General features: G+C 62.3%; 52 protein-coding genes and 5 tRNA genes (1 of these 57 running past the window's edge). 33 read left to right on the top strand and 24 right to left on the bottom strand.

Annotated features, from left to right (window positions below):
• Positions 1 to 155: 155 nt before the first annotated feature.
• From asd to leuC, 5 genes are all read right to left on the bottom strand, one after another.
• Positions 156 to 1,268, bottom strand: a complete 1,113-nt coding sequence (gene asd, locus F8N66_RS15810) for an aspartate-semialdehyde dehydrogenase (RefSeq protein WP_150771075.1) — start codon at positions 1,266 to 1,268, stop codon at positions 156 to 158.
• A gap of 68 nt (positions 1,269 to 1,336) precedes the next feature.
• A complete protein-coding gene (gene leuB, locus F8N66_RS15805) occupies positions 1,337 to 2,419 on the bottom strand; it encodes a 3-isopropylmalate dehydrogenase (RefSeq protein WP_095193305.1) in 1,083 nt (360 codons plus the stop codon).
• 51 nt (positions 2,420 to 2,470) lie between these two features.
• Positions 2,471 to 3,238: a class I SAM-dependent methyltransferase gene (locus F8N66_RS15800; RefSeq protein ID WP_150771074.1), complete on the bottom strand. Its 768-nt coding sequence runs from the start codon at positions 3,236 to 3,238 to the stop codon at positions 2,471 to 2,473.
• A gap of 158 nt (positions 3,239 to 3,396) precedes the next feature.
• On the bottom strand, positions 3,397 to 4,041 hold the full coding sequence (gene leuD, locus F8N66_RS15795) for a 3-isopropylmalate dehydratase small subunit (protein WP_150771073.1): 645 nt from the start codon (positions 4,039 to 4,041) through the stop codon (positions 3,397 to 3,399).
• A gap of 11 nt (positions 4,042 to 4,052) precedes the next feature.
• On the bottom strand, positions 4,053 to 5,471 hold the full coding sequence (leuC, locus tag F8N66_RS15790) for a 3-isopropylmalate dehydratase large subunit (RefSeq protein ID WP_150771072.1): 1,419 nt from the start codon (positions 5,469 to 5,471) through the stop codon (positions 4,053 to 4,055).
• Positions 5,472 to 5,778: 307 nt separating this feature from the next.
• On the opposite strand from leuC, the gene F8N66_RS15785 reads away from it, so the two are divergent.
• From F8N66_RS15785 to F8N66_RS15745, 9 genes are all read left to right on the top strand, one after another.
• Positions 5,779 to 6,669, top strand: a complete 891-nt coding sequence (locus tag F8N66_RS15785; protein ID WP_150771071.1) for a LysR family transcriptional regulator — start codon at positions 5,779 to 5,781, stop codon at positions 6,667 to 6,669.
• A 66-nt stretch (positions 6,670 to 6,735) separates the two neighbouring features.
• Entirely contained in the window at positions 6,736 to 10,014 is a 3,279-nt protein-coding gene (locus tag F8N66_RS15780; protein WP_150771070.1) for a PAS domain S-box protein, read from the top strand.
• A gap of 379 nt (positions 10,015 to 10,393) precedes the next feature.
• Positions 10,394 to 12,670 carry a nitric-oxide reductase large subunit gene (locus F8N66_RS15775; RefSeq protein WP_150771069.1) on the top strand — a complete coding sequence of 759 codons (2,277 nt, stop codon included), beginning with the start codon at positions 10,394 to 10,396 and terminating at the stop codon, positions 12,668 to 12,670.
• 130 nt (positions 12,671 to 12,800) lie between these two features.
• A complete protein-coding gene (locus F8N66_RS15770; protein ID WP_150771068.1) occupies positions 12,801 to 13,424 on the top strand; it encodes a CDP-alcohol phosphatidyltransferase family protein in 624 nt (207 codons plus the stop codon).
• Positions 13,425 to 13,434: 10 nt separating this feature from the next.
• Positions 13,435 to 15,189: a bifunctional alpha/beta hydrolase/class I SAM-dependent methyltransferase gene (locus F8N66_RS15765; protein ID WP_150771067.1), complete on the top strand. Its 1,755-nt coding sequence runs from the start codon at positions 13,435 to 13,437 to the stop codon at positions 15,187 to 15,189.
• Positions 15,189 to 16,532, top strand: coding sequence for a phosphatase PAP2/dual specificity phosphatase family protein (locus F8N66_RS15760; protein WP_150771066.1), 1,344 nt, complete (start codon positions 15,189 to 15,191; stop codon positions 16,530 to 16,532). Before F8N66_RS15765 ends, F8N66_RS15760 begins: the two co-directional genes overlap by 1 nt.
• Entirely contained in the window at positions 16,522 to 16,977 is a 456-nt protein-coding gene (locus tag F8N66_RS15755; protein WP_150771065.1) for a hypothetical protein, read from the top strand. Before F8N66_RS15760 ends, F8N66_RS15755 begins: the two co-directional genes overlap by 11 nt.
• A 9-nt stretch (positions 16,978 to 16,986) precedes the next feature.
• A complete protein-coding gene (locus tag F8N66_RS15750; RefSeq protein ID WP_150771064.1) occupies positions 16,987 to 17,607 on the top strand; it encodes a lysophospholipid acyltransferase family protein in 621 nt (206 codons plus the stop codon).
• A gap of 1 nt (position 17,608) precedes the next feature.
• Positions 17,609 to 18,541 carry a phosphatidate cytidylyltransferase gene (locus F8N66_RS15745; protein ID WP_150771063.1) on the top strand — a complete coding sequence of 311 codons (933 nt, stop codon included), beginning with the start codon at positions 17,609 to 17,611 and terminating at the stop codon, positions 18,539 to 18,541.
• 91 nt (positions 18,542 to 18,632) lie between these two features.
• Here the strand turns inward: F8N66_RS15745 and F8N66_RS15740 are convergent, their stop codons facing one another.
• The 10 genes from F8N66_RS15740 to gltX form a co-directional block, all read right to left on the bottom strand.
• A complete protein-coding gene (locus tag F8N66_RS15740) occupies positions 18,633 to 19,079 on the bottom strand; it encodes an Hsp20 family protein (protein WP_150771062.1) in 447 nt (148 codons plus the stop codon).
• 120 nt (positions 19,080 to 19,199) lie between these two features.
• Positions 19,200 to 20,159 carry a tRNA dihydrouridine synthase gene (locus tag F8N66_RS15735; RefSeq protein ID WP_150771061.1) on the bottom strand — a complete coding sequence of 320 codons (960 nt, stop codon included), beginning with the start codon at positions 20,157 to 20,159 and terminating at the stop codon, positions 19,200 to 19,202.
• Between the two features lie 117 nt (positions 20,160 to 20,276).
• Positions 20,277 to 20,714, bottom strand: coding sequence for an acyl-CoA thioesterase (locus tag F8N66_RS15730; RefSeq protein ID WP_150771060.1), 438 nt, complete (start codon positions 20,712 to 20,714; stop codon positions 20,277 to 20,279).
• A 48-nt stretch (positions 20,715 to 20,762) separates the two neighbouring features.
• Positions 20,763 to 21,596 carry an alpha/beta fold hydrolase gene (locus F8N66_RS15725; protein WP_150771059.1) on the bottom strand — a complete coding sequence of 278 codons (834 nt, stop codon included), beginning with the start codon at positions 21,594 to 21,596 and terminating at the stop codon, positions 20,763 to 20,765.
• 28 nt (positions 21,597 to 21,624) lie between these two features.
• Positions 21,625 to 22,164 (bottom strand): TetR/AcrR family transcriptional regulator, encoded by a 540-nt coding sequence (locus F8N66_RS15720; protein WP_150771058.1) that lies wholly within the window; start codon positions 22,162 to 22,164, stop codon positions 21,625 to 21,627.
• A gap of 184 nt (positions 22,165 to 22,348) precedes the next feature.
• Positions 22,349 to 22,424 (bottom strand) — tRNA-Glu (locus tag F8N66_RS15715).
• A gap of 80 nt (positions 22,425 to 22,504) precedes the next feature.
• A tRNA-Ala gene (locus F8N66_RS15710) sits at positions 22,505 to 22,580 on the bottom strand.
• Between the two features lie 53 nt (positions 22,581 to 22,633).
• Positions 22,634 to 22,709 (bottom strand) — tRNA-Glu (locus F8N66_RS15705).
• Positions 22,710 to 22,788: 79 nt separating this feature from the next.
• Positions 22,789 to 22,864 (bottom strand) — tRNA-Ala (locus tag F8N66_RS15700).
• A gap of 257 nt (positions 22,865 to 23,121) precedes the next feature.
• Positions 23,122 to 24,603: a glutamate--tRNA ligase gene (gene gltX / locus F8N66_RS15690; protein WP_150771057.1), complete on the bottom strand. Its 1,482-nt coding sequence runs from the start codon at positions 24,601 to 24,603 to the stop codon at positions 23,122 to 23,124.
• A gap of 229 nt (positions 24,604 to 24,832) precedes the next feature.
• On the opposite strand from gltX, the gene F8N66_RS15685 reads away from it, so the two are divergent.
• A complete protein-coding gene (locus F8N66_RS15685) occupies positions 24,833 to 25,921 on the top strand; it encodes an HlyD family secretion protein (RefSeq protein WP_150771056.1) in 1,089 nt (362 codons plus the stop codon).
• 49 nt (positions 25,922 to 25,970) lie between these two features.
• Positions 25,971 to 27,461, top strand: a complete 1,491-nt coding sequence (locus tag F8N66_RS15680; RefSeq protein WP_191623022.1) for an MDR family MFS transporter — start codon at positions 25,971 to 25,973, stop codon at positions 27,459 to 27,461.
• A gap of 120 nt (positions 27,462 to 27,581) precedes the next feature.
• Here F8N66_RS15680 and uvrB read toward each other — a convergent pair whose 3' ends face one another.
• Positions 27,582 to 29,597, bottom strand: a complete 2,016-nt coding sequence (gene uvrB, locus F8N66_RS15675) for an excinuclease ABC subunit UvrB (RefSeq protein WP_150771054.1) — start codon at positions 29,595 to 29,597, stop codon at positions 27,582 to 27,584.
• Between the two features lie 351 nt (positions 29,598 to 29,948).
• Here uvrB and F8N66_RS15670 point away from each other — a divergent pair, with 351 nt between their 5' ends.
• Positions 29,949 to 31,145: an amino acid aminotransferase gene (locus tag F8N66_RS15670; RefSeq protein WP_150771053.1), complete on the top strand. Its 1,197-nt coding sequence runs from the start codon at positions 29,949 to 29,951 to the stop codon at positions 31,143 to 31,145.
• Positions 31,146 to 31,383: 238 nt separating this feature from the next.
• Positions 31,384 to 31,593, top strand: a complete 210-nt coding sequence (locus tag F8N66_RS15665; protein ID WP_150771052.1) for a hypothetical protein — start codon at positions 31,384 to 31,386, stop codon at positions 31,591 to 31,593.
• Here F8N66_RS15665 and F8N66_RS15660 read toward each other — a convergent pair.
• Positions 31,590 to 31,820 carry a hypothetical protein gene (locus F8N66_RS15660; protein ID WP_150771051.1) on the bottom strand — a complete coding sequence of 77 codons (231 nt, stop codon included), beginning with the start codon at positions 31,818 to 31,820 and terminating at the stop codon, positions 31,590 to 31,592. The genes F8N66_RS15665 and F8N66_RS15660 overlap by 4 nt on opposite strands.
• 227 nt (positions 31,821 to 32,047) lie before the next feature.
• Between F8N66_RS15660 and F8N66_RS15655 the strand changes: the two genes are divergently transcribed.
• Positions 32,048 to 32,123 (top strand) — tRNA-Asn (locus tag F8N66_RS15655).
• Positions 32,124 to 32,202: 79 nt separating this feature from the next.
• On the opposite strand, the gene F8N66_RS15650 is transcribed toward F8N66_RS15655, so the two are convergent.
• The 3 genes from F8N66_RS15650 to F8N66_RS15640 all read right to left on the bottom strand — a co-directional run bounded on the left by F8N66_RS15650 (position 32,203) and on the right by F8N66_RS15640 (position 35,723).
• Positions 32,203 to 33,198, bottom strand: coding sequence for an AraC family transcriptional regulator (locus tag F8N66_RS15650; protein WP_150771050.1), 996 nt, complete (start codon positions 33,196 to 33,198; stop codon positions 32,203 to 32,205).
• 1 nt (position 33,199) lies between these two features.
• A complete protein-coding gene (locus F8N66_RS15645; protein ID WP_191623004.1) occupies positions 33,200 to 34,213 on the bottom strand; it encodes an AraC family transcriptional regulator in 1,014 nt (337 codons plus the stop codon).
• Between the two features lie 259 nt (positions 34,214 to 34,472).
• Positions 34,473 to 35,723: an OprD family porin gene (locus F8N66_RS15640; RefSeq protein WP_150771049.1), complete on the bottom strand. Its 1,251-nt coding sequence runs from the start codon at positions 35,721 to 35,723 to the stop codon at positions 34,473 to 34,475.
• Between the two features lie 360 nt (positions 35,724 to 36,083).
• Between F8N66_RS15640 and antA the strand changes: the two genes are divergently transcribed.
• The 15 genes from antA (at position 36,084) to F8N66_RS15565 (ending at position 50,217) form a co-directional block, all read left to right on the top strand.
• The gene (antA, locus tag F8N66_RS15635) at positions 36,084 to 37,487 is read left to right on the top strand and encodes an anthranilate 1,2-dioxygenase large subunit (protein WP_150771048.1); all 1,404 of its coding nucleotides are present in this window, start codon (positions 36,084 to 36,086) and stop codon (positions 37,485 to 37,487) included.
• A gap of 2 nt (positions 37,488 to 37,489) precedes the next feature.
• On the top strand, positions 37,490 to 37,981 hold the full coding sequence (antB, locus tag F8N66_RS15630; protein WP_150771047.1) for an anthranilate 1,2-dioxygenase small subunit: 492 nt from the start codon (positions 37,490 to 37,492) through the stop codon (positions 37,979 to 37,981).
• Positions 37,982 to 38,000: 19 nt separating this feature from the next.
• On the top strand, positions 38,001 to 39,023 hold the full coding sequence (gene antC / locus F8N66_RS15625) for an anthranilate 1,2-dioxygenase electron transfer component AntC (protein WP_150771046.1): 1,023 nt from the start codon (positions 38,001 to 38,003) through the stop codon (positions 39,021 to 39,023).
• 104 nt (positions 39,024 to 39,127) lie between these two features.
• On the top strand, positions 39,128 to 40,288 hold the full coding sequence (locus F8N66_RS15620; protein WP_150771045.1) for an ABC transporter substrate-binding protein: 1,161 nt from the start codon (positions 39,128 to 39,130) through the stop codon (positions 40,286 to 40,288).
• Between the two features lie 66 nt (positions 40,289 to 40,354).
• A complete protein-coding gene (locus tag F8N66_RS15615) occupies positions 40,355 to 41,266 on the top strand; it encodes a branched-chain amino acid ABC transporter permease (RefSeq protein WP_046038155.1) in 912 nt (303 codons plus the stop codon).
• 10 nt (positions 41,267 to 41,276) lie between these two features.
• Positions 41,277 to 42,293: a branched-chain amino acid ABC transporter permease gene (locus tag F8N66_RS15610; protein ID WP_150771044.1), complete on the top strand. Its 1,017-nt coding sequence runs from the start codon at positions 41,277 to 41,279 to the stop codon at positions 42,291 to 42,293.
• Positions 42,290 to 43,039, top strand: coding sequence for an ABC transporter ATP-binding protein (locus tag F8N66_RS15605; RefSeq protein ID WP_150771043.1), 750 nt, complete (start codon positions 42,290 to 42,292; stop codon positions 43,037 to 43,039). Before F8N66_RS15610 ends, F8N66_RS15605 begins: the two co-directional genes overlap by 4 nt.
• Positions 43,032 to 43,718, top strand: coding sequence for an ABC transporter ATP-binding protein (locus F8N66_RS15600; protein ID WP_150771042.1), 687 nt, complete (start codon positions 43,032 to 43,034; stop codon positions 43,716 to 43,718). Before F8N66_RS15605 ends, F8N66_RS15600 begins: the two co-directional genes overlap by 8 nt.
• A gap of 6 nt (positions 43,719 to 43,724) precedes the next feature.
• Positions 43,725 to 44,525, top strand: a complete 801-nt coding sequence (locus F8N66_RS15595) for an alpha/beta hydrolase (protein WP_150771041.1) — start codon at positions 43,725 to 43,727, stop codon at positions 44,523 to 44,525.
• Positions 44,526 to 44,761: 236 nt separating this feature from the next.
• Positions 44,762 to 45,706, top strand: coding sequence for a PDR/VanB family oxidoreductase (locus F8N66_RS15590; protein WP_150771040.1), 945 nt, complete (start codon positions 44,762 to 44,764; stop codon positions 45,704 to 45,706).
• 17 nt (positions 45,707 to 45,723) lie between these two features.
• Entirely contained in the window at positions 45,724 to 47,055 is a 1,332-nt protein-coding gene (locus F8N66_RS15585) for an aromatic ring-hydroxylating dioxygenase subunit alpha (protein WP_150771039.1), read from the top strand.
• Positions 47,045 to 47,578 carry an aromatic-ring-hydroxylating dioxygenase subunit beta gene (locus F8N66_RS15580; protein ID WP_150771038.1) on the top strand — a complete coding sequence of 178 codons (534 nt, stop codon included), beginning with the start codon at positions 47,045 to 47,047 and terminating at the stop codon, positions 47,576 to 47,578. The genes F8N66_RS15585 and F8N66_RS15580 overlap by 11 nt, the downstream gene beginning before the upstream one ends.
• Positions 47,578 to 48,171, top strand: a complete 594-nt coding sequence (locus tag F8N66_RS15575) for a cysteine hydrolase family protein (protein ID WP_150771037.1) — start codon at positions 47,578 to 47,580, stop codon at positions 48,169 to 48,171. The genes F8N66_RS15580 and F8N66_RS15575 overlap by 1 nt, the downstream gene beginning before the upstream one ends.
• Positions 48,168 to 48,956: an SDR family oxidoreductase gene (locus F8N66_RS15570; RefSeq protein WP_150771036.1), complete on the top strand. Its 789-nt coding sequence runs from the start codon at positions 48,168 to 48,170 to the stop codon at positions 48,954 to 48,956. Before F8N66_RS15575 ends, F8N66_RS15570 begins: the two co-directional genes overlap by 4 nt.
• 28 nt (positions 48,957 to 48,984) lie before the next feature.
• Entirely contained in the window at positions 48,985 to 50,217 is a 1,233-nt protein-coding gene (locus F8N66_RS15565) for a dienelactone hydrolase family protein (protein ID WP_150771035.1), read from the top strand.
• Between the two features lie 66 nt (positions 50,218 to 50,283).
• Here the strand turns inward: F8N66_RS15565 and F8N66_RS15560 are convergent, their stop codons facing one another.
• The gene (locus F8N66_RS15560; protein WP_150771034.1) at positions 50,284 to 51,801 is read right to left on the bottom strand and encodes a nucleobase:cation symporter-2 family protein; all 1,518 of its coding nucleotides are present in this window, start codon (positions 51,799 to 51,801) and stop codon (positions 50,284 to 50,286) included.
• 245 nt (positions 51,802 to 52,046) lie between these two features.
• Here F8N66_RS15560 and F8N66_RS15555 point away from each other — a divergent pair, with 245 nt between their 5' ends.
• Together F8N66_RS15555 and F8N66_RS15550 are read left to right on the top strand one after the other, a co-directional pair.
• Complete coding sequence (locus F8N66_RS15555; RefSeq protein WP_150771591.1) at positions 52,047 to 52,328, top strand: BrnT family toxin; 282 nt, start codon at positions 52,047 to 52,049, stop codon at positions 52,326 to 52,328.
• A 3-nt stretch (positions 52,329 to 52,331) separates the two neighbouring features.
• A complete protein-coding gene (locus F8N66_RS15550; protein WP_150771033.1) occupies positions 52,332 to 52,658 on the top strand; it encodes a BrnA antitoxin family protein in 327 nt (108 codons plus the stop codon).
• 57 nt (positions 52,659 to 52,715) lie between these two features.
• Here the strand turns inward: F8N66_RS15550 and F8N66_RS15545 are convergent, their stop codons facing one another.
• Positions 52,716 to 53,543, bottom strand: a complete 828-nt coding sequence (locus F8N66_RS15545; RefSeq protein ID WP_150771032.1) for an arylamine N-acetyltransferase family protein — start codon at positions 53,541 to 53,543, stop codon at positions 52,716 to 52,718.
• Positions 53,544 to 53,655: 112 nt separating this feature from the next.
• Positions 53,656 to 54,450 (bottom strand): exodeoxyribonuclease III, encoded by a 795-nt coding sequence (locus F8N66_RS15540; protein ID WP_150771031.1) that lies wholly within the window; start codon positions 54,448 to 54,450, stop codon positions 53,656 to 53,658.
• A 124-nt stretch (positions 54,451 to 54,574) separates the two neighbouring features.
• Between F8N66_RS15540 and F8N66_RS15535 the strand changes: the two genes are divergently transcribed.
• A complete protein-coding gene (locus tag F8N66_RS15535; protein WP_150771030.1) occupies positions 54,575 to 55,153 on the top strand; it encodes a GNAT family N-acetyltransferase in 579 nt (192 codons plus the stop codon).
• Between the two features lie 150 nt (positions 55,154 to 55,303).
• A complete protein-coding gene (locus F8N66_RS31780; RefSeq protein ID WP_150771029.1) occupies positions 55,304 to 55,615 on the top strand; it encodes a hypothetical protein in 312 nt (103 codons plus the stop codon).
• A 55-nt stretch (positions 55,616 to 55,670) separates the two neighbouring features.
• Here the strand turns inward: F8N66_RS31780 and F8N66_RS15525 are convergent, their stop codons facing one another.
• On the bottom strand, positions 55,671 to 56,655 hold the 3' portion of the coding sequence (locus tag F8N66_RS15525) for a DUF1254 domain-containing protein (protein WP_150771028.1). It continues 422 nt past the right edge of the window; 985 of the gene's 1,407 nt are visible here — the last part of the coding sequence; the start codon falls outside the window, past its right edge; it ends in the stop codon at positions 55,671 to 55,673.

Here is a 56,655-nt window from a genome sequence, read left to right as displayed (position 1 = left end):
GAGCAAGCCCGCTCCCACATGGATTGCACTGATACCTGTGGGAGCGGGCTTGCTCGCGAAGAGGCCGGCCTGGGCAACCAATAAACTTCAGACTGTCAGGAATAAAAAAACCCGCACCTCTTTCAAGGCACGGGTTCTTTGTTTACATCAATCGATCAACGCTCAAGCAGGATCCGCAGCATGCGACGCAGCGGTTCCGCCGCGCCCCACAGCAGCTGGTCGCCGACGGTGAACGCGCCGACGAACTGCGAACCCATGTTCAGTTTGCGCAGGCGGCCGACCGGCACGTTCAGGGTACCGGTGACTTTCGTCGGGCTCAGTTCCTGCATGCTGATCTCGCGGTTGTTCGGCACCAGCTTGACCCATGGGTTGTGCTGGCTGATCAGCCCTTCGATATCGGCGATCGGCACATCCTTGTTCAGCTTGATGGTCAACGCCTGGCTGTGGCAGCGCATGGCGCCGACGCGCACGCAGATGCCATCCACTGGGATCGGGCTCTTGAAACGGCCGAGGATCTTGTTGGTCTCGGCCTGGGCCTTCCACTCTTCGCGGCTCTGGCCGTTCGGCAGTTCCTTGTCGATCCACGGGATCAGGCTGCCGGCCAGCGGTACGCCGAAGTGTTCGGTCGGGTAGGCGTCGCTGCGCATGGCTTCGGCCACGCGACGGTCGATGTCGAGGATCGCACTGGCCGGGTCGGCCAGTTGGTCGGCGACGGCGCCGTGGGTCACGCCCATTTGCTTGATCAGTTCACGCATGTGCTGCGCGCCGCCACCGGAGGCCGCCTGATACGTCATGGCGCTCATCCACTCCACCAGGCCGGCTTCGAACAGGCCGCCCAGGCCCATCAGCATCAGGCTGACGGTGCAGTTGCCGCCGATGTAGTTCTTGGTGCCCGCGTCCAGCTGCTGGTCGATGACCTTACGGTTGACCGGGTCCAGCACGATGACCGCGTCATCCTGCATGCGCAGGCTGGAAGCGGCGTCGATCCAGTAACCCTGCCAGCCGGCTTCGCGCAGCTTCGGGAAGACTTCGCTGGTGTAGTCGCCACCCTGGCAGGTCAGAATCACGTCGAGGGTTTTCAGCTCTTCAATGCTGTAAGCGTCCTTGAGCGGAGCAATATCCTTGCCCACGGACGGGCCTTGGCCACCGACATTGGAAGTGGTGAAAAACACCGGCTCGATAAGATCGAAATCCTGCTCTTCCAGCATCCGCTGCATGAGCACGGAACCGACCATACCGCGCCAACCGATCAGACCTACACGTTTCATCGCAACTACACCTTCTTGAAATGTGGACCGCTGCGTCCGGGGGTGAAAGTGGCAGCGGGCCCGAGAGATTACAGATTCCGCAGCGCGGCGACTACTGCGTCACCCATTTGCTGCGTACCGACTTTAGTGCAACCGGTCGACCAGATGTCGCCCGTGCGCAAGCCCTGATCCAGCACCAGGCTGACGGCTTTCTCGATGGCATCGGCCGCGGCCTGCTGGTTGAAGCTGTAACGCAGCATCATCGACACCGACAGAATGGTCGCCAGCGGGTTGGCAATGCCCTGGCCGGCGATATCCGGTGCAGAACCGTGGCACGGCTCGTACATGCCTTTGTTATTGGTGTCCAGGGACGCCGACGGCAGCATGCCGATGGAACCGGTGAGCATCGACGCCTGGTCGGACAGGATGTCGCCAAACATGTTGTCGGTGACGATCACGTCGAACTGCTTCGGCGCGCGCACCAGTTGCATGGCGGCGTTGTCGACGTACATGTGGCTCAGTTCGACTTCAGGGTAATCCTTGGCCACTTGCTCGACCACTTCGCGCCACAGCTGGCTGGACGCCAGTACGTTGGCCTTGTCCACCGAGCACAGCTTCTTGTTGCGCACCATGGCCATGTCGAAACCGACACGGGCGATGCGACGGATTTCGCTTTCGCTGTACGGCAGGGTGTCGTAGGACTGACGCTCGCCGTTTTCCAGGGTACGGGTGCCGCGTGGCGCGCCGAAGTAAATACCGCCGGTCAGCTCGCGAACGATCAGGATGTCCAGGCCGGAAACGATTTCTGGCTTCAGGCTCGATGCTTCGGCCAGTTGCGGGTACAGGATCGCCGGACGCAGGTTGCCGAACAGGCCCAGTTGCGCACGGATTTTCAGCAGGCCGCGCTCTGGACGGATGTCACGCTCGATGGTGTCCCATTTCGGGCCGCCAACAGCGCCCAGCAGCACGGCGTCGGCCGCGCGGGCGCGCTCCAGGGTTTCATCGGCCAGCGGCACGCCGTGCTTGTCGATGGCGGCGCCACCGATCACGTCGTGGCTCAGCTCGAAGCCCAGGGCGAACTTGTCGTTGGCCAGTTCCAGCACCTTGACCGCTTCGGCCATGATTTCCGGGCCAATACCGTCACCAGGGAGAATCAGAATCTGCTTGCTCATGCTTTCCTCATGTCATCAGTCGGTGCGCTCGCGGCGCGCCCGGAAAAATTCTTATCGTTCGGCCATCAGTACAAGTACATCGGTACTGAACGAACCATCGGCCTCAATCTCAAAATATTCGCGTACTTCGTTGCCCATCGCCTGCTGCAGCTCGCGGATCGCCGCGCGCATCACCTGTGGCGTGCGCATGCGCTCGACCCAGGAGTTGTACTCCAGGCGCAACCGCTGACGGGTGGTACTGCGGGTATGCAACCCCGCTTCGCTGACCTGGCGCAACCATTCCCCGGCGGAATAATCGCGCACGTGGCTGGTGTCCCGCAGCACTTCGACGCTTTGCAGGTAAGTGTCGAACAACGGGCTGCCCGGTGACAACACATCAATGAAAGCGGCTACGCCACCGGGCTTCAGCACCCGGCGAACTTCGCGCAGGGCCAGGCCGAGGTCGCTCCAATGGTGCGCTGAATAACGGCTGAAGACGAAATCGAACTCGCCATCGGCGAACGGCAGGCGTTCGGCGGCGCCGTTGACGGTGGTGACATTACTCAGGCCACGATCGACGGCTGCGGCGGCGACCACGTCGAGCATTTGTTGCGACAGGTCGTAGGCCACCACGTCCTTGACCAGCGACGCCACCTGAAAACTCACGTGACCGGCGCCACACCCCAGGTCCAGCACCCGGGCCTCGCCCTGCCCCGCCAGCTCGGCTTGTAGCAGCGCGAATTCGGTGCCTTGAGCGTGGACAGCGCTGCTCAGGTAGGCCGCGGCCTGTTCACCGAATTGCTTCTGGACGACCTGACTGTGCCGGGCGGTGCTGGTCATGAGGGACTTCCTTTTTGGGGTTTGGTCTTGCGGTGTCTGTGCTGCCGTCTTCGCGAGCAAGCCCGCTCCCACAGGGGTTTTGTAAGCGCCGTACAGCCAATGTGGGAGCGGGCTTGCTCGCGAAGGGGCCGGCCCTGCCTACATCGATGCCGGATCAATCACGCGTCGCGAAACAACCACGGCTGGCTCGCCCGGTGTTTGGCTTCGAACGCCGCGATCGCATCGCCGTCCTGCAAGGTCAGGCCGATATCGTCCAGGCCATTGAGCAGGCAGTGCTTGCGGAACGCATCGATTTCAAAGCTCAAGACTTTGCCGTCCGGACGGGTCACGGTCTGAGCTTGCAGATCGATCTGCAACTGATAGCCCGGATCGGCCTCGACCTGCTGGAACAGCTCATCGACTTCGGCATCGCTCAGGATGATCGGCAGCAAGCCGTTCTTGAAGCTGTTGTTGAAGAAGATGTCGGCGTAGCTCGGCGCGATGATGCTGCGGAACCCGTACTCTTCCAATGCCCATGGCGCGTGCTCGCGGCTGGAGCCGCAACCGAAGTTCTCCCGGGCCAGCAGCACGCTGGCGCCCTGGTAACGCTCGGCGTTGAGCACGAAATCCTTGTTCAGCGGGCGCTTGGAGTTGTCCTGGTACGGCTGCCCGACATCCAGGTAGCGCCACTCGTCGAACAGGTTCGGACCGAAACCGGTGCGCTTGATCGACTTCAAGAACTGCTTCGGGATGATCTGGTCGGTGTCGACGTTGGCACGATCCAGAGGCGCGACAAGTCCAGTGTGCTGGGTAAAAGCTTTCATGCTGCGCTCCTTTAGATCAATTCACGGACGTCGACGAAACGACCGTTCACCGCGGCGGCCGCGGCCATGGCCGGGCTGACCAGGTGGGTACGACCACCGGCGCCCTGACGGCCTTCGAAGTTACGGTTCGAGGTGGACGCGCAATGCTCGCCCGACTCCAGACGGTCCGGGTTCATCGCCAGGCACATCGAGCAGCCTGGCTCGCGCCATTCAAAACCGGCTTCGAGGAAAATCTTGTCCAGGCCTTCCGATTCGGCCTGCGCCTTCACCAGGCCCGAGCCCGGCACCACGATGGCCTGCTTGATGGTCGAGGCCACTTTGCGGCCCTTGGCGATCACCGCCGCCGCACGCAGGTCTTCGATCCGCGAGTTGGTGCAGGAACCGATGAACACGCGGTCCAGCTGAATGTCGGTAATCGCCTGATTGGCGGTCAACCCCATGTACTTCAAGGCGCGCTCGATGGAGCCACGCTTGACCAGGTCCATTTCCTTGGCCGGATCCGGTACGTTCTGGTCAACCGCCAGCACCATCTCGGGCGAAGTGCCCCAGCTGACTTGCGGCTTGATCTGGGTGGCGTCGAGCTCGACGAGGGTGTCGAACTTCGCGTCGGCGTCGGACACCAGGTCTTTCCAGGCTTCGACGGCCAGATCCCATTCCGCGCCTTTCGGCGCGAATGGACGGCCCTTCACGTAGGCCACAGTTTTTTCGTCAGCCGCCACCAGGCCTACGCGAGCGCCGGCCTCGATGGACATGTTGCAGATGGTCATGCGGCCTTCGACGGACAGGTCGCGAATCGCGCTGCCAGCGAATTCGATGGCGTGGCCGTTACCGCCGGCGGTGCCGATCTTGCCGATCACGGCGAGCACGATGTCCTTGGCGGTCACGCCGAACGGCAGTTTGCCTTCGACCGACACCAACATATTCTTCATTTTCTTGGCGACCAGGCACTGGGTGGCGAGCACGTGCTCGACCTCGGAAGTGCCGATACCGTGGGCCAGGGCACCGAACGCGCCGTGGGTCGAGGTATGGGAGTCGCCGCAGACCACGGTCATGCCCGGCAAGGTCGCGCCCTGCTCCGGGCCGATGACGTGAACGATGCCTTGGCGCACGTCATTCATCTTGAATTCGGTGATGCCGTATTCATCACAGTTATCGTCGAGGGTCTGGACCTGCAAACGCGAGACCTGGTCGGCGATGGCTTCGATGCCGCCCTTGCGCTCCGGGGTGGTCGGTACGTTGTGGTCCGGGGTCGCGATATTGGCATCGATGCGCCATGGCTTGCGCCCGGCCAGGCGCAGACCTTCAAAGGCCTGCGGCGACGTCACTTCGTGGATGATGTGACGATCGATGTAGATCAGCGCAGAGCCATCGTCGCGCTGCTTGACCAAATGCGAATCCCAGAGCTTGTCGTAGAGCGTTTTGCCGGCCATCAGACGGTTTCCTCATCAGCTTTTCTATGCCAGAGAGGTCTGTGTAGCGTGTTTGGTAGCTCAACTTCGGCGCCTGAAGCCCACATCCTGCGTTGCTGCTCCTCCCCATAGCAAGCTATGACTCGTCGCAGCGCCTTGGCTATGGACTTCCGGCATCCGAATTTGAACTACCAAACACGCCACACAAACCTCTTGGGCCTTGAGAACTTCAATAACCCTTTGGCTTGTGAGGCTGATCCTATGGGGTTACATTAAATAACTCAAATTCATATTTTTTATGCTTTGGATAACCAACTGGAATACTTCCATGGACCTGGCCAATCTCAATGCCTTTATTGCCATCGCCGAGACCGGAAGCTTCTCCGGCGCCGGCGAGCGACTGCATCTGACCCAACCCGCCATCAGCAAACGCATCGCCGGGCTGGAGCAACAACTTAAAGTAAGATTGTTCGATCGGCTGGGCCGTGAAGTCGGCCTGACCGAGGCGGGCCGCGCCCTGCTGCCGCGTGCCTACCAGATATTGAACGTCCTTGATGATACGCGCCGCGCCCTGACCAACCTCACTGGCGAGGTGACCGGTCGTCTGACCCTGGCCACCAGTCACCACATCGGCCTGCACCGCTTGCCGCCTTTATTAAGGGAGTTCACCCGGCGCTACCCCGACGTCGCGCTGGACATCCAGTTTCTCGACTCGGAAGTGGCCTACGAGGAAATCCTCCACGGCCGCGCGGAACTGGCGGTCATTACTCTGGCGCCCGAGCCCCACGCGCTGGTCAAGGCCACGCCAGTGTGGGATGACCCGCTGGACTTCGTGGTCGCCCCGGAGCATTCACTGATCAACAACGGCAAGGTCAGCCTGGCGGACATCGCCCGGCATCCGGCGGTGTTTCCCGGCGGCAACACCTTCACCCACCATATCGTCCAGCGCCTGTTCGAGGCCCAGGGCCTGACGCCGAACATCGCCATGAGCACCAATTACCTGGAAACCATCAAGATGATGGTGTCCATTGGCCTGGCCTGGAGTGTCTTGCCGCGCACCATGCTGGATGAACAAGTTGCGCGAATACCTCTGCCGGGCATACAACTGTCCCGCCAGCTAGGCTATATCCTGCACACGGAACGGACGCTGTCGAATGCAGCACGGGCTTTCATGGCCTTGCTGGATGCCCAGATCGATCTGCCAGGGACTCAAGGCTAACTTGTGCTACTCCTATAGAGCCGCGAAACCCTGCGCCAAACGCTTAACTCAGTCTAAGGCTTGCCAATGCCGAAATCTGTTGACCGTATTCCGCCAATGCCGCGCATCCAGGCACTTGACCCCAAACGTTCAGAGCAGAGCTGGGAGAGTGCCCCGCAATTGCTGGCCGCCCTCAACGGCGCGCGCCTGGGCGCCTGGTATTGGGATATCGAGCGCGGGCAAATCAGTTGGTCGCGGGGTACGCAGGCGCTGTTCGGCTTCGATCCACGGCAACCGCTGCCGGCCGACCTGGAATACCTCGACTTGCTGCCCCCGGAAGACCGGGCGAAAACCGTTCGTGCCTTCCACGCGGTGATCGCCGGCGCGCCGCTGGAACACGCCATGCACCACCGCATCCGCTGGCCCGATGGCAGCCTGCATTGGCTGGAAATCAGTGGCAGCCTGCTGCCGGACAAGCACGGTCGACCCCGGATGATCGGCGTGATCCGCGAAATCACCCACCAGCGCCAGCGCGAACAGGCCTTGAGCAGCTCGGAAAAGCGCTTCGCCACGCTGTTTCACCTGTGCCCGAACATGGTCCTGCTGACCCGTCAGGATGACGGCCTGATCACCGAGGCCAACCAGTATTTCGAAAGCCTGTTCGGCTGGCCGGTGCAGGACGCGATCGGTCGCACCACCCTGGAACTGGACCTGTGGGTACACCCCGAACAACGGGCCGAACTGGTCAAGGCCACCAAGGCCAAAGGCGAATTGACCAGCATGGAGGTGCAATTTCGCGCCAGCAACGGGCAGATCCACGACGGCATTCTCAGTGCGCAAAAGGTTGAACTCGAAGGCCAGCCCTACCTGCTGAGCACCTTCCTCGACACCACCGAGCGCAAAGCCGCCGAGCACGCGCTCAAGGACAGTCAGGAACGCCTCGACCTGGCGCTGGATTCGGCGCAACTGGGCACCTGGGACTGGCACATTCCCAGCGGCATGCTCTACGGCTCGGCCCGCGCGGCCCAGTTGCACGGCATGGAGGCCAAACCGTTCCATGAATCCTTCGATGAGTTTTTCGAAGGCGTGCCCGATGAAGAACGCAACTCCATGCGCGATGCCTACCGCAGCCTGCGCGAAGGGCCGGCGGGCAACTATCAGCTGACTTACCGCGTGCAATTGCCGGACGGCAGCTCGCGCTACCTGGAGAGCCGTGCCCGGCTTTATCGCGATGATAACGGCCTGCCCCTGCGCATGGCCGGCACCCTCCTCGACATCACCGAACAGGTCGAGCGCGAACAGCGGCTGGTGGCTTCCGAGGAAAAATTCGCCACCTTGTTCCAGGTCAGCCCGGACCCGATCTGCGTGACCGACCAGAACACCGGGCAGTTCATCGAGATCAACTCCAGCTTCACCCAGACCTTCGGCTGGACCGCCGCCGACGTGATCGGGCGCAGCGCCGACGAAATCGGCCTGTGGGACGCCTCGGCGAAAAGCCTGCAACGCATCGAACAGGTGATCCGCGAACAATCGCTGAACAACGTGGCGATCCTGGTCGAACACAAGGACGGGCAATTGCTGACCTGCGTGATTTCCAGCCGGCAGATCAGCGTCGGCGACCAGCCGTGCATCGTCACCACCTTGCGCGACATCACCCAGCAGCAACGCTCGGAAGCCGCCCTCAAGGCCAGCGAAGAGAAGTTCGCCAAGGCGTTCCACTCCAGCCCCGACGCCATCACCATCACCGAACGGGACACCGGGCGCTACCTGGAGGTCAACGACGGCTTCTGCCGCCTCACGGGTTACCGGGCCGATGAAGTGATCGGCCGCACGGTGTACCAGGTCGGAATCTGGGCCGAAGAGAAGCAACGCTCGGCGTTGCTGGCTGAACTGCAGATCAAGGGCCGGGTGCACCACCGGGAAATGCTCGGGCGCAACAAGCGCGGCGAGTTGCTGACCGTCGAGGTCTCGGTGGAACCGATTACCCTCAATGAAACCGCCTGCCTGCTACTGACCGCGCGGGACGTCAGCCTGCTGAAAAACGCCGAGGCACAGATCCGCCACCTGGCCTACCACGACCCGCTGACCAACCTGCCCAACCGCGCCCTGCTGATGGACCGCCTGAGCCAGCAGATTGCCCTGCTCAAGCGCCATAACCTGCGCGGCGCGCTGATGTTTCTCGACCTCGACCACTTCAAGCACATCAACGATTCGCTCGGCCACCCGGTGGGCGATACGGTGCTGAAAATCATCACCGCGCGCCTGGAAGCCAGCGTGCGCATGGAAGACACGGTGGCGCGCCTGGGCGGTGACGAATTCGTGGTGCTGCTCAGCGGCCTCGAAGGGTCGCGCAACGATGTCAGCCTGCAGGTCAGCGAGTTGGCCGACACGTTGCGCGAACTGCTGTCCGAGCCCATGTTCCTCGACGGCCAGCGCCTGCAAGTGACACCCAGTATCGGCATTGCGCTGATTCCCGATCACGGCTCCACGCCGACCGACCTGCTCAAGCGCGCCGACATCGCGCTGTATCGGGCCAAGGACTCGGGGCGCAACACCGCGCAGATGTACCACAACACCATGCAAAAGGCCGCGAGCGAGCGCCTGCGCATGGAGACCGATCTGCGCCTGGCGCTTTCCCGCGGCGAATTTCGCGTGCACTACCAGCCGCAACTCGATGCCCGGGATAACCGCATCGTCGGCGCCGAAGCGCTGGTGCGCTGGAATCACCCGGAACTGGGCGCGCAATCGCCCGCCGAGTTCATCAAGGTGCTGGAGGACAGTGGGTTGATCCTGGAGGTCGGCACCTGGATCGTCGACGAAGCCTGCAAGGCTTTCCGGCAACTGATTGCCAACGGCCTGGTGGACCCGCACGATTTCAGCCTGTGCGTGAACATCAGCCCGCGGCAATTCCGCCAGAACGATTTCGTCGAACACATCGAAGGCAGCCTCGCCCGCTACGGCCTGCCCTGCACCATGCTGAAACTGGAGATCACCGAAGGCATCGTCATCCAGAACCTGGAAGACACCATCAACAAAATGCGGCGCCTGAAGAAGCTCGGCGTGAGCTTCGCCATGGATGACTTCGGCACCGGGTACTCCTCACTGACCTACCTCAAGCGCCTGCCGGTCGACACCCTGAAAATCGACCAGTCGTTCATTCGCGACGCCACCACCGACCCCAACGACGCCGAGATCATCCGCGCCATCGTCGCCATGGCCCGCAGCCTGGAATTGAAGGTGATTGCCGAAGGCGTGGAGACGCCGGAGCAACTGGAGTTCCTGCAAGGGCTGGGCTGCCACTTCTATCAAGGGTATCTGCACAGCGCGCCATTGCCGGTGGAGGAGTTTCAGAAGCTGCTGCGCTAACAACTCTTGCAGGACCAGATTCCCCCCGGCAGGAGCTGCCGCAGGCTGCGATCTTTTGATCCCGAAATCAAAATCAAAAGATCGCAGCCTGCGGCAGCTCCTGCGAATGCCCTCTCTCTTCATACCTGTGTATGAATCGTTTAAACCCATACATGAAAGCGCTGACCCTGTGTACAAGTGACGCCATCCCGGCCGCACCGTAAATTGGATCCCATGCATTCGGACGGCGGCAACACTTCCCTCCCCGCCCATGAATGATCGCGGCAACCGATCATTCGCCCGTGCAACGCCCCGGCCACTCTTCCCGATCACAGGGCCGGGTTTTCTGCGCCCGCATACCCGTTATGCGGGCGCTTTTTTTTTGACATTGAGGTGATCCATGGGTGAATACCGCAAATTATGGTGGTCGCTGATCGGCGTCCTCGGCGTGACCTTTTGCCTGCTGGGCTGGTTCGGTCGCGAGATCTACCGACAGGCGCCGCCGATTCCCGAACAAGTGCAAAGCGTCGACGGCAAAACCCTGTTCCGCTCCACCGACATCCTCGACGGCCAGACCGCATGGCAGGGCATTGGCGGCATGCAGCTGGGCTCGATCTGGGGCCATGGCGCCTACCAGGCACCGGACTGGACCGCCGACTGGCTGCACCGCGAGCTGCTCGCCTGGCTGGAACTGGCCGCGCAGCAAAACTACGCCAAGGCGTATTCGGACATCGATGACGATCAGCAGGCCCTGTTGCGCCATCAACTCAAGCGCGAATACCGTGGCAACCGCCTGGTCAACGGCACGCTGGTGCTCAGCGAACGTCGCGTCCAGGCCATCGCGCAAACCGCCGCGTATTACCACGCGCTGTTCGGCGACGATGCATCGCTGCATGGCAGCCGCGAAAGCTTTGCGATGAAAGAAAACACCCTGCCCGATGCCGCCCGGCGCCAGCAGATGACCTACTTTTTCTTCTGGACCGCCTGGGCCGCCGCCACCGAACGCGACGGTCAGGCCGCGACCTTTACCAACAACTGGCCCCACGAACCCTTGATCGACAACCAGCCGACCGCCGAGAACATGGTCTGGTCGATTGTCAGCATTGTCGTGTTGCTGGCCGGTATCGGTTTCCTGGTCTGGGGCTGGGCATTCCTGCGCAACCACGAAGAAGGCGAGCCCAGGGTTCCCGGCCAGGACCCGCTGAGCCTGATCAAACTCACGCCGTCGCAAAAGGCCTTGGGCAAATACTTGCTGCTGGTCGGTGCGTTGTTCGGCTTCCAGGTATTGATGGGCGGCGTGACCGCGCACTACACCGTCGAGGGCCAGGATTTCTACGGCCTGCCGCTGTCGAAATGGTTCCCCTACTCGCTGACCCGGACCTGGCATTTGCAGAGCGCGATGTTCTGGATCGCCACCGGGTTCCTCGCGGCCGGGTTGTTCCTGGCGCCGTTCATCAACGGCGGCAAGGACCCGAAATGGCAGAAGCTCGGCGTTGACATCCTGTTCTGGGCGCTGGTGCTGGTGGTCGTCGGCTCCTACGCCGGCAACTTCCTCGCCATCGCCCAGCTGATGCCGCAGCAATGGAGCTTCTGGCTCGGTCACCAGGGCTACGAATACGTCGACCTGGGCCGCTTGTGGCAAATCGCCAAGTTCGCCGGGATCGTGTTCTGGCTGGTGCTGATGTTGCGCGCGATGGTCCCTGCCCTGCGCCAGCCCGGCGATAAAAACCTGCTGGCGTTGCTGGCTTGCTCGGTGATTGCCATCGGCCTGTTCTACGGCGCCGGCCTGTTTTATGGCGAGCGTACCAACCTGTCGGTCATGGAATACTGGCGCTGGTGGGTGGTGCATCTGTGGGTCGAGGGCTTCTTCGAAGTGTTCGCCACCACCGCCCTGGCGTTCATCTTCACCAGCATGGGACTGGTCTCCAAGCGCCTGGCCACTACCGCGACCCTGGGGTCGGCCTCGCTGTTCATGCTCGGCGGCGTACCCGGCACCTTCCACCACATCTACTTTGCCGGCACCACCACGCCAGTGATGGCCGTGGGCGCCACCTTCAGCGCCCTGGAAGTAGTGCCCCTGATCCTGCTGGGCTACGAAGCCTGGGAAAACTGGCGCCTCAAGGAGCGCGCGCCGTGGATGGCGCGGATTCGCTGGCCGTTGCAGTTCTTCATCGCGACCGCGTTCTGGAACATGCTCGGCGCCGGGGTGTTCGGCTTCCTGATCAACCCGCCGATCTCGCTGTATTACATCCAGGGCCTGAACACCACGCCACTGCATGCGCACGCGGCGTTGTTCGGGGTGTACGGCTCGCTGGCGCTGGGCTTCTGCCTGTTGATCCTGCGCTACCTGCGGCCGAACCTGCAGTTCAACGATCGCCTGATGAACACCGGTTTCTGGTGGCTCAACGGCGGCCTGATGCTGATGATCGTCACCAGCCTGTTGCCCATCGGCATCCTGCAGTTCTACGCCAGCGCCAGCCAGGGCTTGTGGTACGCCCGCAGCGAAGCGTTCATGCAGCAGGACCTGCTGCAAACCCTGCGCTGGGTCCGCACCTTCGGCGACATCGTGTTCCTGGTGGGCGCGTTTGCGGTGATCTGGCAGATTACCGGAGGCTTGCTGTTCTCGTCCCGGCATCCACGTGCTGTCAGTACGACGGAGTTCACCGGCCAGCGTTGAAGCCTGCGCATGAACACCTGACGCCCGATGCCTTGCATCGGGCGTTTTGCATTTTCAGGGGTGCCGCAAGAAGCCATCTACACTGACAAACGCCAACCCTCCCTCTCCCACTGGCCGAGATCCCATCGACGTGCCCAGCATCTACCAGATCAAACCTGCGTTTCAAAACCTCCTGCGGCCACTGGTTCGACGACTGTTCAGCAACGGCACCACCGCCAACCAGATCACCCTGATTGCCGGCGTCGGCTCGGTGGTGGTGGGCCTGTTCATCGCCAGCCTGGCGCAACATCCCTGGGTGTTTGCGCTGGTTCCGGCCTGGATGATCGCGCGCATGGCGCTGAACGCCATCGACGGCATGCTCGCCCGGGAATTCAACCAGCAGTCGCGCCTGGGGGCCTATCTCAATGAGCTCTGCGACATTGTCGCGGACTGCGCCCTGATTCTTCCTTTTGCCCTGTTGCCGGGCGTCAGCCTGTGGCTGGTGCTGCTGGTAACCCTGCTCGCCCTGTTCAGCGAATACACCGGCGTGCTGGGGCCGATGGTGGGCGCTTCGCGACGCTATGACGGGCCGATGGGCAAAAGTGACCGGGCCTTCGTGCTGGGGGTGGTGGCCGCCGCCATCGCGCCGGGCTGGCTCGGTGCGCCGTGGATCAACGGCGTGTTCGCGATACTCGCGGCGCTGTTGATCTGCACGCTGGTCAACCGGGTTCGACAGGGCCTCAAGGAAGTACAACCCGACAGCCCTTCAGCATAAGGAAATGGCAATGCGCGAAGCTCTGCACCAGACCTTCACCACCCACGACGGCGTGGAACTGTTCTACCGACACTGGCCCGCGACCCCTGCCCCGGGCGAACCGCGCAAAGCCGTCGTGTTGTTTCACCGTGGCCATGAACATTCAGGGCGCATCGCCCACCTGGTGGACGAGCTGGACCTGCCCGGCTTCGACTTCTTCGCCTGGGATGCCCGGGGCCACGGCCTCTCTCCGGGCGCCCGTGGCGACAGCCCCGGTTTTGCCACCAGCGTGCGGGACGTGCAGACCTTCTGCGAGCACCTGGGCACGACCTACCTGATCGAAGAAGAAAACCTCGCCGTGATTGCCCAGAGTGTCGGCGCCGTTATCGTGGCCACCTGGGCTCACGATTACGCCCCCCGTATTCGCTCGCTGGTTCTGGCATCACCCGCGTTCAAGGTCAAGCTCTACGTGCCGTTCGCCCGCCAGGGCCTGGCGTTGATGCGGCGGTTTCGTGGCAATTTTTTCGTCAACAGCTACGTGAAGGCGCGCTTTCTCAGTCATGACCCGCAACGCGTCGCCAGCTATGACAACGACCCGCTGATCACCAAGGCCATTTCGGTGAATGTCCTGCTCGGTCTTTATGAAGCCGCCGAACGCGTGGTGGCCGATGCCCAGGCCATCCAGATACCCACGCAGCTGCTGATCTCCGGTGCCGACTTCGTGGTGCATCGCCAACCCCAGGAACAGTTCTTCGAGCGCCTGGGCAGCCCGCGCAAGGAAAAACATGTCCTGCCAGGATTCTTCCACGACACCCTGGGCGAAAGGGATCGCGCACCAGCCATCGCCAGTGCGCGGCGTTTCATTCTGGAGAACTTCGAGCAAGCCCCCGAGCGCCCCTCTTTGCTCAACGCCGACCGCCTCGGCCTGACCTGCGCCGAATCCGAGCGACTGGCGACACCGTTGCCGCGCAACTCCCTGGCCGGCCTGTACTGGCGCATGACCCGCGCCAGCATGCGCCTGGGCAGCCGGCTGTCGTCCGGGATCAAGCTGGGGTTCGACACCGGCTTCGACTCCGGAAGCACACTGGACTATGTCTACCGCAACACCCCCACCGGCACCTCGGGCGTCGGCCGCCTGATCGATCGCAATTACCTGGACTCCATCGGCTGGCGCGGCATCCGCCAGCGCAAGCTTCATGTCGAGGAGCTATTGCGCCTGACCATGGCGCAACTGCGTGAGCAGGGCCGCGAGGTGCGCATCGTCGATATCGCGGCCGGGCACGGGCGCTACATTCTTGAAGCCTTGCAGGGCGTCGATCCGCTGCCCGAGTCGATCCTGTTGCGCGACTACAGCGACATCAATGTGCGTGACGGCAGCGCGCTGATCCGCGAAAAAGGCCTGGAGACCATCGCCCGATTCGTCAAGGGCGATGCCTTCGATCGCGACGACCTCGCCGCACTCGATCCCCAACCGACCCTGGCGGTGGTGTCCGGCCTCTACGAGTTGTTCGCCGACAACCGCATGGTCGGTGCCTCCCTGGCCGGACTGGCCGACGCCGTGGAACCGGGCGGTTATCTGATCTACACCGGCCAGCCCTGGCACCCGCAACTGGAACTGATCGCCCGCGCCCTGACCAGCCACCGCGAAGGCCAGGCCTGGGTCATGCGCCGCCGCACCCAGCTGGAAATGGATCAACTGGTGGAAGCGGCGGGGTTTCGCAAGGTCGACATGCGCGTCGATGAATGGGGCATCTTCAGCGTGTCTGTCGCGCAACGGGTGTCGTGATGCGTCACGACGCACTGACGGTACGCGAACCCGGCTTGCTCAAGCCGGCGGTGCTCTGGCTATTGCTCCTGGCGCCGTTGTTTTTCGGCACCTACGGCTTCGCCACCTGGGTCACCACGCAGCGTGGCGACGTCGGCAGCCTGGTGTTCGCCTGGGAAACCCATATGCCGTTCTGGGCCTGGAGCATCGTGCCGTACTGGTCCATCGACCTGCTCTACGGCCTGTCATTGTTGCTGCCGAACAGTCGCCAGGCACTCAAGCGTCATGCCCTGCGCCTGCTGACCGCGCAATTGATCGCCGTCAGTTGCTTCCTGATCTGGCCATTGCGCTTCACCTTCGCCCGCCCCGAACTCGATGGCGTGTTCGGCTGGCTGTTCGATGTCCTTGCAGGCTTCGACAAGCCCTTCAATCAGGCGCCGTCGTTGCACATTGCCTTGCTGGTGGTGTTGTGGACCTGCTATCAACGGCACTTGCACGGCGTCTGGCGTGCGCTGATGCATGGCTGGTTCGCACTGATCGGGATGTCGGTGCTGACCACGTACCAGCACCACTTCATCGACCTGCCCACCGGCGCCCTGCTGGGCTGGCTGTGCGTCTGGCTGTGGCCACTGGAAGGCGCCTGCCCGCTGCGCCAAGCCCGCCTGGCGACACAGGGAAAACGCTGGTGGCTGGCGCTGTGTTACCTGTCGGGCGCAGCCGTTTTCACGGTCCTGGCCTTCAGTTTCAAAGGGGCCTGGCTGTGGCTGATGTGGCCGGCGCTGGCCTTGCTGCTCGTAGCACTCAACTACGCATGGCTGGGCGCGGGCGGTTTTCAGAAACAAGCCAATGGGCGCCTGTCCACCGCCGCACGCTGGCTGTTTGCGCCTTACCTGGCGGCCGCCTGGCTTAACTCACGCTGGTGGACCCGCCACAGCCCGCAGCCCGATCAGGTCATCGATAACGTCTGGCTGGGGCGCCTACCGACCCGAACGCAGCTCAAGCGCAGCCCTTTCACCGCGGTCCTGGACCTGTGTGCCGAGCTGTCGCTGAACCCCGACGGCGTTGCCTATCGCTCGTTGCCGGTGCTGGACCTGACAGCGCCCACGCCTCTGCAATGCCAGGAAGCGGCCAGGGCCATCGAGACCCTGCGCCAGCATGGCCCGCTGTTGGTCTGCTGTGCCCTGGGTTTCTCACGCAGCGCCACCGCAGTCGCCGCGTGGTTGCTGTATAGCGGGCGGGCCGCCAGTGTCGATGAAGCGATTGTGCTGATTAAGCGTGCGCGACCCGGGATCATCCTGCGCCCCCTTCAGCGACAGGCGCTGGAGCAGTCGCTGACCGACAGGGAGAGCCGCCGTGTCCATTGAAATGCAGCTGCAGGTGACCGCCAGCCTGTTGCGCCGTGGCGAGTCGCTGGATCGACTGTCCACCGGGCTCACCCTGCTCGGGGCCTTGCTCGGCCTGGGTGCGTACGTCATGCCGAGCCCAGGGTTCTGGGGCCCGGGCTGCGCCTGCGCCCTGCTGGTGCTTGGCCTGTGGCAAAAATACTGGGCACTGCGGGTCGCGTTCGATGCCGACCTGTTCCAGCACCTGGCGGCGAGCGCGCCCGACCTCGCCGGGCAGACCGCGTCCCTGGATGCGGCGCTGGCGGCGCTGAACCTGCAACCCGCCGAGCGTGGCGGCCGCCCCTGGAGCGAACGCATCGCCGGCGCCCTCGGACTGTTACGTCGCCAGGCTCTGCTGGTGGCTGTCCAGGCCCTGCTGGCCCTGGCTTTCATCCTCGCCAGCCCCTGGCTGACACTTGCCGGATAAGGAGGTTTCATGCTCGAACCCGTGGTTGCCACCCTCATCACCTCTGCCGCCCGCCTCCTCACCGGCGCGCGCAGCCTGTGGCTCGGTTGTGCGCCGGAACCGGTCCAGCGTATCTACTTCGCCAACCACAGCAGCCATGGCGATTTCGTCCTGCTGTGGGCCTCGCTGCCGCCGACCCTGCGCCCCCTCACCCGGCCCGTGGCCGGTTCGGACTACTGGCTGAAAAGCACGCTGCGGCGCTACATCATCAATCGGGTGTTCAATGGCGTGCTGGTGGACCGTGAGCGCAAGGAACCCGCCGACAATCCCTTGCAGCCGATGCTCGATGCCCTGGAAAACGGCGATTCGCTGATCATCTTCCCCGAAGGCACGCGCAACCCCGAGGAGGGCCTGCTGCCGTTCAAAAGCGGGCTGTATCACCTGGCAAGACAGTATCCCCAGGCGCAATTGATTCCCGTGTGGATCGCCAACCTCAACCGCGTGATGCCCAAGGGCCGGGTCTTGCCGCTGCCGCTGCTATGCACCATCAGTTTTGGCGCGGCGCTGACCCTGGACGAAGACGAAAGCAAGACGCACTTTCTGGAACGCAGTCGCGACGCGCTGCTGAGCCTGGCCGAGGAGCATGCCTGACATGGATAGACAAACCTTGCTGTTGTTCGCCGGGATCGGCGCGTTTCTGCTGCTGGCCTCGGCGATTGGTTTCATCCTCAAGCGCCGCAGCCACGGTAGCCCCAACCCGGTGATCGACAACCTCAACGCACGGATCAACGCCTGGTGGGTGATGGTGCTGGTGATTGGCGTGGCCTTCTGGCTCGGCACCACTGCGGTGATCCTGCTGTTCTACTTCGTATCCTTCTATGCCCTGCGCGAATTCATGACGCTGACGCCGACCCGCCGCAGCGACTATCCGGCCCTGGTCGCGGCCTTTTACCTGGCATTGCCGCTGCAATATTTGCTGATTTACTACGACTGGTACGGGCTGTTTTCGATCTTCATTCCGGTCTACGTGTTTTTGCTGCTGCCGATCCTCGCCTCCCTGGGCGGCGACAGCACGCACTTTCTCGAACGCGCCTCGAAGGTCCAGTGGGGCCTGATGATCGCGGTGTTCTGCGTGTCCCACGTGCCCGCCCTGCTGACCCTGGACATCGCCGGCTACGAAGGGCGAAACCTGCTGTTGATCGCCTACCTGGTGATCGTGGTGCAGATGTCGGATGTGTTGCAGTACGTCTGCGGCAAATTGTTCGGCAAACGCAAGATTGCCCCCAACCTGTCGCCGTCCAAGACCGTGGAAGGTTTTGTCGGCGGCATCCTGCTCGCCTCGCTGATTGGCTGCGCCTTGTGGTGGATCACGCCGTTCACCGCCTGGCAGTCGCTGCTCATCGCGCTGCTGATCAACCTCCTGGGCTTCGCCGGCGGGATTGTGATGTCGGCGATCAAGCGCGACCGTGGCGTCAAGGACTGGGGGCACATGATCGAAGGCCATGGCGGCATGCTCGACCGATTGGACTCGGTGTGCTTTGCGGCACCGATCTTCTTTCACCTGGTGCGCTACGGCTGGACGTGAATGCCTTGACCCGCAGGTACTGTTGAAAAAAAGCCAGGCAAAAAAAGACCCCGACAGGTCGGGGTCTTTTTGTTTCAGTCGGCGCTACGAATCAATGCTGAAGCGCCGGTTTTTGCGCGCCGTTGATCGGGATGCGCTTGGCTTTCGCCTCCTCCGGGATGACCCGCAGCAGGTCGATGCTCAACAGACCGTTGCTCAGGCCGGCGGCCTTGATTTCGATGTGGTCCGCCAGGCGGAAGGACAGTTTGAAGGCTCGCTGGGCGATGCCTTGATGCAGGAAGGTCACGCCTTCGCTGGCATCACGTTTGCCGCCACTGATGGTCAGCACGCCCTTCTCCACTTGCAGCTCCAGGTCTTCTTCCTGGAAACCGGCCGCCGCCACGACGATGCGATATTGATCGTCACCGTGTTTTTCGACGTTATAGGGTGGGTAGGTGCTGCCAGGTTCGTTGCGCAGGGCAGTTTCGAACAGGTCGTTGAAACGGTCGAAGCCCACCGAGGAACGGAACAGTGGCGCCAGGGAAAATGCGGTAGTCATGGTTCAAATCTCCTGAAAACAATCAGCAAGGTTTTTTGTCTCCGCGACCCGAATTCGGCATCGCGTAACCCTTAGATAGGGACCGCTGATTGCATTTCAAGAGATTATTTGCAGTTTTTTTCAGGCCGCTTCCGCTACTTGCAGACCCAGCAAACGCGACACCTGATCCAGTTCTGTCTCCCGCCGCAGCACGGTGAACAGCTCGACCGCCTCAGGGTAATTGCGGGTCAGCATCGCCAGCCATTGCTTCAGGCGACCCGGCGATTGGCGTGGCGTCATTTGCGCCTTGGCCTGCAGCCAGAAGTCCTGGAGCAGCGGCAACAACTCGGCCCAGGTCATCTCGACCACCTCTTCACCGGCCCGGGCCGCGGCGATTTGCCGGGCCAGGTCGGGACGCGAAACCAGGCCACGGCCGAGCATGATGTCTTCCACGCCACTGATCTCGCGGCAACGGCGCCAGTCTTCCACGCACCAAATATCGCCATTGGCAAACACCGGCACCTTGACCACATCCTGCACCCTGGGAATCCACTCCCAGTGCGCCGGTGGCTTGTAGCCGTCGGTCTTGGTCCGTGCGTGAACCACAATGTGCTCCGCGCCCCCCTCGGCCAGGGCCGTGGCACACACCAGCGAACCGTCCGGGCTGTCGAAGCCCAGGCGCATCTTGGCGGTCACCGGGATGTGCGCCGGAACGGCGCGACGCACATGTTCGACGATCCGGTTCAGCAGCTCGGGCTCCTTGAGCAATACCGCACCGCCACGGGATTTGTTCACGGTCTTGGCCGGGCAACCGAAGTTCAGGTCAATGACTTCGGAACCCAGCTCGCAGGCCAGCGCGGCATTTTCCGCCAGGCAAACCGGGTCCGACCCCAGCAACTGCACGCGCAGCGGGACGCCGGACGCGGTGCGGGCACCGGTGAGCAATTCAGGGCCGAATTTGTGGAAATAGGCCGGCGTCAGCAGCTGATCGTTGATCCGGATGAATTCAGTCACGCACCAATCGATACCGCCCACCCGGGTCAGTACGTCGCGCAAGATGTTGTCGACCAACCCCTCCATGGGCGCCAAAGCAATTTGCATGAAAAACACACTCAACGAAAAACGTGGAAGTAGGAGCTGCCGAAGGCTGCGATCTTTTGATCTTGATCTTGAAGATCAAAAGATCGCAGCCTTCGGCAGCTCCTACACAGGATTATGTCAGGTCAAAACGGGTATGGCCGGGCCGTAGCCCTCAATGAACTCCGCCGGCATGCGCTTGGGCTTGCCCGTGGACAGTTCGATGCACACGAACGTGGTTTGCGCGCGCAGCAACGTCGAGTTATCGCTGGGCCGCTTCAACTGGAAGTGGCGGGTCATTTTCAGGCGCTGGTCCCAATCGACGATCCAGGTCGCCAATTGCAGTTCGTCGCCTTCATAGGCGGCCGCCAGGTAATCGATTTCGTGCCGCACCACGGCCATCGCACGGTCCAGCCGACGATACTCGACCAGGTCCAGGCCCAGGCGCTGGGAGTGGCGCCAGGCACAGCGTTCGAGCCAGGTCACGTACACCGCGTTGTTGGCGTGCCCCAGGCCGTCGATGTCCTCGGCGCCCACTTGCAGATCAATGATAAATGGCGTTGCCCGATCCCAGCCCATGCCCCACTCCCGGTCAGATGTTGTCGACCGGCGCAGTGTAACGGATGCTCAGGCCGATTGGCGCGATTGCAGGCTGCGACCGGCCAGCAGTGATAACACGCCATCAATCACCCGCGGATCAGCAAGGACCCGCTGATGACCGCCCTCTGACAGACGCAACAGGCGGCTGTCGAACCAGGCGTCGTGGATCAATTGCGACTCCTTGACCGGGACGAAATTGTCGTCCTCGGCATGGACGATCAGGCCGGGCATGTCCAGTTGATAGTGCGCGACATCCAGCGTCGCGGCGCGCATGCCGACGTCTTTCTCGACCTGGCGAATAAACGCCGAACGGGCTTTCGGTGGCAGCCCCACATATCGGGCGAAACCGCGCAATACCCCAAGAATCCGCGCCGGCGCGGCGATGCTGACCAATGTTTCGGTGCGCAAGCCCAATTGCACGGCAAGCATCGCGCTGGCACCCCCCATCGAGTGACCTATGACGGCCTGCAGCGGCGGCAATTCGGCGGCAGCTTCAAGCATGGCGCGGGCGAACAATACGACATGCGCCTCGGTGCCCGGCGAGCGACCATGCGCCGGGCCATCGAGGGCCACCACGGTGTAGCCGGCATCGACCAGCGCGGTGATGAGACTGGCAAACTGGGTTGGCCGGCCTTCCCAGCCGTGCATCAACAACACCGCCGGTCCCTGGCCCCAACGCAATGCCGAGAGGCCGAAACGCAACGTGATCCGTTCGGACTTGGCCAGCAACGGCAGCTCCCAGTCACGTGGTGGCGTATCGCGCGGCGTCATGAACGCCAGTCGCATTTTGCTGGCGACCAGTTTCGGCGCAAACCAGCCCAAGGTGCCATTAACGCCACGAACCCACTTCAACGTGCTCATCGCTCTCTCCCAAGGCCCTGCCTTCAGGTCAGCGCACCGCCGACTTGGCAGCGCGCAGCAATCGATCGGATAAATCACCTGGCCCCAGCGCCCGTGCAAGCGCCAGACCGCCCACCATCAAGGCCATGTCGGCCAATGCTTTATCGGTATCTTCAGGACTGGCCGCCAGCTGCGCGACCATCAGCTCCAAATGCTCGTTCAGCGCGATGCGGAACGTCTCAGGCAAACGTCCGAGTTCGCCGATCGAGGCCGGGATCGGGCACGCCGCTTCGCTGGAATCACGATGTTTGCGCGACAGATAGAACGCAGCGACCAGGGCGCGACGCTCTTCACCGGTCAACTCGGCATCCATGTCGGCAATCAAGTCACGACGGCGACCCAGCAATTGCTTGAAGGCCTCCAGCATCATCGCGTCCTTGCTTTCGAAGTGCGCATAGAAACCGCCGACGGTCAGGCCAGCCGCGCCCATCACTTCGCCCACGCTCGGTTCGGCCGGGCCACGCTGAATCAGCGCTGCGCTGGCGGCCTTGAGGATGCGTTCGCGGGTTTGAGCTTTTTTATCGTTCATCGTTGCCTCCGAATATTACGACTAGAATATTATTCTCATAATAATTTTCTGCAAGTCGAGAATGTGACCGCTGGTCTGAAGAACAGTTTGGGAGAATGGGGGGGATTTGGCCAAACGCCAGACAAACAAAAGGGCCATTCAATAATTGAATGACCCTTATAAAATCCCGCAGAGCGGGTAATCGTGGCGTCCCCTAGGGGACTCGAACCCCTGTTACCGCCGTGAAAGGGCGGTGTCCTAGGCCACTAGACGAAGGGGACGCAAAACCTTCTATACCACTGATCAGTGCTGAGAGCTGATCGATTCAAGGCCGGTGTGGCCAGACCTTGAACTGTAAAAATGGTGGAGCTAGACGGGATCGAACCGTCGACCTCTTGCATGCCATGCAAGCGCTCTCCCAGCTGAGCTATAGCCCCGGATTTTTCGCCTCGCGGCGGAGCGAAATCTTGCAACATCGCTTCTGTAAAACTGGCGTCCCCTAGGGGACTCGAACCCCTGTTACCGCCGTGAAAGGGCGGTGTCCTAGGCCACTAGACGAAGGGGACGCAAACCCTTCTATACAACTGATCAACGCTGAGTGTTGATCGCTTCAAGGCCGGTGTGGCCAGGCCTTGAAGTGTAAATTGGTGGAGCTAGACGGGATCGAACCGTCGACCTCTTGCATGCCATGCAAGCGCTCTCCCAGCTGAGCTATAGCCCCTCATCGTTGATGTCATCGCTGAGGACGGGGCGAATCTTAAGGGTGTATCGAAAGGCTGTCAAACTTATTTTTCAAAATATTTGAAATTTTTTGCCGACATTACAACCACTTACCGCCCTCCCCCCGAAAATCCGGCATTCGGGATGAAACACAACTCTGTAGGAGCTGCCGAAGGCTGCGATCTTTTGACGTTGGCTTTTAGAAACAAGATCAAAAGATCGCAGGCTGCGCCAGCTCCTACACAGAACCGAACGCCCTTAGGCGATCGCACCCAAGAGCTTTTCCCACTCCTTGTTCTCTTTCTTCGACACGCCGCCCAACAGGTCAATCGCCTGGCGCAAGCGGAAACGGGTCAGGTCCGGGCCGAGGATTTCCATCGCATCGAGCACCGAGACCGAGCTGGCCTGCCCCGTGATCGCGGCGAACATCAAAGGCATGGCATCACGCAGCTTCAGCTCCAGGGATTCCACGACCGCCTGAATCGTCGCGGTGATGTTGTCCTTCTCCCACTGACGCAGGCTTTCAAGCTTCCACAGGATCAACTGCATCAGCTGGCGGACCTGATCGCCGGACAGCTTCTTGGACTCGAACAACTTGGCGTCCGGGTTCACCCCACCGGCAAAGAAGAAGCCGGCCAGCGGTGCGACCTGGCTGAAGGTTTCAACGCGGCCCTGCACGTGCGGCGCTATCTTCATCATGTAGTCGGCATTGAAGGCCCACTTCTGCACCCGCGCGGCAAACTCTTCCACCGGCAGGTCGCGCAGCCACTGGCCGTTGAGCCAGGACAGTTTCTCGATGTCGAAAATCGGCCCGCCCAGGGAAACACGCTTGAGGTCGAAGTTGTCGACCATTTCCTGCAACGAGAACTTCTCGCGCTCGTCCGGCATCGACCAGCCCATGCGGCCCAGGTAGTTGAGCATGGCTTCCGGCATGAAGCCCATACGCTCGTAGAAGGTCACCGAGGTCGGGTTCTTGCGCTTGGACAGCTTGCTCTTGTCCGGGTTGCGCAGCAGCGGCATGTAGCACAGCTCCGGTTGTTCCCAGCCGAAGTATTCGTACAACAGGATCAGTTTCGGCGCCGATGGCAGCCACTCTTCGCCACGCAACACGTGGGTGATGCCCATCAGGTGGTCATCGACCACGTTGGCCAGGAAGTACGTCGGCAGGCCATCGGTCTTCATCAGGACTTGCATGTCCATGCGGTCCCACGGGATTTCGACATCGCCACGCAGCATGTCCGGAACCACGCAGACGCCTTCGCTCGGCACCTTCATGCGGATCACGTGCGGCTCGCCTGCGGCCAGGCGGCGCGCGACTTCTTCCTTGGACAGCAGCAACGCGCGGCCGTCGTAACGCGGGGTTTCGCCACGGGCCATTTGCTCGGCGCGCATCTGGTCCAGCTCTTCGGCGGTGCAGAAGCACGGGAAGGCGTGACCCAGGTCGACCAGCTGCTGGCAGTACTTCTGGTAAATCTCGCCGCGCTCGCTCTGACGGTACGGACCGTGCGGGCCGCCGACGTCCGGGCCTTCGCTCCAGTCGATGCCCAACCAGCGCAGGGCGTCGAAAATCTGCTGTTCGGACTCGCGGGTCGAACGCAACTGGTCAGTGTCTTCGATCCGCAGGATGAACTCACCGCCGTGCTGCTTGGCAAAGCAGTAGTTGAACAATGCGATGTAAGCGGTACCTACGTGGGGGTCCCCGGTAGGCGATGGCGCGATGCGAGTGCGGACGGTGGTCATGGCATGTCTCGAAAAATAAAAAGCGAAGATTAAACAGGGGGCGAATGGTAACAGGCGCAACCCGCCCGGCTCCAGCAAACAGGGCATTTAAGCCAAGGTTGCGCCTACATCGCCCGTATGGCGCGGTGAATGGCCGAATATCAGCCGATGGCATTTACCGTTTATCGGCTGTATGCCAGATTCACCTGCTGATAACTTTCCTTACATATTCTCGACTACAGTTTGCCCCATGCCTGCCCAACTCAAGCGTCGCCTGTTTATTTTCCTGATGATTGTCCTGCTGATCGGCGGGGGCTTTTTTGCCCACTGGTTCTTCAAGGGACGGTTTTATGAAAGCACTGACAACGCGTATGTCCAGGGCGAGATCACCCGCGTGTCGAGCCAGCTGGGCGCGCGCATCGACCAGGTGCTGGTGCAGGACAACCAGCACGTCGAGAAAGGCCAGCTGCTGATCCGGCTCGAAGGCGATGACTTCCGCCTCGCCGTCGACCGCGCCAACGCGACCCTCGCGACGCGCCAGGCCGAACGCCTGCAAGCCCAGAGCAAACTGACCCAACAGGCCAGCCTGATTGCCGCCAGCGATGCGCAGGTCGCCTCCACCCAGGCGAGCCTGGGCCGCTCGCAAATCGACCTGGACCGCGCACAGACACTGCGCAAACCCGGCTACGTCTCGGAAGAACGGGTGACCACCCTGTCCGCCGACAATCACATAGCCCGCTCGCAACTGACCAAGGCCCAGGCGGATGCCCAGGCCCAGCGCCAGCAAGTCAACGCATTGAGCGCCGAAATCAAACGCCTCGACGCGCAGATCGCCAATGCCAGGGCCGACCTGGCCCAGGCCGAACTGAACCTCACCCGCAGTGACATCCATGCGCCCATCAGCGGCCTGATCGGCCAGCGTTCGGCCCGCGAAGGCCAGTACGTGCAGGCCGGTGCCTACCTGCTGTCGATCGTGCCCGATGAAGACATCTGGATTCAGGCCAACTTCAAGGAAACCCAGATCGGCCACATGCAACCCGGGCAGAAAGCCGAGCTGATCTTCGACGCCTACGGCGACACGCCGATCCAGGCCCGGGTCGACAGCCTGTTCGCGGCCTCGGGGGCGCAGTTCAGCCTGTTGCCGCCGGACAATGCCACGGGCAACTTCACCAAAGTCGTGCAACGGATACCGGTGAAACTGACCTTCTCCGCCGACAACCCGCTGCGCGGCAAGATCCGGCCCGGCATGTCGGTCACTGCCAAAGTGAACATCAAGGACGCACCTGAAAGCGTCACGGCCAAGGTGATCAGCCAAGACACCCCAGACGATGGCCGGTGATCAACTGATCCGGCCGGTCGGAGAACCGACCCGGCGGGACTGGATCGCGGTGATGAGCGTGATGCTCGGCGCCTTTATGGCCGTGCTCGACATCCAGATCACCAATTCCTCGCTCAAGGACATCCAGGGCGCGTTGTCGGCGACCCTTGAAGAAGGTTCGTGGATTTCCACCTCCTATCTGGTGGCGGAAATCATCATGATCCCGCTGACCGCCTGGCTGGTGCAGCTGCTGTCGGCGCGACGCCTGGCGGTGTGGGTGTCCCTCGGTTTTCTCGTCGCCTCGCTGCTGTGTTCCATGGCCTGGAGCCTGGAAAGCATGATCGTCTTTCGCGCCTTGCAGGGCTTCACCGGCGGCGCGCTGATCCCGCTGGCGTTCACCCTGACCCTGATCAAACTGCCCGAGCATCACCGCGCCAAAGGCATGGCGATGTTCGCCATGACCGCCACCTTCGCCCCGTCCATCGGCCCGACCCTGGGGGGCTGGCTCACCGAAAACTGGGGCTGGGAATACATCTTCTACATCAACATTCCGCCCGGCCTGCTGATGATTGCCGGCCTGATGTACGGCCTGGAGAAGAAAGAAGCGCACTGGGAACTGCTCAAAAGCACCGACTACACCGGGATCGTCACCCTCGGCGTCGGCCTGGGCTGCCTGCAGGTGTTCCTGGAGGAAGGCCATCGCAAGGACTGGCTCGAATCGGACCTGATCGTCGCCCTCGGCAGCATCGCGCTGATCAGCCTGATCACCTTCGTGATCGTGCAGTTCTCCAAGCCCAACCCGCTGATCAACCTCGGCATCCTCGGCAATCGCAACTTCGGCCTGTCGAGCATTTCCAGTGTCGGGATGGGCGTCGGCCTGTACGGCTCGATCTATCTGCTACCGCTGTATCTGGCGCAAATCCAGAACTACAACGCCTTGCAGATCGGCGAGGTGATCATGTGGATGGGCGTGCCGCAGCTGTTCCTGATTCCGCTGGTGCCCAAGTTGATGAAGGTGGTCTCGCCGAAATGGCTGTGCACGATTGGCTTCGGCCTGTTCGGCCTGGCGAGCTTTTCCTCGGGCGTGCTAAACCCCGACTTCGCCGGGCCGCAGTTCAATCAGATACAGATCGTTCGCGCACTGGGACAACCGCTGATCATGGTCACCATTTCGCTGATCGCCACGGCGTACATCCTGCCCCAGGATGCGGGTTCGGCCTCAAGCCTGTTCAACATCCTGCGCAACCTCGGCGGCGCCATCGGCATCGCCCTGCTCGCCACCTTGCTGGATGCGCGGACCAAGACCTACTTTGATTATCTGCGCGAGTCGATTGTGCCGAGCAACCCGCAGGTGGCCGAGCGCCTGGCCTCGCTGACCAGCACCCTGGGCAACGAAACGGCGGCGCTGGGCAAGCTCAGCGAGATCGCCCACCAGCAGGCGTCGATCATGGCCTATAACGATGCCTTTCATTTTGTCGGGATTGCGCTGGGGGTCAGCATGGTGGCGGTGTTGTTGACCAAAACCTTGCCGGTGGGGTTGAAGGCCGGGGAAGCGCATTAACTGCGCCGTTCTTTCAGACGCCTTCGCGAGCAAGCCCGCTCCCACATTGGTTTGGTGTACGACACCGATCTAATGTGGGAGCGGGCTTGCCCGCGAAGAGGCCCGATCAGGCGCTGAAAATCAAACCGCGATCAACCGCTCGCGCAACTTGGCAATCTCGTCGCGCATCTGCGCCGCGGCCTCGAATTCCAGGTCGCGGGCGAGCTGGTACATCTTCTCTTCCAGCGCCTTGATCCGCTTGGCGACTTCCCCCGGCGAACGCAACTCGGCTTCGTACTTGGCGTTCTCCTCGGCAGCCTTGGCCATGCCTTTGCGCTTCTTGCTGCGCGAGCCCGGCACGGTGGCGCCTTCCATGATGTCGGCGACGTCCTTGAACACCCCTTTGGGCGTGATGCCGTTGGCCAGGTTAAAGGCGATCTGCTTGTCGCGCCGGCGTTCGGTTTCACCGATCGCCCGCTCCATGGAACCGGTGATGCGATCGGCGTACAGAATCGCCCGGCCGTTGAGGTTACGCGCCGCCCGGCCGATGGTCTGGATCAGCGAGCGTTCGGAACGCAGGAAGCCTTCCTTGTCCGCATCGAGGATCGCCACCAGCGACACTTCCGGCATGTCCAGGCCTTCGCGCAACAGGTTGATCCCCACCAGCACGTCGAAGGTGCCGAGGCGCAAATCGCGGATGATCTCCACCCGCTCCACGGTGTCGATGTCCGAGTGCAGGTAGCGCACACGCACGCCGTGGTCGGCCAGGTAATCGGTCAAGTCTTCGGCCATGCGCTTGGTCAGCGTGGTCACCAGCACCCGCTCTTCAACGGCGACGCGCTTGGTGATTTCCGAGAGCAAATCGTCGACCTGGGTCAGCGCCGGGCGGATTTCGATTTGTGGGTCCACAAGGCCGGTCGGGCGCACGACCATGTCAATGACACGCCCGGCGTGCTCGGCTTCATAGTTGCCCGGCGTGGCCGAGACGAAGATCGTCTGCGGGCTGATGCCTTCGAACTCGTCGAAGCGCATGGGGCGGTTGTCCAGCGCGGACGGCAGGCGGAAGCCATATTCCACCAGCGTTTCCTTACGCGAACGGTCACCTTTGTACATCGCGCCGACCTGCGGCACGCTGACGTGGGACTCGTCGATCACCAGCAAGGCGTCGGCCGGCAAGTAATCGAACAGGGTCGGCGGGGCCTCGCCGGAAGCGCGGCCCGAGAGGTAGCGCGAGTAGTTTTCGATACCGTTGCAGTAGCCCAGTTCCAGGATCATCTCCAGGTCAAAGCGGGTGCGCTGTTCGAGGCGCTGCGCTTCCACCAGCTTGTTGTTGGAACGCAGGTATTCCAGGCGCTCCTGCAATTCGACCTTGATGCCCTCGATGGCGCCCAGCAAGGTTTCTCGCGGGGTCACGTAGTGGCTTTTCGGGTAGAAGGTGAAACGCGGCAGCTTGCGGATCACTTCGCCGGTCAGCGGGTCGAAGGCCGACAGGCTCTCGACCTCGTCATCGAACAGCTCGATGCGGATGGCTTCGAAATCCGATTCCGCGGGGTGAATGTCGATCACGTCGCCGCGCACCCGGAAGGTCGCGCGGGCGAAATCCATGTCGTTGCGGGTGTATTGCAGGTCCGCCAGGCGCCGCAGCAGCGCACGCTGATCCAGCTTGTCGCCGCGATCCACGTGCAACACCATCTTCAGATAGGTTTCCGGACTGCCCAAACCGTAGATGCACGACACCGTGGTCACGATGATCGCGTCCTTGCGTTCCAGCAGTGCCTTGGTGGCGGACAGGCGCATCTGCTCGATGTGGTCGTTGATCGAGGCGTCTTTCTCAATGAAGGTGTCGGAGGACGGCACGTAGGCTTCGGGCTGGTAGTAGTCGTAGTAGGAAACGAAGTACTCCACCGCATTGTTCGGGAAGAACGCCTTGAATTCGCCGTACAACTGCGCCGCCAGGGTCTTGTTCGGCGCCAGCACCAGGGTCGGGCGCTGCACCTGGGCGATCACGTTGGCGATGCTGAAGGTCTTGCCCGAGCCGGTCACACCGAGCAGCGTCTGGTGCGCCAGCCCGGCCTCGATGCCCTCGACCATCAGGCGGATGGCTTCCGGCTGATCGCCGGCAGGCTCGAAGCGGGTGACGAGCTGGAATTCAGACATGTATACCTCTCGGTTCTCGGAGCAGGAATACGCCCCTGCGCGGCCAGACCGGCAGGAACGGGAAAGGCCGCAAACGACGCACGTCGCCCGAGGAAAAAACTGGATTGTGCTCAATGTGGTGCCGATTGCCCGCGCTTTCAAGGCAAACGTCCTACATCCCTTAAAGTCTTTGACGCAGCCAATCGACTAACGGTCGAAAAATAATCCGAAAAACTTACCCTAAAAGCCGAATCGTCTGTCGCCATCAATCGCAGATGGCCTCTATACTAGCTCCCCGTTTGTGCACCGCTCTAGTGCATTCGGCTGGAGCGCGACACGTCCCTCCACTCTCCATTCAGAGCCGCCGCAAAAATGAGCCTGTTCTCCGCTGTCGAAATGGCACCACGCGATCCAATCCTGGGCCTCAACGAAGCATTCAACGCCGATACCCGTACTGACAAAGTCAACCTGGGGGTCGGTGTTTACTGCAACGAGGAGGGGCGAATTCCACTCCTGCGCGCCGTTGTCGAAGCCGAGACGATTCGCGTCGCTCAACACGCGTCTCGTGGCTACCTGCCCATCGACGGTATCGCTGCCTACGACCAGGCCGTGCAAAAACTGCTGTTCGGCAATGATTCGCCTCTGATCGCCGCTGGCCGCGTCATCACCACCCAGGCCGTTGGCGGCACTGGCGCACTGAAAATCGGTGCCGACTTCCTCAAGCAACTGCTGCCGAACGCCGTCGTGGCGATCAGCGATCCGAGCTGGGAAAACCACCGCGCCCTGTTCGAAACCGCCGGTTTCCCGGTGCAGAACTACCGCTACTACGACGCCGCGACTCACGACGTGAACCGCGCCGGCCTGCTGGAAGACCTGAACGCCCTGCCAAACGGCTCGATCATTGTGCTGCACGCCTGCTGCCACAACCCGACCGGTGTGGACCTGAGCCCGGCGGACTGGAAAAACGTTCTGCAAGCCGTGAAAGCCAAGGGCCACGTACCGTTCCTCGACATGGCCTACCAGGGCTTTGGCGATGGCATCGACGAAGACGCGGCTGCCGTGCGCCTGTTTGCCGAGTCGGGCCTGACCTTCTTCGTGTCCAGCTCGTTCTCCAAATCCTTCTCGCTGTATGGCGAGCGTGTGGGCGCCCTGTCGATCGTCAGCGAATCGAAAGAAGAAAGCGCGCGCGTGCTGTCGCAAGTCAAACGCGTGATCCGCACCAACTACTCCAACCCGCCAACCCACGGTGCAAGCATCGTGGCGGCCGTGCTCAACAGCCCGGAACTGCGCGCCCAGTGGGAAGCCGAACTGGCGGAAATGCGCCTGCGCATTCGCGGCATGCGCACCCAGATGGTCGACCTGCTGGCGAAAAACGCCCCGCAACGCGATTTCAGCTTCGTCGGTCGCCAGCGCGGCATGTTCTCCTACTCCGGCCTGAGCGTTGAGCAGGTTCAACGTCTGCGCAACGAGTTCGGCATCTACGCCCTGGACACCGGCCGCATCTGCGTGGCGGCGTTGAACCAGAGCAACATCAAGGTCGTGACGGATGCGATCGTTCAGGTGATCTGAACCGCGTTGTGATGCGAAAAACGGGAAGCCGATTGGCTTCCCGTTTTTTATTTGTGGCAGATAATTCTCAAAGCAGCGTCTCATCCCTCTAAACTTCACATCGATCCAATGTGGGAGCGGGCTTGCTCGCGAAGGCGTCAGTTCAGTCAATGATGCGTTGAATCAACCATCGTCTTCGCGAGCAAGCCCGCTCCCACATTTGATTGGTGTACACCCGAGAATTTCCAAGAGAACCCACATGAAAATCGATGACCTACGTGCTGACCGCGGTGACCGCGACGACCTGGATGACTTCATCCCGCGCACCCCGGCCAAACGCGGCAACAACCTGGTGATGCAAGTCGCTGCCGGCGTGTTTCTTGGCGGTCTGGCCCTGTGGCTGGTGCAACTGGGCGCCACGGCGCTTTACGCCAAACTGATGATGGGCACCATCACCTTCGGCGGTTAGGCCAGTTCGGTGGCGCGCTGAGTGGCCGCATCGTCATAGGCGACATAGAGCGATTCAGCGACCTGGGGCTTGATGGCCTTGGTGCTTTCCAGGCCCAGGACAAAACCTTCGGCCTTGCCTCCCGCGCGGTTCAGTTCGTCCGCGCTGGCGGCCTGAGTGATGGCGTCGAACAGTTTTTCGGCGTGCGGGCCTACCCCTTTGGGCAGGCTGATCTGTGCGATGCTCATGCGAGCACCTCGTTGAATCCGGATATCAGGGTTGAATCAGTCATGGCGCGTACCTGTTCGGCGAATGGCCGGTAGCGCGTGCAACCACTTCCGGGCGGTCATGGTAGACCTCTGGCGCCACTCTGGTAACCGCCAATAGCCGTTTAACCACCGTCCGTCCCTTCGAATCCGTCAATTTTCACTCAGATGCTTGACTTCTCTTTTTGAATCAGTAACATAGGCGCCATTCCGCGATAGCTCAGTTGGTAGAGCAAGTGACTGTTAATCACTGGGTCCCTGGTTCGAGTCCAGGTCGTGGAGCCAGACAAGGTTCAGAGCCTTAAAAGCTCCGACCACAAAAAACCCGCCTTCTGGCGGGTTTTTTCGTTTGGGCGCTGACCGCTCATGCCTGAGACTTCATCGTCTGCTTCGGCAACTCTCCAAACCGCTGCCGATAGTAATTGGCAAACCGCCCCACATGCCCGAACCCGAACTCCAGCGCCACCTCGGTCACGCTGCAATGGGGCCGCGCCAGCAAATACTCCCGAGCGGCCTCAAGCCGCAAGCCGCGCAGGCGGTCCATCGGGCTTTGTCCGTATTCACGCTGGCACAAGGTGTTCAAGCTGCGAATGCTCACCCCGACGGCCCCCGCCAGTTCTGCCAGGGTGATGCCCTGGGCAAGGTGTTCGCGCATGCAGGCGTCGATTTTTTGCAGCTGGCGACCGGGCTGCCGTGGCGACGGCGACGCTTGCTGCGCCACGCCACAATGGCTGAGCAGAAACAGCGGCAGGCTTTGCTCCAGATGCTGCAACCAGCGCGAAGGCGATGCGCCGGCCTCGCCATCGGGCAAGTGCTCCAGCAACTCGCTGACCAGACGAAACCAGCGCATCGCCAGTGGCCGTTGCAGGCGGCTGACCGGCGCCAGCGTGAAGCCCGAAGGCAAATCATCGGCCAGCGCCCGCTGGCCGGCGTCGAGCAATGCCCGGGGCAGTTTGAGGATCAGTTGCTCGCAGCCCTCCTCCCACACCACGCGCGCCTGCTCGCGGGGGGACAGAATCGCCACCTCGCCGGGGCTGACGGCATAACCCATGCCGTCGGACTCCAGCGTGGCACTGCCACGCAGCGGCATCTGGACCAGCACGAAATCTTCGAAAGGCTGCGGCCGGATTTCCACCTGGCCGCCGTAGCGCAGCGCATACAGTTCGCAGCTGGCCACCTGGCCGCGATAGAACGCCGTATCGACGCCGCCCCGCGGCCAATCCAGCTCATGCTCCACCAGCGCCTGGCCCATCAACCGCTGGGTTTCCTGCGCCGAGCGGCTGGTGAAGACCGGTTCGCGGCACATCAGCGACAAGTTCAGGCCCACGCTGTTGGCGGTGGCCGCGTGTAAAGTCGTCATTTCAAAGCGACCGGTTGCGACGGGCTTCGCTGCGTTGCAGGGTGGCACTGGGGGTTTCGTTGAACAGCTTGCGGTATTCGCTGGCGAACCGGCCCAGGTGCGAGAACCCCCAGCACATCGCGATCACGGAGATGTTGCGCACCGAGGCATCTTCGAGGATTTCCTGGCGCACGGCGCCCAGGCGAAACTTTTTCAGGTAAGCCATGGGCGAGACGCCCAGGTGCTTGCGAAAGCCTTCGAACAGTTTGAAGCGCGACACCCCCGCCGCCGCCTCGACGTCTTCCAGGTGGATGTCTTCGCGGGCGTTGCTTTCGATGAAGTCCTTGGCGCGCACCAGGTAGTACGGCAACTTGGCGCCCAGTTGCTCACGCAGTTCGGCACTGTAGTTGTTGGGCTGGGAAAGGATGAGGCCCTTGATCAGCGCGCTCTCGATATCGCGGGTGAAGAACACCTGGTTGAACAGGTCGTGGCCACGCTCCAGCTCATCGATGTAGTAACGGGCCAGCCGCCACCAGGAGGCCGAGGCGCCGTTGACCGCGTCCATCACCGGCTCGAACTTCACCGGCATTTCCAGCGGGCGTTGCAGCATGCCTTCCAGGGTCTGGCGCATGGCCATGCGGGTGATCACCACCGAAATCTTGTGGCAGTCGCCGGCCATGGTCAGCGCCTGGGTTTCGTGGGGCGTCACGATCAACCCCTGGTCCTGGTTGGAGTGCAACCGGCGGCCGTCCTTGAGCAACTCCTGCTCGCCACGAATCGGCAGGCTGAGGCTGTAGCAATTGAGGTGTTCGGCGTCCTCGACACCGATGGTCACGTCGGTGCCGTATTCCATCCGGCCCAGGGTCGTGGACATGGACTTGAACACATTGGCCTTGTGGTGAAACTGAATCCGGTTCGGCTGGCGGGTCTGCAGTTCGTGCGGCCCGCAAATGCCGGCCATCCACGCACGGGCACCGGCCAGGTCGTAGCGATCTATGCGGATATCTCGAAATTGCACAACATTTGGTTCGGTCATGTCAGTACACCCACGGCAATGGACATCGACACGCTCTTCGGCGCGTATTCTCATTGGGTTTGCAAGGGCTATGCCCAGCCGGTGCGAACAGGCGATATCCGCATTTTTTGGCTAGTAATCGGAAACTATCTGGATAACGAACGCGTTGTGCGGCGTTGCTGCGCACAGCAACGGTGCCGGAAGCGGTCGATGCCCTGGGTAAAGCGCTACCCAAGGCGTCACTTCAGCGCACAACCGCGTTCGATTTCAGGGCGGGACGTTACCAAAATTTCCAGGTGTAGGTGGTGATCAGGCGATTCTCCACCCAGTCATTGCCGTGGCTGAATTTGGAGACGACGTTGCCGGCCTCCACACCCACGCCCTTGAGCGGACCGCTTTGCACCACATAAGACAACACCAGGTCGCGCTCCTGTTCCGCCGCCTGGCTCAGGTTATCGCCACGATCGATCGAGGTGCCCTTGAAGTAACGGGTCATGAAATTCAGGCCCGGTACGCCGAGGGCGGCGAAGTCGTAGTCATAGCGAACCTGCCAGGACTTTTCATTCGGCTTGATGAATCCCACCCGCGACCAGTTCACCAGGAACGGCTGCGGCACATAACCACCCAGGGTCGGGAAGTTGCTGTCGCCGAGCATGCGCTGGTAGCCCAGGCCGAATCGGTGCCCGCCTTTTTTCAGCCAGGTCATGGCGCCCCAGGAGCGGTTGTCGATATCGCCATAGAGGGCATCACCGTCTTCGCTGTTGTTGAAGTAACGCAGGTCGGTCTTCAGCCCGTAACCGTTGCCCAGGTCCGCCAGATGGGTGATCCCCAGGTAGTGCTGCTGGTAGATGTCTTCCAGTTGCGCGTAGAAATAGGTCCCGGTCAGCGACGGGGTGAAGGCATAGCTGGCACCGGCGAGGTTCATGCCATCACTGCCACGGCGCACGCCGGAGCCGGTCTGCAGGTACAGTTTTTCGTAGTTGGAGGAGTTACGCGCACCGATTTCCGTCAGCCGCCCGGCGGTCAGTGTCAGGCGGTCGACCTCCTTGGATTCGAGCAAGGCGCCGCGATAGGTAGTCACCAGTTGGCGTGAGTCGTCCATGATCACCACCGGCAGCAGCGGCCGCAGTTCACCGACCTTCAGTTCGGTTTTCGAATAGCGCATTTTCAGCGTCACACCGCCACGGCCGTATTGATCGGCTTGCTCCTGACGGCTTTGGCTGTAAGGGATGATGGTGTCATCGCCGCGCCCGCCACCGCCGTCCAGCCGATAGGCGTACTGCGCTTCGGCATCGACGCCGAACTGCACCGGGCCTTCGGTATAGCCGGAAGCGAAACGCAAATCGAAACCCTGTGTCCAACTGCCCACTCGCGAACGGGCCGGGTTGTCCTCCTTGAAATCCCGATCGATGTAAAAGTTACGCGTACCCAGGGTCAGCTTGCTGTCATTGACCACATCCGCCTGTGCCAACAATGGCGTCAACAAGCCAACTGTTTGAACACCCCGAATTAACCACGTCTTATGCAACATATTATTTCTTCCCCCTGCCGCGTATTAGCAGCACATGAATAGAAGGCACTTCTGGTACAGAACCCAGGGCCATGAGCAATGGCAGTTTTTGGTGACCTGAAGCGAGACACTCTGGTGGTGCTTCGATTGAAATTAAGCCGCAACAAGTTCCTCAGCGGCTATCCCGTTACTGGAAGACAAATAGCCATTTGCTCAGCCACCGGCCGGGGTAAAAGCCAGTGTTTACGGGGGTATATCGCCAACTAGAGAGAACCAGGGCTTATTTTCCGGATGAGTTTCCACTAATAAGCGGATAGACCCTGTCCTTCGCCACGTCATTAAATGAAGGCGTGAATTAGCCCATTGGCCGAGGACTGGGAAATGACAACAGCACGAAGTGTCGAACAGTGGAAAAGTTATATAGAAAGTTGCCTGGACTTCCGCCCGCAAGACGGTGTTTATCGCATTGCCCGCGATATGTTTACCGACCCGGAACTGTTCGACCTGGAAATGGAACTGATTTTCGAAAAGAACTGGATCTACGCCTGCCACGAAAGCGAGATCGCCAATAACCACGATTTCATGACGATGCGTGCCGGCCGCCAGCCGCTGATCATCACCCGCGACGGTGAAGGTCGTCTCAACGCCCTGATCAATGCCTGCCAGCACCGTGGCACCACCCTTACCCGCGTCGGCAAGGGCAACCAGTCGACCTTCACTTGCCCCTTCCACGCCTGGTGCTACAAAAGCGACGGCCGCCTGGTGAAGGTCAAGGCGCCGGGCGAATACCCCGAAGGCTTCGACAAGGCCACCCGTGGCCTGAAAAAGGCCCGTATCGAAAGCTACAACGGCTTTGTGTTCGTCAGCCTCGACGTGGACGGCACCGACACCCTGGAAGACTTCCTCGGTGACGCCCGGGTGTTCTTCGACATGATGGTGGCGCAGTCGCCGACCGGTCAGCTCGAAGTGCTGCCGGGCAAGTCGGCCTACACCTACGACGGCAACTGGAAACTGCAGAACGAAAACGGCCTGGACGGTTATCACGTCAGCACCGTGCACTACAACTACGTGGCCACCGTGCAGCACCGCCAGCAGGTCAATGCCGAGAAAGGCCTGACCGCCAGCGACACCCTGGACTACAGCAAGCTGGGCGCCGGCGACAAGGAAACCGACGACGGCTGGTTCGCGTTCCACAACGGCCACAGCGTGCTGTTCAGCGACATGCCCAACCCGGCCGTGCGCCCGGGCTACGCCAGCATCATGCCGCGCCTGGTCAAGGAGCACGGCCAGGGCAAGGCCGAGTGGATGATGCACCGCCTGCGCAACCTGAACGTCTACCCGAGCATGTTCTTCCTCGACCAGATCAGCTCGCAGCTGCGGATCATCCGCCCGCTGGCCTGGAACAAGACCGAGATCAACAGCTTCTGCCTGGGCGTGGTCGGCGAGTCGGATGCCGATCGGGAAAACCGCATTCGCCAGTTCGAAGACTTCTTCAACGTGTCCGGCATGGGCACCCCCGACGACCTGGTGGAGTTCCGTGAAGCCCAGCGCGGTTTCCAGGCCCGCCTGGAACGCTGGAGCGACATTTCCCGTGGCCAGGGCAAGTGGGTCGAAGGCGCCACCCGCAACAGCGAGACCATTGGCATCGCCCCGGCTCTGACCGGCACCGAGTTCACCCATGAAGGCCTGTACGTCAACCAGCACGCCAACTGGCAGCGCTTCTTGCTCGAAGGCCTGGCGCGCAAGGCGGCCGACCAACAACCGTTGAAACTGCGTGAGGTGTGAACATGAATTCGCAACTGCAATACCGCGTTGAGCAATTTCTCTACCGCAACGCCGAGGCCTGTGATGCCCAGGACTGGGACACCTACCTGGCCATGTTCAGCGACGACAGCGAATTCCACCTGCCGCAATGGGATTCGGAGCACGTCTACACCACCGACCCGAAAAAAGGCATGTCGCTGATCTACTACCCCAACCGGGGCGGCCTGGAAGACCGGGTGTTCCGCATTCGCACCGGCAAGGCGGCATCGACCATCCCGATGCCGCGCACCCTGCACCTGATCAGCAACGTGCGCATCGCGCCGCTACAGGACGATGAGCTGGAGGTGCGCGTCAACTGGAGCACCCTCTACTACCGCATGCAGACCGCCGAGCAGTTTTTCGGCCGCGCCACCTACCGCCTGCGCCCCGACGGCGAGAGCTGGAAGATCGCCCGCAAGCACGTGCTGCTGCTCAACGACACGATCAACTCCGTGCTCGATTTCTACCATCTCTGAACCCTGCGGATAAACGCTCATGACGTACAAGGTCGCCTTCAGTTTCGCCGACGGCAAAACACTCTTCTGCAACGTGCAGAACAATGAAATCCTGCTCGACGCGGCCCTGCGCAGCGGGATCAAGATTCCGTTGGACTGCCGCGAAGGGGTTTGCGCGACCTGCCAGGGCCGCTGTGAATCCGGGCAGTACACCCAGGACTACGTCGACGATGAAGCCCTGTCGGCCAGCGATCTGGCCGAGCGCAAAGTGCTGACCTGCCAGACGCGCGTGCAGTCGGACGCCGCCTTCTACTTCGATTTCGACTCCAGCCTGTGCGGCAGCAGTGGCCCGAGCAGCCTGCAAGGCACGGTGAGCGAAGTGCGGCAGGTCTCCCCGACCACCGCCATCGTCCACGTGGAAGTCGGCGCCGCGGGGGCGGCGCTGGACTACCTGCCAGGCCAGTACGCGCGCCTGCAAGTGCCGGGCACCGAGCATCGGCGCTCCTATTCCTTTGCCTGCGCGCCGGGCAGCAGCCAGTTGCAGTTCCTCATTCGCCTGCTGCCCAGCGGCGTGATGACCGACTACGTGCGCGATCGCTGCCAGGTCGGCGACGTGATCCACATGGAGGCGCCGCTGGGGGCCTTCTACTTGCGCCATATCGACCGCCCGCTGGTGATGGTGGCCGGCGGCACCGGGCTGTCGGCCTTCCTCGGCATGCTCGACCAGATTGCCGACCGAAACGGCTGCGGCCACCCGGTGCACCTGTACTACGGCGTGCGCGAAGCCGAGGACCTGTGCGAGGTGTCGCGCATCGAGGCCTATGCCGCACGGATCCCGGGGTTCCGTTTCACGCCCGTGGTCAGCAACCCCAACCCCGACTGGCCGGGCAAGACCGGCTATATCGCCGAACACCTGGAGTTGGCCGAGCTGCGTGACCAGCCGTTCGACCTGTACCTGTGCGGCCCGCCGCCGATGGTCGAGTCGATCAAGGACTGGCGCCAGCAGCACGGCCTGGATCAAAGCCGCCTTTACCTGGAGAAGTTCACCGAGAGCAACAGCTGACACAACACCCCATAACAACAATCAATCGGCCCGTCCGAACACTGAATCACTGCCCTCATCGACATCTACCGTGCGTTGGCACGACCTACTTCATAGGCCGCCTCATGAAAAACCTGGTATTGCGTGCATGTCTGGCAACCTCCCTCTGCGCAGCGTCGGCTGCCCAGGCCGTGGAGCCTGTCCGAATCGGCTTCATCACCACCCTCTCCACCCCCGCCGGCTACCTGGGCGAAGACTCGCGTGACGGCTTCCAGCTGGCGATCGATCAGGAAGGCGGCAAGCTCGGCGGCGTGCCGGTGCAACTCATCGTGGAAGATGATGGCCTGCAACCGGCCAAGGCCAAGCAGATCGCCGACCGCATGAGCCTGGACGGCATCTCGCTGTACACCGGGGTGATTTTTTCCAACGTGCTGGCGGCCGTGATCAACACCACCACCAAGGATGCGTTCTACGTCAGCAACAACACCGCGCCCTCGACCCTGGCCGGTGAAAAATGCATGGCCAACTACTTCGTCGGCTCCTACCAGAACGACACCCCGCACGAGATGGCCGGTGTCGCCGCCAACGAACTGGGCTACAAGAAGATGGTGATCCTGGCGCCCAACTATCAGGGCGGTCGTGACGCGCTGGCCGGGTTCAAGCGCACCTTCAAGGGCGAAGTGACCGAGATCTACACCAAGCTCAACCAGCTGGACTTCTCGGTGGAACTGGCGCGCGTGCGCTCGCTGGCGCCGGACGCGATCTTCCAGTTTCACCCAGGTGGCGGCGGCATCAACTTCGCCAAGCAATATGGCGGCTCGGGCCTGTCGGCGCAGATCCCGATGGTGGTGCCGGTGTTCTCCATGGATGAACGCATGCTCGCCGCCGTCGGCGATGTGGCCAAGGGCACCAACGTGGTCACCCTGTGGAACCCGCAATCGGACAACCCGGCCAACCAGGCTTTCGTCAAGGCCTTCACCGAGAAGTACAAGCGCGCCCCGACGGTGTATGCCGCCCAGACCTACGACACGGCACGGCTGATCGGCGCCGCCCTGAAAACCTCCCAGGGCAATCTGAAAGACCAGCCGGCCTTTCGCGAGGCGATGAAGAACGTCCAGTTCGATTCCATTCGCGGTGACTTCAGCTTCGCCCAGAACCGCCACCCGGTGATCGACTGGTACTTGCTGCAAGTGCAGGCCGGCGCCGACGGCAAGCTGGTCGAAGTGCCGATCAGGACCCTGGCGACCCGACACGTCGACAGCTACGCCGCTCAATGCGCGATCTGACCGGCACCTGAGCCCCGTCCTCGCCCTGCAGCACCGCTGCGGGGCGTTTTCATGAGGAACGCAGTCATGTTATTGCTCGAACAGATTCTCAACGGCCTGCAATACAGCGCCCTGCTGTTTCTGCTGGCCTCCGGCCTGACCCTGATTTTCGGCATCATGGGCGTGATCAACCTGGCCCATGGCGCCTTCTACATGGTCGGCGCTTTCTGTGCCGCCTACACCGCCATGGCCACCGGCTCGTTCTGGCTGGGCGGCCTGGCCGCGCTGATCGGCTCGGCCTGCTACGGCGCGTTGATCGAAACCTCGATCATGCGCCGGCTCTACAATCGCGATCACCTGGATCAGGTGCTGGCGACCCTGGCCGTGGTGTTTTTCAGCAACGAACTGCTGACCCTGATCTTCGGCCGCAGCCCGCCAGCGATGCCCACGCCCGAATGGTATTCAAGTTTTGTCGAAGTGCTGCCGGGGCTGATGTACCCGGTCAGCCGGCTGCTGTTCATCGCCGCCGGGCTGGTGGTGGCGGTCGGCATGTGGCTGCTGATCAACCACACGCGCCTGGGCATGCTGATTCGCGCCGGCGCCGACGACCATGAAATGGTCGGCGCGCTGGGCGTCAACATCGCCCGGCTGTACACCCTGGTGTTCGTGTTCGGCTGCGTGCTGTGCGGCCTGGCCGGTTTCATGGCGGCACCGCTGCTGTCGGTGGAGATCGGCATGGGCGAAAAGATCCTGATCACCACCTTCGTGGTCATCGTCGTCGGCGGTGTCGGTTCGGTGCGCGGTGCGCTGGTCGGCGCCTTGCTGATCGGCATGGTCGACAGCCTGGGCCGTGCCTACATTCCGCCGCTGCTGGACCAACTGCTGCCCAGCGAAACCAGCGGCACCCTGAGCGCCGGGCTGATTTCCGCCAGCGCCTACATCGTCATGGCCCTGGTGCTGCTGGTGCGCCCGCGCGGCCTGCTGCCGGCCCGCGCCTGAGGAGAACGCTATGTCACCACGCCTCATCATTGACCTTGCGTGCCTGGCGACCTTCGCCTGCATGCCGTTGCTGGCCCACTGGCTGCAAGAGCCCTACCTGGTCAGCTTCTTCACCCGCCTGGCGATCTACGGCATGGCGGCCATCAGCCTGGACCTGCTGATCGGCTACGGCGCCATGGTCAGCTTCGGCCATGCCGCGTTCTTCAGCCTGGGCGGCTACATCGTCGGCATCGTTGCCTTTCACACCTCCCAAGGCATGCCGCTGTGGGGCTGGGACGGCAGCAACAGCGCGCTGGTGGTCTGGCCGCTGGCCCTGCTGGCGTGCGCGCTGCTGTCGCTGCTGGTGGGTTACCTGTCGCTGCGCACCAGCGGCGTGCAGTTCATCATGATCACCCTGGCGTTCGGCCAGATGCTCTACTTCGTGCTCGGCTCGCTGTCGCTGTACGGCGGCGACGACGGCATTCTGCTCAACCAGCGCAACACCCTGGGCGCGCTGGACCTGGGCGACGCCAACCACTTCTACTACCTGTGCGTGGCTTTGCTGGCCGGCTGGTTGCTGCTGTGTCGGCGGCTGGTCAATTCGCGGTTCGGTTTCGTGCTGCGCGGGCTCAAGCAGAGTGAGCGGCGCAGCATCAGCCTGGGCCTCAAACCCTTGCGTTATCGCCTGACAGCGTTTGTGATCGCCGGCACCGGTGGCGGTCTGGCGGGGATCCTGTGGGCCAACTACGCGCTGTTCGTCAGCCCCGACATGGGCGCCTGGCACAAGTCCGGCGAGTTGATGGCGATGGTCATTCTCGGCGGCGTCGGCACCCTGCTCGGCCCGTTGCTGGGCGCGGCCACGTACCTGGGCCTCGAACAGGTGCTGAGCCAATGGACCGAACACTGGATGCTGATCTTCGGGCCACTGCTGTTGCTGGTGGTGCTGTTCGGCAAGAAAGGCGTCTACGGCCTGCTGCTGAGCCTGTTGCAGCGCAAGCCGAAGGCGATTGCCGTCAAACCGAACGCCGCCGTGGAGGCACGCCCATGAGCGCACAATTGTCGATTCGCGATTTGCACAAGGCTTTCGGTGCGGTGAAAGCCACCAACGGCGCCAGCCTTGAACTGGCCAAGGGCGAGTTGCACGCCATCATCGGCCCCAACGGTGCCGGCAAATCCACACTGATTGCGCAGATCGCCGGGGAAATTTTCCCCGACCGCGGCCAGATCCACCTCGACGGCCAGGACATCACCCGCGTCCCGGCCTGGCAGCGGCCGCGCCTGGGACTGGCGCGGGCGTTCCAGGTCAGCCAGCTGTACACCGAATTCACCCTGCTGGAGAACGTCGCCCTGGCCATCGCCGCCCGCGACGGCCAGGCGTTTGGCATGTGGCGTCCGCTGAGCCGCGACACCCGCCTGCTGCAACCGGCCTTGGGCTATTTGCAGCAGGTGGGCCTGGGCCCGCGCGCGCAAGACCCGGTCCATGAACTGTCCCATGGCGAACGGCGGCAACTGGAGATCGCCCTGGCACTGGCCCAGGAAGCGTCGGTGCTGTTGCTCGATGAGCCGATGGCCGGGATGGGCGCCGACGAATCCGCACGCATGACCGAGCTGCTGCACAGCCTCAAGGGCCGCTACGCGATCCTGCTGGTCGAACACGACATGGACGCGGTATTCGCCCTCGCCGACCGCATCACGGTGCTGGTGTACGGCCAGACGGTGCTGACCGGCAGCGTCGAACAAGTGCGCAATGATCCGCAAGTGCGGGCCGCTTACCTGGGAGAAGAACATGCTTGAAGTCCAAGGCTTGAAGGCGGGCTACGGCTTGAGCCAGGTGTTATTCGACATGCACCTTTGCATCGAGCAGGGCCAGGTGGTGTCACTGATCGGCCGCAACGGCATGGGCAAGACCACCACGGTCAAATCGATCATGGGGTTGCTCAAGCCCACTGCCGGCAGCATTCGCATCAACGGCACGGAAATGCGCGGCGCCGCGCCCTATCGCATCGCCAAGGCCGGCCTGGGGCTGGTGCCGGAAGGCCGCCGCGCCTTCGGCACCTTGAGCGTGCGGGAAAACCTGCTGGCCACCGCCACGCGGGGCAAGTGGGACCTGGCGCGGGTCTATGAACTGTTCCCGCGCCTGCTGGAACGCCAGGACCAGCTGTCACGCACCCTCTCGGGCGGCGAGCAGCAGATGCTGGTGGTCGGCCGCGCGCTGCTGACCAACCCCAGCCTGCTGATTCTCGACGAAGCCACCGAAGGCCTGGCGCCGATCATTCGCGAGCAGATCTGGAGTTGCCTGGCCACCCTCAAGGCCGAGGGCGAGACGATTCTGGTGATCGACAAGAACCTCAAGGAAATGGCGCGGGTGGTCGACCGTCACCACATCATCGAGAAGGGCCGCCAGGTCTGGGATGGCACCCCGATGGAGCTGGCGGCTCAACCCGATCTGTCGCAACGCTACCTGGGAGTGTGAGCCGCCATGGACCTCAATCAGGCTTACAACAACGTCGCCGCCGTGGGCAATTTTCCACAGATCATGCAGCGCTTTCGCCAGCGCAGCGCCGAGACCTACGCGAGCCACGCCTGGCAGCGTGACATCGCCTATGGCAACGCCATGCGCGAGCGTTTCGACTGGTATGCCCAGGCGGATACCGGGGCGCCGACGCTGTTGTTCATCCATGGCGGTTACTGGCAGGCCTCGGACAAGGACGACTACGCCTTTATCGCCGAGGGCCTGATCGAGGCCGGTTTCAATGTCGGGCTGCTGGAGTACACCCTGGCCCCCGAGGCGAGCATGGGCACCATCGTCGGACAGATCGGCAAGGCGCTGGATTACCTGCTGGCCCATCGCGACGCCTTGCACATCGGCCAACGGGTGGTGCTGTGCGGGCACTCGGCGGGCGGCCACCTGACCGCGCTGTTTCGCCGGCATCCGCTGGTGACCCTGGCCATGCCGATCAGTGGGCTGATGGAGCTTGAGCCCATCAGCCGCTGCTGGCTGAACGACAAGCTGCAACTGAGCGAAGCGGACATCCGGCGCTACAGCCCGCAAAGGCTGATCGGCGATGGCGCGCCGTTGTTGGTGACCGTGGGCGGGGCTGAATTGCCGGAATTGATCCGCCACTCGCGCGAGTACGCCAGTGCCTGTCGCGAGGCCGGGCAAGCGGTGAGCCTGGTCGAACTTGCCGGGTGTCATCACTTTGCGGTGCTGGACGACCTGGCCAGGGCGGATGGCGAACAGTTGCGCGCCCTTCTGAAGGCGACGCGTTCCACCCGTTAACGCGCGTCACCGTTAACGTCCATCGCGAGCAGGCTCGCTCCTACAGGTATTGCACGATCCCTGTAGGAGCGAGCCTGCTCGCGAAAAACGCCCGGGCAACGCGATCATTCAGACAGGACACCTCATCGCCGGCCCCCAATCACTCTCGCCAGATGTGGCTACCGGTTTGCCGTTTGCGGCTTTTTTGCCCCCCTCAGGCTTCATACAGTGATGACGAATCCAGACAGGAATTGCGTATGTCCAGCCTCTCGCTCAGGGTCCACCGGATCGACCCCCTGACCCCCAGAATCCGCCGCGTGCTGCTGGTATCCAGCAGCGTCCAGCCACTGCCGGGCTTCACCGCCGGCGCGCACCTTGAGTTGCATGTGCCCGGCAGTCGCACCCAACGCCGTGCCTATTCGCTGGTCAACCTGCCCGACGGCAAGCACTACGAAATCGCCGTCCAGCTCGAAACGGCGAGTACCGGTGGCTCGCGCTGGGTGCACTCGCTCAAGGTCGGCGATGAACTGCTGGCCGATGCGCCACGCAACCACTTCCCGCTGTGTGAAAACTCCGAACATGCGCTGCTGATCGCCGGCGGCATCGGCATCACGCCCATGCTGGGCATGGCCCGCTCGCTGCAGGCGGCGGGCAAGCCCTTCACCCTGCATTACGCCGGACGCGATGAAGCGCAAATGGCCTACCTGACGGAGGCCCGCGCCTGCCAGGACAACCATTGCTGGATCAGCGGCGGCGACCCGCAAAAACGCTTGCCCGCCGCCGCCATCCTGGCCGCGCCAAGGCCCGGCCTGCACCTCTATATCTGTGGCCCGACGGCCATGCTCAACAGCGTGCTGGCCTGCGCCCGCGAACAGGGCTGGGCCGAGGATCACCTGCATTACGAACTGTTCAGCGGCGCCCTGGACGTGGCCGGCGATCAGGGCTTTGAAGTGCACCTGCGCGAAAGCGGCGTGAGCCTGCAAGTGGCCGCCGGGCAAAGCGTGCTGGACGCCATGCTCCAGGCCGGCCTGGACCCGATGTTCGACTGTCGACGGGGTGACTGCGGCGTGTGCGTCGCCCAGGTCATCGACGGTCAGCCCGATCACCGCGACATCTGCCTGTCGGCGCGCGACCGCGCCGGCGGCAGTTTCTGCACCTGTGTCTCCCGTGCCAGCAGCGCGCTGCTGGTGCTCGATCTGTGACAAGCCGAGGACATCCCGTGATACCGACCAACGAGCAAATCGCTGCCTTGATCCGCGAGGACAGCGTACACAAGAGCGTCTACACCGACCCGACCCTGTTCAAGCTGGAGATGGAACGCATCTACGGTAATGCCTGGATCTACGTCGGCCATGAAAGCCAGGTCAAAAACCCCGGCGACTACCACACCACGCGCCTCGGCGATCAGGACGTGATCATGGTGCGCGGCGCCAACCAGCAGGTCAGCGTGCTGTACAACCGCTGCCCGCACAAAGGCGCCAAACTGGTGGCCGACGGTGACGGCAGTGTCGGCAAGTTCTTCCGCTGCCCGTACCACGCCTGGACCTTCAAGCTCGACGGGCAACACCTGTCGGCGCCGCTCAAGAGTGGTTTCGAAGGCACCTGCTATGACCCCAAGCACCCGGATTTCTCCATGGTCAGCGTCGCCCGCGTCGAGGCTTATCGCGGCTTCGTGTTCGCCAGCCAGGCCGCGTTCGGACCGGACCTCAAATCATTTCTGGGCGGCGTCATCACCTCCATCGACAACCTCTGCGACCGCTCACCGGTCGGTGAAGTCGAGGTGGCAGGCGGCATCTTCCGCGTGCAACAGCGCTCCAACTGGAAAGTCTTCTACGAGAACCTGCACGACACCATGCACGCCCGCGTGACCCACGAATCCTCGGTGGACGCGGCGCGTGACGAAGCCCAGGCCATCGGTGAAATGCCCTTCGAACTGTTGATCATGGACGGCAACGGCGAGCCCTATGACTTCTGGGAAAAGCTCGAACTGCGCGCCTATCACAACGGCCACGGCTACATGGAAGCGATCTTCGACCCGGCCGCCGCCGAGCGCGACGAGGTCTCTCGCGCCCACTTCGACTGCCTGAGCCAGGCCTACGGCGAGCAGCGCGCCAAGGAGATCCTGGGCATGAACCGCCACAACACGGTGATCTACGGCAGCGGCTCGCCGCACACGGTGTTCATGCAGTTCCGGGTGATCCGCCCGATCGCCGTGGACCAGACCATGGTCGAGATCCAGACCTTCCGCTGCAAGGGGGCGCCGGATGCCGTGTTTGACCGCGCGCTGACCTACGCCAACGTCATCAACTCGCCCTCCTCCAACGTGATGCCCGACGACGTCGAAGTCTATGCCCGCTGCCAGGAAGGCAACATGACCCGTGGCGGCGAGTGGATCAGCATGCACCGCTACGTCGGCACCGATACGCCGCTGGAAGACGGCGCGGTGTCCACCAACGGCACCAGCGAACTGCCGATGCGCAACCAGTTCGCCGCCTGGAAACAGTTCATGACCGCCACCCTGATCGCCAAGGAGAGCACCCATGCTGCTTGACCGCCGAATCGACGTCGATACCCGCCACTTGACCCCCGCCCAGGTGCCCGTCGAGACCCTGCGCCAGCTCGAACAGTTTCTTTACCAGGAGGCACGCCTGCTGGATGAGCGGCGTTTCTGGGAGTGGGACAAGCTGTTCACCGACACCGGCATGTACTGGGTGCCGCACAAGCACGAGCAAGCCAACCCGTTCGACCATATCTCGTTGTTCTGGGAAAACCGCATGCTGCGCGAGGTGCGGATCCGGCGGGTGGAAAACGCCCGCAACTGGTCCCAGCAACCGCAGACCCAAACCGCGCACCTGGTCGGTAACGTGATGGTCGAGGGGCTCGACGCCCAGGGCCTGCTGGTGGTCAGCGCCAGCTTCCAGTACAGCGAATGGCGCCTGGAGCAACGCCAGCTCGCCGGTCGCTACACCTATAAACTGGCCGCCCAGGAAAGCGGCGGCTGGCAGATCCAGCTCAAGCGGGTGGACCTGATCAACTGCAACGATGTGTTCGCCAACCTTGAGGTGTTTGTGTGATGAACGCGCCGCTGGTGATCGCCCTGCACTATCAGAACGACGTGTTGCACCCCGAGGGCAAGATACGGGTCGGGCTGGGCGCCGATGACGGCGTGCGCGCGGCGCTGCTCGACGCTGCCGGTCGACTGCTCGCCGGCGCGCGCGCCAGGGGCTGGCCGATCGTCCACGTGCGCGTGGCGTTCCGGCCGGACTACGCCGACCTGATCCAGAACGCGCCGATCCTGCGCCAGGTCGCCAGCCTTGGCGCGGTCCGGGAAGGCAGTTGGGGCGCGGAGTTCTTCAGCGCCCTGGCGCCACAGGTCAGCCGCCACGAGTTCGTCGTCACCCACAACCGGATCAACGCCTTTTATGGCTCACCGCTGGAAACCGTCGTGCGCCAGTTCAATCCTTCGCAGCTGTTGATCGCTGGCGTGGCGACCCACTCGGTGGTGGAAAGCACGGTGCGCCATGCCGTGGATTGCGGTTTCGAAGTGACGGTGGCGGCCGATGCCTGCGCCAGCGCGGACAGCGGCGCCCACACGGCCTCGCTGGCCAGCATGGCGCTGATCGCCCGCATCAGCCCCGTCAAGCAAGCACTGGAGGAATTGGCATGATGCTCGAAGGCAAAGTGGCGATTGTCACCGGCAGCACCCAGGGGCTCGGCCTGGACATCGCTCGACAGCTGTTGGCCGAGGGCGCACGGGTGATGCTGGTGGGACGCAACGCCGACAGTGGCCAGGCCTTGGCGCAGACACTGGATTGCGGGTTCTGTGCCTGCGACGTGGAGCGCGACAAAGACATCGACGCGTGCATCGCGGCCACGCTGGAGCGCTTCGGCAGGCTCGACATTCTGGTCAACAACGCTTGCATCTACGCCGACCAGGGGCTGGCCTCGGACCGCGCACAGTGGCTGAAAACCCTGAACGTCAATCTGGTGTCGGCGGCGATCTTCACCCAGAAGGCCGCCCCGCACCTGCCCGGCGGCGGCGTGGTGATCAACATCGGCAGCACCGGCGGCAAATTCGGCGCGGCCGGGCGCGCGCTATACCCCGCCTCCAAGGCCGGCATCCTGCAACTGACGAAAAACCTGGCCATGACCCTGGCCCCGGCGCACATCCGCGTGCTCAGCGTCTCGCCGGCCTGGACCTGGTCGCCCAGCGTCGCCGACTTCAGCGACAACGACCCGCAGCTGGCCGACCGGGTCGGGGCGCCCTTTCATCCGCTCGGACGCATCGGCCGTGGCCATGAAATCGGCAACGTGGTGGCTTTTCTGTGCAGCGCCGGTGCAAGCTGGATGACCGGTGTCGATGTGCCAGTAGACGGCGGCTTTTCGATTCTCGGGCCAGACCGTGGCGTGTCGCCGCGGGTGTGGTTCCAGCAACACCGTGACAGCCAATAAAACCTGATAACCGAATGAGGGAGATGACATGGGCAAGATGATTGAGATCCAGGCCACGGACAGCAGCGCCACGTTCAGCGGTTACCTGGCCCTGCCGGCCAGCGGCAAGGGCCCCGGCGTGGTGATCGGCCAGGAGATTTTCGGGATCAACGCCAACATGCGCGCGGTGGCTGATTTCTACGCCGAGGAAGGCTATGTGGCGTTGGTGCCGGACCTGTTCTGGCGCCTGCAACCGGGCATTGACCTGGGCTACACCGAAGCGGACTTTGCCGTGGCCATCGACCTGTTCCAGCGCCTGGACGTGGACAAGGCCGTCAGCGACATCGACGCCAGCTTCAACGCCCTGCGTGCATTGCCTGAAGTCGAAGGCGCGGGCCTGGGTTATGTCGGCTTCTGCATGGGCGGCAAACTGGCCTGGCTGACCGCCACGCGCACCGATGTGGCCTGCGCCGTCGGCTACTACGGCATGGGCATCGAACACCTGCTGCACGAAGCGGAAAACCTCAAGGGCCGCCTGGTCCTGCATTTTGCCGAAAACGATGGCTACTGCGACGCCAGTGCCCGCGCCCTGATCAGCGAGCACCTGGCCGGCAACGACAAGGCCGAAATCTATGTGTACCCAGGCGTCGACCACGCCTTCGCCCGGGCCGGGAGCCCGCACTTCGACAAGCCGGCCTCGTTGATGGCCCACGAACGCAGCATCGCCGCCCTCAAGCGCGAGATCGGCCCGCACTTCAACCTGTCAGCCCTATGGGAAGAACACATCCGCCACGAGTTCGACACCCGCGACGTTCCCGCCACCATGGCGACCATGGTCGCCGAGCCCTACGTCAATCATATTCCGACCATGACCGGCGGCGTCGGCGCCAAGGAACTCAGCCGCTTCTATCAACACCATTTTGTCCACGGCAACCCGCCGGACATGAAACTCATCCCGATCTCCCGCACCATCGGCGCCTTGCAGATCGTCGATGAATTCATCATGTGCTTCACCCACAGCACCGAAATCGACTGGATGCTGCCCAACGTGGCACCGACCGGGAAGTACGTCGAGATTCCGATGCTGGGTGTGATCAAGTTCCGGGGCGACAAGCTGTACCACGAGCACATCTACTGGGACCAGGCCAGCGTGCTGGTGCAGATTGGCTTGTTGAACCCCGAAGGGCTGCCAGTGGCGGGGGTGGAAACGGCAAGAAAGCTGCTGGATGAACAATTGCCGTCCAATACCTTGATGGGGCGCTGGAAGCAAAGCGCGCAATAAGACCGCCTGAATGCAAAAGGCCGATCTGTCACGCGACAGACCGGCCTTTTTTCATTCGCTCAAACGTCAGACATGTTCACTGCTTTTCGCATGCACCGGTCGTGGCTCGCCATGCCCGTGGTCCACCTCGACCACCGGAATTTCCTTGCCGTCGCAGTCATGCAGCTTGCCGTCGCTGAAGTAATCGCCTTCGCGCAGCGCCGCCAGGTCCTGATAACGCAGCACCCGCTCGGTCCCCGCCGCAAACACCGATTGCTGGTCGGAGTTACCGGCCGTGAGGTGGTTGAAGGTCAGGTTCAACACGATGGCCATGATCGCCGAGGAACTGATGCCCGAGTGGAAGATCGTGGCGAACCAGCTCGGGAAGTGGTCGTAGAAGTTCGGTGCGGCGATCGGGATCATGCCGAAGCCGATGGAGGTGGCGACGATGATCAGGTTGACGTTGTTGCGGTAGTCGACCTTGGACAGCGTACGAATCCCGCTGGCGGCCACGGTGCCGAACAGCACGATACCGGCACCGCCGAGCACGGAAGTTGGCACGGCAGCGATCACCCGCCCCATGAAGGGCAGCAGGCCGAGGATCACCAGGAACAGACCGCCAGTGGCCACCACATAACGACTCTTGATCCCGGTCACCGCCACCAGCCCGACGTTCTGGGCAAAGGCGCTTTGGGTGAAGGAGCCGAAGATCGGCGCGATCATGCTCGACAGCATGTCGGCACGCAGGCCGTTGCCCAGGCGCTTGGAGTCAACCTTGGTGTCGATGATCTCGCCGACCGCCAGGATGTCCGCCGAGGTTTCCACCAGCGTCACCATCACCACGATGCACATCGACAGGATCGCGGCGAAGTGGAACGTCGGCATGCCGAAGTGGAACGGTGTCGGGAAGCCGAACATCGGGCCTTGGGTGACGGACGAGAAGTCCGCCATGCCCAGGAACACCGCGATGATCGTACCGATGACCATCGCCAGCAGGATCGACAGGCGGGAGATGGTCGCGCTGCCGATTTTGCTCAGCAGCAGCACCAGCACCAGCGTCGTCGCCGCCAGACCGATATTGGCCATGCTGCCGAATTCCGGGGAATGGCTGTTGCCACCCATGGCCCAGCGCGCGGCCACCGGCATCAAGGTCAGGCCGATGGTGGTGATCACGATCCCCGTGACCAGCGGAGGAAAGAACTTGGTGATCCGCGAGAACACCGGCGTGATCAGCAAGCCGATCAGGGACGCCGCAATCACCGCCCCCAGGATCGATTGAAATCCGCCTTCCCCGCCGCTACTGACAATCGCCACCATGGTCGCGACGCCCGAGAACGACACACCCTGCACCAGCGGCAGCTGACAACCGAAAAACGGTAGACCCAGGGTTTGTAGCAACGTGGCCAGCCCCCCCGCAAACAATGAAGCAGCAACCAACAAACCAATGTCCGCCGGCGACAGCCCGGCAGCCTGACCAATGATCAAAGGCACCGCGACGATGCCGCCGTACATGGTCAGAACATGTTGCAGGCCGTAAGCCATATTCGCGCCGATCCCGAGGTTTTCGTCTTCGGGCCGTTGGTGTGAAACATGGGGCGTTTTCATGTTAGGGGGTTCCCTGGTTTTTGTTATGCGCACACTGTATGCAAGAGTCAGGACAAATGTCCATAGAGTTGTATACAACTTGCCATTCAAATTATGAACGGTCGGTCATGCAGACTGTGTGCCACCGCGCCTCAAATCTTGAAATACATCCCCCCGGGCCATTCTCCTCCGCCCGCTAGTCTTTTGAGTTCCTGACGACCACCGGTCACGGTCGCCCTCTTTCATATACATATAAAGTATGCATAATTAAGTCATTCGAGATTCAGTATCACAGGGCTAAGAATGCAGCCAACAAACTCAAGCACAAAGGCATCAGCCTTGCCGAGACAGAACCGGTGTTCCATGACGAACGTGCCCTGACCCTTCAGGACGATCACCATGATGAACAGCGCTGGATCACCATCGGCCTCGATGGCAAAGGACGTTTGCTGGTGGTTGCGTACACCTACAGAGATCCGAATTTTGTGCGAATCATTTCTGCGCGCCTCGCCAGCAAGAACGAGCGTCGCCAGTATCAGGAGGCTTGACCGATGAAAGACGAGTACGACTTCAGCCATGCCAAGCGCGGGGCGGTGGCCCCCAGCAAAGGCAAAACCCGAATCACCATCATGCTCGATGATGTGGTCATCGAGGCCGCTCGGGCGTTGGCGGAAAGCGAGGGCTATGGCTATCAGACGGCGATCAACAACACCTTGCGTCGGGCGTTGCTGACAGACCAGGGCAAGGCCGCAGAGCCTGCGACTGCCGGGCATCTCAAAAAGGGAATTACGGCTTCGGAGTTGAAAACCCTGGAGAAAAAACTGTCAGAGGCCCTCAGGGAAATTCATCGCGTGATGGAGCCTGAAGCCAGGCCCTGACGCAAAAAGGGGCAGATTGATTCAATCTGCCCCTTTTTTGTGTGCACATAACCCCTTCTATTGCGGCGCGATCAAGCGCTCAAGCGTACGCAACAGCGTCTCGTTGTCCGGCACCCGAATGCCGAACTCGCTCTCCAGCAAGGCCGTCAGTTCCTGTACATCGCCCACCTCACGGCGTTCGCTGTCGTGGCCGAGGCGATGGATTGCAAAGCTGCCGTTGTTGAGGGTACATCGCCACCCTTCCCCGGTCCGCGCCACCATGAGCTGCCTGGTGAAGGAGGATTCGGGATGGGTCGAGACGTACCAGTTGCCAACGCTGTAATCGATGTCTTCCTGACGTTGCAGGTCAAAGATGTACATCCCGCGCCATTCCTCCCCGACCCTGGCGCGCAGGGTGTAGCCGTCGGCATGTTGCTCGATGCGATACGGTTCGTGGGGCGTGGGTTGTTCATCCCTGCTGTCGAGCAGCAGTGGCGCGGTGGGCACCATGCCACCGAAGCCCACATCGGTGATGTAGCGCACGCCGTCGAGGATCACCAGGCTCAAGCGGTGGGTGCGGGCAGTCCACGCCCCTTCGGGCTGGCCCATGACCACGCGACCACTGATGCCACGTGCATCGAAACCCAGCTCCTGAAGCAAGGCCAGGAACAGGTTGTTGAGTTCGTAGCAGTAACCGCCACGCCCCTCGTGCAAGACTTTGCGCTCCACCGACGGCAAGTCGATCAGCACCGGTTCCCCTGACAGCGTGGTGAGGTTTTCAAACGGGAACGCGCCGGTATGGCGCAATTGAAGCTGGCGCAAGGTGTCCAGGGTGGGCGCCGGGGGCGTATCGAAGCCCAGGCGTTGCAGGTACAGCGCACGGTTGCTCAGGCGTGGCTCGCTCATCGTTCAGTCCTTGTGCACACAGGTTGCGGATCGCTCCGCCAATGGGCGCTATGTATAAAGGATGAACCGCTGCCACCGACAATTGATTTCGCCAATCGCACCGCAGCCGCCGTCAACGGTGCTTGCGCGAGTCCAGTTGAATCCAGGTCGGCGCATGATCGCTGGCGTGGGGTTCGTTGCGCACCCAGGCATCGACGCCAGCGTCCTGCAAGTATGGGCTCAGCGCGGGATTGAGCAGCAGATGATCGATGCGCAGCCCGGAGTTCTTCTGCCAGTGCTGGCGAAAATAATCCCAGAAGGTGTAGAGCCGATCCTCGGGGTACAGGTGCCGCAGGGAATCGGTCCAGCCCTGGTCCAGCAACCGCTGGTAGCACGCGCGACTTTCCGGTTGCAGCAAGGCGTCCTTGAGCCAGGAGCGCGGGTTGTAGATGTCCAGGTCGGTGGGAACCACGTTGTAGTCACCGGCCAGCACCACAGGGTGGTCGCTGTTTTGCAGCGTCTGCGCGTGGCGGATCAGCCGCTCGAACCACGCCAGCTTGTAATCGAATTTCGGTCCCGGCTGCGGGTTGCCATTGGGCAGGTACAGGCAGCCCACCAGCACCCCGTGGACGGCGGCTTCCAGATAGCGACTTTGACTGTCGCCGTCATCGCCCGGCAACCCACGCCGACTCTCCAGCGGCTGCGCATCCCTTGCCAGGATCGCCACGCCGTTCCACGACGCCTGCCCCTGCCAGATCGCGCCATAGCCGATGGCTTCCAGCTCGGCGGCGGGAAAGGCGCTGTCCACCGACTTGAGTTCCTGCAAACAGGCGATGTCCGGTTTCTCGCGCTCAAGCCAGGCCAGCAGGTTCGGCAGCCGAGCACGCATGCCGTTGACGTTGAAGGTCGCAATTCTGAGCTTTTTCATGGCCAGCGGTCCGTTTGGCTGGGTGTTCAGGTTGTGACCTCAGTGCTCGCCGGTGGTTGCGTCGATCAGCGCAGGTGCGGCGTAATAGGCGCCGACGCCCGATCTGTCTGCCGAGACCCCCTGAATGAAAGACACCACCCTGCAAGGCAGCCGAATCAGCCTGCGCCCGCTGCAATACGCCGATGCCGACGCCCTGGTGCACGCCGCCGCGGATGGCGAACTGTGGAACCTCACCGTCACCGTCGTGCCCTCGTCGACCACCGTCGACGCCTACCTGAAAAAAGCCCTGGATGGCCGCGATGCCGGCACGGTGCTGCCCTTCGTCATTGTGCTGAACGACACGGGTGAGGTGATCGGCTCGACCCGCCTGTGGAAAATCGACCGGCTCAACCGCAAGCTGGAGATCGGCAGCAGCTGGATCTCGACCCGCTGGCAGAAAACCTTCGTCAACACCGAAGCCAAGTACCTGTTGCTGCGCCATGCCTTCGAGGCGCTGGATTGCGTGCGGGTGCAGTTCACCACTGACGAAAACAACCAGGCCTCGCGCAGGGCGATTCTGCGTCTCGGCGCGCAGCAGGAAGGCATCGTGCGCCATGAACGCATCATGCCCGATGGCCGCAAGCGTAATTCGGTGAGGTTCAGCATCATCGATGAGGAGTGGCCGGTGGTGCGGCAAAACCTGGAGAGGAGACTGACGGAATAAGGATTCAGTGTGGGAGCGGGGCTGCTCGCTCCCACAGGGTTTTCAGTCAACCATGGGTTGGCGACGCACACCACTCGTCATCCCGCCGGCACCAAGCGCCCCGCCCCTCACACCAACGTCATGCAACGACTCATTTCTGGGAGACGGACCATGATGAACATCAAAATCACTTCGCTCTTGTTCGCCGGATTATTGTCTGCCACCTCACTGGCCTCTTTCGCAGCAGGTGATGACGCAGACACCAAAGGCCCCAAATCCGGCGCAACCAGCGGTCCCGTGATGCCACCCGACAACACCCCCGCCGCGCCTTCCGGAGGCAACGCCGGCGACGGCGGCGCAACCGGATCGTCGAGCGGCAGTGCCGGTGGCGCCAGCGGTTCGAACTCAGGTTCGGGAGCCGGTGGCGGGACCGGATCGGCAGGCGGTGGAACCGGCGGAGCCGGTGGCGGGACGGGCAGCTGAACGCGAAAAGGCAGCCGATGGTGGTGAATCATCGGCTGCTTCTATTGCCTCCAGGCTACATCTGTTTGACCGGAGGCGGGTTCCACTTGCCGTTGAGCGCCTCCGCCTTCGGCCCATACAGACGCATGGTCAAATTGAACGGGCCTTTGGGCGCCGGTAGCCAATTGGCCTCCAGCTCCTTGCCGGGGCTTTCATTCTGGAAATAGATATCGAGCGAGCCATCGGCATTGTTCTTGAACGGCATCCAGCTACTGACCGCAAAACGATTGAGCTCATTGCCTACCTGAAAACCTTCGGGGTCGTACAGCGTGATCGACCAGAACGCGTTCACCGGCGGCACCTCTCCCTTGTCGAAATGCAGCACGTATTTATTCGTCCCATCGAGGGCCTTGCCATTGGCATCGCCCAGGTTCAACGGATAAATCGCGTCCTCGGGCAGATTGGCGCCAAGCCCCACCTGCGCGACGATCGCGCGCTTGAGGTAGTAGTTGCCGTAGACGCCCATGGTGTCGGTATTCATTGACCAGCCGTTGACCACCCGCGCCAGGGTTTCCACTTTCCACTTCATCAGTGCCTGGGCTTCTTCCGGCACGGTTTGCAATGCAGCCTTGATTTCAGGGTCCAGGGCGTCGATGTCGAACGCCTTGCCGGGCTCGATGCCGATCCGCCTGATCTGCGCCAGCATCGGCTGATCGGTACTGTGGGCCGGATGCACTTTGAGCAGTTCTGCGGCATACGCGAAGTACGTGGCTGCCGACATCGTGTCGACCTGGATTTTCGGCGGGGTCTTCATGTCCACGGCGGGGTCGATCTTGACACTGACCGGCTCGGCGCTTTTGCCCAGCCGCGACAACGGCGTCACGGTGTAGCCGGCCTGGATCTTGTGCACTGCCGCGTAGTCTGCGGCACCGTCGGTCTTGGTACGACCGATGACCCAGACATAGGGTGTCGGCGCCGGCAGGTGATTCAACCCGGCAGGCACGGTGCCGGACCAGCCCGGCGGCGTCACCAGAAACTGCGAGGCATCGGTGCCCGTGGTG

Source organism: Pseudomonas fluorescens (assembly GCF_902498195.1).
Taxonomy (GTDB): domain Bacteria; phylum Pseudomonadota; class Gammaproteobacteria; order Pseudomonadales; family Pseudomonadaceae; genus Aquipseudomonas; species Aquipseudomonas fluorescens_BU.
This window is presented reverse-complemented; position numbering and strand designations above follow the sequence as displayed.

What these genes read in the sequence shown, in the direction of transcription:
- asd (WP_150771075.1), bottom strand. Translation starts at nt 1,268, where the DNA reads ATGAAACGTGTAGGTCTGATCGGTTGGCGCGGTATGGTCGGTTCCGTG.
- leuB (WP_095193305.1), bottom strand. Translation starts at nt 2,419, where the DNA reads ATGAGCAAGCAGATTCTGATTCTCCCTGGTGACGGTATTGGCCCGGAA.
- F8N66_RS15800 (WP_150771074.1), bottom strand. Translation starts at nt 3,238, where the DNA reads ATGACCAGCACCGCCCGGCACAGTCAGGTCGTCCAGAAGCAATTCGGT.
- leuD (WP_150771073.1), bottom strand. Translation starts at nt 4,041, where the DNA reads ATGAAAGCTTTTACCCAGCACACTGGACTTGTCGCGCCTCTGGATCGT.
- leuC (WP_150771072.1), bottom strand. Translation starts at nt 5,471, where the DNA reads ATGGCCGGCAAAACGCTCTACGACAAGCTCTGGGATTCGCATTTGGTC.
- F8N66_RS15785 (WP_150771071.1), top strand. Translation starts at nt 5,779, where the DNA reads ATGGACCTGGCCAATCTCAATGCCTTTATTGCCATCGCCGAGACCGGA.
- F8N66_RS15780 (WP_150771070.1), top strand. Translation starts at nt 6,736, where the DNA reads ATGCCGAAATCTGTTGACCGTATTCCGCCAATGCCGCGCATCCAGGCA.
- F8N66_RS15775 (WP_150771069.1), top strand. Translation starts at nt 10,394, where the DNA reads ATGGGTGAATACCGCAAATTATGGTGGTCGCTGATCGGCGTCCTCGGC.
- F8N66_RS15765 (WP_150771067.1), top strand. Translation starts at nt 13,435, where the DNA reads ATGCGCGAAGCTCTGCACCAGACCTTCACCACCCACGACGGCGTGGAA.
- F8N66_RS15760 (WP_150771066.1), top strand. Translation starts at nt 15,189, where the DNA reads ATGCGTCACGACGCACTGACGGTACGCGAACCCGGCTTGCTCAAGCCG.
- F8N66_RS15750 (WP_150771064.1), top strand. Translation starts at nt 16,987, where the DNA reads ATGCTCGAACCCGTGGTTGCCACCCTCATCACCTCTGCCGCCCGCCTC.
- F8N66_RS15745 (WP_150771063.1), top strand. Translation starts at nt 17,609, where the DNA reads ATGGATAGACAAACCTTGCTGTTGTTCGCCGGGATCGGCGCGTTTCTG.
- F8N66_RS15740 (WP_150771062.1), bottom strand. Translation starts at nt 19,079, where the DNA reads ATGACTACCGCATTTTCCCTGGCGCCACTGTTCCGTTCCTCGGTGGGC.
- F8N66_RS15735 (WP_150771061.1), bottom strand. Translation starts at nt 20,159, where the DNA reads ATGCAAATTGCTTTGGCGCCCATGGAGGGGTTGGTCGACAACATCTTG.
- F8N66_RS15730 (WP_150771060.1), bottom strand. Translation starts at nt 20,714, where the DNA reads ATGGGCTGGGATCGGGCAACGCCATTTATCATTGATCTGCAAGTGGGC.
- F8N66_RS15725 (WP_150771059.1), bottom strand. Translation starts at nt 21,596, where the DNA reads ATGAGCACGTTGAAGTGGGTTCGTGGCGTTAATGGCACCTTGGGCTGG.
- F8N66_RS15720 (WP_150771058.1), bottom strand. Translation starts at nt 22,164, where the DNA reads ATGAACGATAAAAAAGCTCAAACCCGCGAACGCATCCTCAAGGCCGCC.
- gltX (WP_150771057.1), bottom strand. Translation starts at nt 24,603, where the DNA reads ATGACCACCGTCCGCACTCGCATCGCGCCATCGCCTACCGGGGACCCC.
- F8N66_RS15685 (WP_150771056.1), top strand. Translation starts at nt 24,833, where the DNA reads ATGCCTGCCCAACTCAAGCGTCGCCTGTTTATTTTCCTGATGATTGTC.
- uvrB (WP_150771054.1), bottom strand. Translation starts at nt 29,597, where the DNA reads ATGTCTGAATTCCAGCTCGTCACCCGCTTCGAGCCTGCCGGCGATCAG.
- F8N66_RS15670 (WP_150771053.1), top strand. Translation starts at nt 29,949, where the DNA reads ATGAGCCTGTTCTCCGCTGTCGAAATGGCACCACGCGATCCAATCCTG.
- F8N66_RS15665 (WP_150771052.1), top strand. Translation starts at nt 31,384, where the DNA reads ATGAAAATCGATGACCTACGTGCTGACCGCGGTGACCGCGACGACCTG.
- F8N66_RS15660 (WP_150771051.1), bottom strand. Translation starts at nt 31,820, where the DNA reads ATGAGCATCGCACAGATCAGCCTGCCCAAAGGGGTAGGCCCGCACGCC.
- F8N66_RS15650 (WP_150771050.1), bottom strand. Translation starts at nt 33,198, where the DNA reads ATGACGACTTTACACGCGGCCACCGCCAACAGCGTGGGCCTGAACTTG.
- F8N66_RS15645 (WP_191623004.1), bottom strand. Translation starts at nt 34,213, where the DNA reads ATGACCGAACCAAATGTTGTGCAATTTCGAGATATCCGCATAGATCGC.
- F8N66_RS15640 (WP_150771049.1), bottom strand. Translation starts at nt 35,723, where the DNA reads ATGTTGCATAAGACGTGGTTAATTCGGGGTGTTCAAACAGTTGGCTTG.
- antA (WP_150771048.1), top strand. Translation starts at nt 36,084, where the DNA reads ATGACAACAGCACGAAGTGTCGAACAGTGGAAAAGTTATATAGAAAGT.
- antB (WP_150771047.1), top strand. Translation starts at nt 37,490, where the DNA reads ATGAATTCGCAACTGCAATACCGCGTTGAGCAATTTCTCTACCGCAAC.
- antC (WP_150771046.1), top strand. Translation starts at nt 38,001, where the DNA reads ATGACGTACAAGGTCGCCTTCAGTTTCGCCGACGGCAAAACACTCTTC.
- F8N66_RS15620 (WP_150771045.1), top strand. Translation starts at nt 39,128, where the DNA reads ATGAAAAACCTGGTATTGCGTGCATGTCTGGCAACCTCCCTCTGCGCA.
- F8N66_RS15615 (WP_046038155.1), top strand. Translation starts at nt 40,355, where the DNA reads ATGTTATTGCTCGAACAGATTCTCAACGGCCTGCAATACAGCGCCCTG.
- F8N66_RS15610 (WP_150771044.1), top strand. Translation starts at nt 41,277, where the DNA reads ATGTCACCACGCCTCATCATTGACCTTGCGTGCCTGGCGACCTTCGCC.
- F8N66_RS15605 (WP_150771043.1), top strand. Translation starts at nt 42,290, where the DNA reads ATGAGCGCACAATTGTCGATTCGCGATTTGCACAAGGCTTTCGGTGCG.
- F8N66_RS15600 (WP_150771042.1), top strand. Translation starts at nt 43,032, where the DNA reads ATGCTTGAAGTCCAAGGCTTGAAGGCGGGCTACGGCTTGAGCCAGGTG.
- F8N66_RS15595 (WP_150771041.1), top strand. Translation starts at nt 43,725, where the DNA reads ATGGACCTCAATCAGGCTTACAACAACGTCGCCGCCGTGGGCAATTTT.
- F8N66_RS15590 (WP_150771040.1), top strand. Translation starts at nt 44,762, where the DNA reads ATGTCCAGCCTCTCGCTCAGGGTCCACCGGATCGACCCCCTGACCCCC.
- F8N66_RS15580 (WP_150771038.1), top strand. Translation starts at nt 47,045, where the DNA reads ATGCTGCTTGACCGCCGAATCGACGTCGATACCCGCCACTTGACCCCC.
- F8N66_RS15575 (WP_150771037.1), top strand. Translation starts at nt 47,578, where the DNA reads ATGAACGCGCCGCTGGTGATCGCCCTGCACTATCAGAACGACGTGTTG.
- F8N66_RS15570 (WP_150771036.1), top strand. Translation starts at nt 48,168, where the DNA reads ATGATGCTCGAAGGCAAAGTGGCGATTGTCACCGGCAGCACCCAGGGG.
- F8N66_RS15565 (WP_150771035.1), top strand. Translation starts at nt 48,985, where the DNA reads ATGGGCAAGATGATTGAGATCCAGGCCACGGACAGCAGCGCCACGTTC.
- F8N66_RS15560 (WP_150771034.1), bottom strand. Translation starts at nt 51,801, where the DNA reads ATGAAAACGCCCCATGTTTCACACCAACGGCCCGAAGACGAAAACCTC.
- F8N66_RS15550 (WP_150771033.1), top strand. Translation starts at nt 52,332, where the DNA reads ATGAAAGACGAGTACGACTTCAGCCATGCCAAGCGCGGGGCGGTGGCC.
- F8N66_RS15545 (WP_150771032.1), bottom strand. Translation starts at nt 53,543, where the DNA reads ATGAGCGAGCCACGCCTGAGCAACCGTGCGCTGTACCTGCAACGCCTG.
- F8N66_RS15540 (WP_150771031.1), bottom strand. Translation starts at nt 54,450, where the DNA reads ATGAAAAAGCTCAGAATTGCGACCTTCAACGTCAACGGCATGCGTGCT.
- F8N66_RS15535 (WP_150771030.1), top strand. Translation starts at nt 54,575, where the DNA reads ATGAAAGACACCACCCTGCAAGGCAGCCGAATCAGCCTGCGCCCGCTG.
- F8N66_RS31780 (WP_150771029.1), top strand. Translation starts at nt 55,304, where the DNA reads ATGATGAACATCAAAATCACTTCGCTCTTGTTCGCCGGATTATTGTCT.